The following is a 48049-nucleotide window of genomic DNA, read 5'->3' as shown; positions in this document are numbered from 1 at the left end:
CCGTGACCCCTCAGCTCGACCGGCGGTCCTGAACCGACGCGATCGACTCGGCGCGGTCGGCGGCCCACTCGACGGCGGGCACCAGCGCGTCGGCCAGCCGAACGGCGGTGGGCGTCAGGTGATAGACGCCGAGATAGGGGTACTCGCTGTCGTCGCTGGCGATCAGCTCGTCGAACCGCATGTCCCGCAACACCTGGCGCAGCGCGGAATCGGTGATCTCGGCGTCGCCGCCGCCGTCGTGCACGGTCGCCCAGCGCAGGGTGTTCAGCAGATCGGTGTAGGGCAGCGGGCCCTGGCTCAGCGCGGCGAGCACCTCGGGCACCCACGCCCCGCGCAGGATCTTCACCAGGTCGCGGGCGTGCACCAGATAGCGGTCGTCGCCAGGGTTGATCGCGGTGCTGGTGACGGGCTCGGGCGCGACGGCGGTGGACGCGCGCCGGTTCAGGTGGATCACGCCGTTGTCCGGCATGGCGAACGCGACCCGGCTGCGCCCGGTCCGCTTGGCGTGCATCAGCGCGCCGTCCGCCTCCCGGACGAGTTGCACCAGGTCGTCGGTGCGACCGGGCGGCCGGACCGCACCGCCGACCGACGCGCTGAGGCCCTCCACGACCAGCGGCCGGCCGTCCACCGACCTGGTCGACACGGCCGCGGCCTGCGCGCAGGCGAGGATCCGGTGCGCGACCTTCTCGCCGCGAGTGCGGTCGGTGGCCGGCAGCAGCAGGAGAAACTCGTCGCCGCCGTGCCCGCCGTACCGGCCGACCACATCGACCTGCCGCACCACGTCCCTGATCACCGCGGCGACCGCGCGCAGCACGTCGTCGCCGACCAGGTGCCCGTGCACGTCGTTGATCTGTTTGAACCGGTCGAGGTCGAGCAGCAGGAGCACCGACGGCTGGTCGGCGGTCTTGTCCAGCACGTCGGAGGCGGCCTCGTCCCACGACCATCTGTCCAGCAGCCCGGTCAGCTTGTCCCTGGTGCGATATCCCATCGGCTGGCCGCACGCGGTACACGTCACGTGGTGTTGGTGCGCGCCATCGTGTTGTGCCCCGTCCGCGGCGGCATGCAGCATCGCGGGCCCTCCCCAGGGCGGTTCGACTGTGGAGCGTTACCGGTTGAACCTCTCGACACTGGAGCATATGGTGATCACCGTTGCGGCATCAACCCAGAAAAATGGCGTCACCCGTTCGGCCGTACTTATTGGTGGACCGTGTCGCTAGGGTCAGTGGTGGGGAGGCCTTGATGGACGACCATGTGCCAGGGCCTGCTCGCAGCCTGGCGGACAAGTTGGATCACCTGTTCCGGACGACGGCGCGCCCGGATGGAGAGGAGTACAGCTACGAACAGGTGGCTGCTGCGATCACCGCGACGGGGGTCACGATCTCGCAGAGCTATGTCTGGGCATTGCGAAAGGCCAAGAAGGACAACCCGACGTTTCGGCACTTGCAGGCGTTGGCGGGGTTCTTCGGGGTACCGGTCTCGTATTTCTTCGACGACGAGGTGACGGACCGGGTAGATGAGCAGCTTGCCGAGCTTCAGGCTGAGAGGGAGCGTCTGAAGCGAATCGCTGGTAGCAGCGAGGCGCAGCTGATGGCGTTGCGGGCTGGTGAGCTTTCGCCGGACGGGCGGCGCCAGGTCATGGAGTTGCTCGAAGTCGTGCACAGGTTGGAGCGCGCCGAGCGTGGCGATGGGCCAAACGAGTGATCTTGGCCGAATCGCTTTCCGTAGTGATGTGATCCTGCGACTCTCGGCATCGTCGCTTGGGAGGAGACGTGAGGGAACGGGACCTGCGCCGGACGTGTCGCCGCCTGCTCAACGAACTGGATATCCGCCCGCCGCTCGATGTGGCGGTGTTGTGTCGCCGCGTGGGTGAGAAACGCGGCAAACCCGTTCGCCTCGTGCCGCACCCCATTCCCGTCCCCGGACCGTTCGGCGCGTGGATCAGCACCGACACCGCCGACTACATCCTGTACCAGCAGGAGACCAGTACGGCGCACCAGAACCACATCATCCTGCACGAGCTGGGCCACATTCTCGCTGGTCACAGCAGTGACGAGCAGGACGACGCGCTGCTCGGCGAGCTGTACCCCGATCTCGAGCCGGACGCGGTGCGCCGCGCGCTGCGCCGCACGAGCTACGACTCCAAGCAGGAGCGCGAGGCCGAGACGGTGGCCACGATCATTCTGGAATGGGCGTCCGTACTCGATTCCGTCGCGCCGAAATCGTCGCCCGGCGAGGAGGCCGAGAAAATGGGTTCCGCGCTGAACAACAGGCTGGGTTGGCTGTGACCTTCACCGCCGGTGACATCGCGCACGGAATCGTCTCGATCGTCTCGCTGCTGTGGATGCTGCACCTGCTCGCGCGGTCGCCCCGAAATGTGCGGCTGTGGGCGGTGACCGCGCTTATCGCGGGCTGGGCGATCGCCTATCCGTTCGGCGTCACCGCCAGTCGCGGCGTGATCTACCTCGGCGTCGAGCCGATGACCGCGCGATACGTACAGCACGTCTTCCTGCTTTTCGCCGCGTTCAGCCTGGTGTGCTTCTTCCTGTTCTCCGCGCTCGACGTGGAGAACGGAAAATCGCGATTCGTGCGCGAAATCGTGCCGCTCGCGATCGCACTCGTGGGAATGACGATCGGCAACGCCACCATTCCTGCCGGAATGCGTGACGCGGCGGCCGCCGTTCCGTCGACGCCCGGCAAGGGGCCGGTCGGCGAATGGACCGTCGGCCTGTTCTACATCAGCGCGAACTCCTATCTGCTGTACGCGTTCGCCAGGGCGCTGGTGTGGACTCGCCGGTACGCGCGCGGGGCCGAGCCGCGCTTGCGCCGGGGGCTTGGCCTGGCGTCGATCGGGCTGGTCGGCATCGTGGCCGCCGGGGCGATCTTCGTGCTGTCCAACGTGCTGCGGCTGCTCGGCACGCCGGCGCCGCGCTGGCTCGTGCTGCCGAGCATTCTGTTCCTGCTGCTGGGGATCACGGTGTTCCTGATCGGCGTGATCTACCCGGCTGCGGCGACCCGGCTCGCCTCGTTCCGCATCTGGCGGCGGCACCGGCGCGATCACCGGCTGCTCCATCCACTGTGGACGGTCCTGCACGCGCGGTTCCCCGAGGACGCGCTGCACCGCGTGCCGAGCGGGCCCGTGCGCGATCGGCTGAGCCTGCGCGGGGTGCACCGGCGGTACTACCGGCGCGTGATCGAATGCCGGGACGGGTTGGTCCGAGTGAGCCCGTACCTGGCCGCACTGGACGACCCACCGTCCACATCGGACACACCGGCTGATCTGGCCCGCCGGCTCACCGATGCCTTGCGAGCACACGAGTCCGGGCCCGCCACGCCGTCCAAGGCGATGCCCGTGGCGATGCCCTCCGGCGACGGGCTGGACGCCGACGTCGGCGAACTCGTGGCCCTGTCCCAAGCGCTCCGCACCGCCTGATCGCCGTACCCCCACTTCGCGAGTCCCGCGCTCCAGCACGGTGAGTTCCGCGCTGGCGCAGACACGCGTGTCTACCTGAACGCGGGACTCACCGGTGCACAGCGCGGGACTCGCGGGTGCAGGGCGCGGGACTCACCGGTGCACAGCGCGGGACTCGCGAAGTTACGGGCGGGGGATCAGGTAGACGCGGTCGTGTAGCGGGTCGGTCGCGTAGACCGTGGTCTTGCCGGAGTCGACGGCCACCTCGCCGGGGTTGATGCCCAGCGGGAACTCGTTGACGATCTTGCCCGAGGCGCCGTCGATCTCCACCACGCCGTTCGGCCCGCCGTTGGTGTAGATCGTGTTGCTCTCCTCGTGCACCACGACCGACGAGCCGGCACTGCGCAGCAGCACCCGTCCCTTCTCCTGGCCGGTCGCGCCGTCGAGGATCGTCATGTGGTGGATCGCGGAGTTCGCCACCCACACCGAGTTCGTCGCGCGGTGCACCGCGATCCCGGCCGGCGCCTTGCCGGCCACCGTGGTGCCGACGAACGCCTTGCCGTCGAACACCTCCAGCCGGTCGGCGTAGATATTGCTGAAATACACCCGCAGCGTGTCGGAGTTGACCGCCGCGCCCGCGACACCCTGGCCACTACCCGGCACGGTCACCCGCAGCGCGTCGGTGTTGCCGTCCACGACCGACACCGATCCGTCCTGGGCGCTGCCGACGTACACCAGATTGGTCTTCTCGTCCGCGTCGACCGCCGCCGGCCGGGGACCGACTGTGATCGTGGTCTTCACCGTGTCGGAGGCGCCGTCGATCACCGACACCGTGCCGTCGTCGGCGTTGGTCACGTACACCCGGTTCGTCGTGTCGTTCACCACGACGTCGGACGGACCCTTGCCCACCGGCACAGTCGCCGTCACCGAGGTCCCCTTGATCACCGAGACCGATCCGGCGGCCGTGTTCACCACGTACGCCTTGCCGTCGGCGGCCACGTCCACCGCGGTGGGCCGGTCGCCGACCGGCACGGTCGCCGGATCCGCGCTCGCGCTCGTCGTCGACACGGTCAGCAGGGAAACCACACCCGCGCTCGCCACGAGCGCGATGGCTAAGGGTTTGCGCATCAGAGCACCTCCGTGCTTGTCGACCATAGTGGCACTTCCGGGTGATATTCACCGTCGTACGTCGGAATGCGTAGCGCCGAGGCCGCACCTGATCGGATGTGAGCACTAACCCGTTCGGGGCATCCTTGGTGATCGATGACAGGAGGACACGCATGCGCATTCGGCACAGACCGCGCGGAATCGTGCGCCAGGCGGCCGGCCTACTGACCCCGGGCGCGATGGCGGCGGGACGGCTGGCGCTGGAACGCGACGCCGGCGCGCGGCTGTCGCGGCTCACCGACGAGGTGCGCGACGCGGTCCGCGAGCGCCGGCACCCGACCAGGGAAAAGATGCGCTCCCTGCGGCTCACCCCGGGCGCGCGCCTGCACTGGCGGGACGTGCCGGCGCCGCCTCCACCGGGCCCGCTCGGCGCGGTCGTGCGCCCGATCGCCATGGCCACCTGCGACCTGGACCGCGCGCTCGCGCTCGGCGCCATGCCGTTCCCGATGCCGCTGCACCTGGGGCACGAGTGCGTGGCCGAGGTGGTGGAGGTCGGTGAGCGGGTGGCCGACGTGCGGCCGGGCGATCGCGTGGTGGTGCCGTTCCAGATCAACTGCGGCGCGTGCTTCGCCTGCCTGCACCGGCATACCGGCAACTGCCTCGCCGTGCCGCCGTTCTCGTCGTACGGGTTCGGCGTGACCACCGGACACCGGGGCGGCACCTACGCCGACCTGGTCGCCGTGCCGTTCGCCGACGCGATGCTGGTGCCGCTGCCGCACGGGGTGGACCCGGTCGCGGCGGCCAGCGTGGCGGACACGATCAGCGACGCGTACCGGCACGTCGGCCCGCACCTGCCCGGCCTGCTGCGCCGGGACCCGGCCGCCGAGGTGCTGGTGATCGCCGCGCTGGACCGCTCGATGATCTACAGCCCGAGCGTGCCGCTGTACGCGGGAATGATCGCGTTGGCCCTCGGCGCGCGCACCGTGCATCTGGTGGACGCCCGCGCGCACGTTCGTTCGCACGCCGAACGGTTGGGCATGAACCCGTTGCGCCCCAAGGAACTCCGCCGGCTACCACCCGCCAGCCTGGTGGTGTCGGTGACCATGCCGAAGGGCCTGTGGCCGTCGCTGCGGGCCACCGCGCCGGACGGGATCTGCAGCAGTGCCGGCGGCCTCGAGCACGCGCTGCGGATCCCCGCCGTCCAACTCTTCGCGCGCAACGCCACCCTGCACGTCGGGCGCACGCACGCCCGCGCGGTGATCCCGTCGGTGCTGGAGCTGATGGCCGACGGGCGGCTGCGGCCGGAACGCGTGATCACCGTGCACGGCACCCTCGACGAGGCGCCGCGCCTGCTGCGCGAGCACTACCTGGACGGCGGCACCAAGACGGTGCTCACTGTGTGATCCATAGCAAGCCGAACGGGTTGAGCCCGCTGAACCCGTTAGCAAGCCGAACGGGTTGAGCCCGCTGAACCCGTTAACGTGGCTGCCGCTCGGTGCGATCAGGCCGTGGCGCCCGCCGCCTTGGCCACCTGCATGACGTAGTCGCCGTAGCCGGACTTGGTCAGCTTGCTGCCGAGCAGGTAGCACTGGTCGGGGTCGATGTAGCGCATGCGCAACGCGACCTCCTCCAGGCACGCGATGCGCACGCCGGTGCGGTGTTCGAGTACCTGCACGAACTCGCCCGCCTCCAGCAGCGAGTCGTGCGTGCCGGTGTCCAGCCAGGCGAACCCCCGGCCGAGGTCGATCAGCCGCGCGCGGCCCTGGCGCAGGTAGGCCAGGTTGACGTCGGTGATCTCCAGCTCGCCTCGGGCCGACGGGCTGAGCCCGCGCGCGATCTCCAGCACCTCGTTGTCGTAGAAGTACAGCCCGGTGATCGCCCGGTTGGAGCGCGGCACGGCCGGCTTCTCCTCGATGGACAGCAGCGTGCCGTTGTCGTCCACCTCGCCGACGCCGTAGCGCTGCGGGTCCTTGACCGGGTACCCGAACAGCACCGCGCCGTCCAGGCCGGCCGCCTGCTCCTGGAGCACGTTGGAGAAACCCTGGCCGTAGAAGATGTTGTCGCCGAGTACCAGCGCCACCTCGTCGTCGCCGACGAACGGCGCACCGATGACGAACGCCTCGGCGAGCCCGTTGGGCGCGGCCTGCTCGGCGTAGTCGAAATGGACGCCGAACTGTGAGCCGTCGCCGAACAGCCGGCGGAAGTTGGGCAGGTCGGTCGGGGTGGAGATGATCAGGATCTCCCTGATCCCGGCCAGCATGAGTACCGAGATCGGGTAGTAGATCATCGGCTTGTCGTAGATCGGCAGCAGTTGTTTGGACACCGCCTGGGTGATCGGGTGCAGCCTGGTGCCGCTACCCCCGGCGAGCACGATCCCCTTCATCGGCGTCCTTCCTTCTCATGCCTGTGCCAACCGTAGACCGTCGGTACATCGGTCTTTGTGTGGATCTCTTTACATACAGACTGAATGTATGTAACTCTGTCCGTATGACACACAGCGCCGGACTCGGCACCGAGCGAACCGTCTCGATCCACAGTGGACAGATCAGGTACTGGGAGCGCGGCGAAGGGCCGCCGGTGCTGTTCGTGCACGGCCTGCTGGTCAACGCGAACCTGTGGCGCAAGGTCGTGCCGCACGTCGCGGACGCCGGATTCCGTTGCATCGCACCGGATTGGCCGCTCGGCTCGCACTCGCTGCCGATGGCCGAGCACGCCGACATGACCATGCACGGCGTCGCGAAGATGATCGACGACGTGCTCGCCGCGCTGGACCTGACCGACGTGACGGTCGTGGCCAACGACACCGGCGGCGCGCTCACCCAGATCGCGATGGTGAACAACGCGGAGCGGATCGGCCGGGTCGTGCTCACCCCGTCGGACGCCTTCGAGCGGATGCTGCCGCCCATGTTCGGCGTGCTCGACCTGCCGAAGCTGGCCACGCTCCCCGGCACGGCGGGGGTGCTCGCCGCCGTGGTCCGCCCGAGGCGGCTGTACGGCTTCCTGCTGCGCCGGCTCGGTCTGGTGAAGCGGCCGATCGAGCACGACATCGCCGCGTCCTACGGGCGTTCGCTCTCCCAGGACAAGGGCGTGCGGCGGGACACCAAGCGGTTCCTCAAGTCCGTGCACCGCAGGCACACGCTCGCGGCGGCGGCGCGGCTCGGCGAGTTCGACAAGCCGGTGTTGTTGGCGTGGGCGCGCGAGGACGTGGTGTTCCCGATCGAGCTGGCGCACCGGCTCGCCGAGGTGCTGCCGGACGCGCGGATCGAGGAGATCGAGGACTCGTACACGTTGACCCCGGAGGACCAGCCGGAGCGGGTGGCCGAGTTGGTCGCCGAGTTCGCCCGCGCGGGCCGCCGGGTGTGACCGCCGTGCGTCCACCGTCGCCGGCGTCCGCCGCGCCGGAAGAGCGGTACCTGGCCAGATGGGCGGTCGCGTGGGCGACCGGCGACGCCGAGCGGTGCCTCGCCGGCCATGCCGCCACGATGGCCGGCGAGCACACCCGATACGTCCAGCCGCTGTTCCACGCCGCGCGGGGCGAGCGCGGTCTTCGCACGGTCGGCAAGCTCTTCGCGCTGATCCCCGATCTCACGGCGGAGATCGAGCGGTGGGCGGTCGCGGACGGCTTCGCGTTCGTGGAGTTCACGCTGCGTGGGCACCTCGGTGGCCGGCCGGTCGCGGTGCGGGCGGTCGACCGGATGACGCTGGACGGCGAGCCGCTGGTCGAGCGGGAGAACTACTGCGATCCGCTGCCGGTCGTGCTCGCCGTCCTGGTGCGCCCGCGCGTGTGGCCGCTGCTGGTGCGGCACCGCGTTCGGATCACGCCGCGCCCGCGGCGGTAGCCGAGTGCGAAACTTGCCGGCGTGCGTCGAACTCAGCAGGACCGTTCCGCCGCGACGAAGGCGGCGTTGATCGCCGCCGCGCGCGAGCTGTTCGCCGCGCGGGGGTACGCCGACGTGCCGGCCGACGAGATCGTGAAGGCGGCCGGGGTGACCAGGGGAGCGCTGTACCACCACTTCGACGACAAGCAGAAGCTGTTCCGCGCCGTGGTCGAACAGCTGGAGGCCGAGATCACCGCCGAGCTGCGCGAGCTGGTCGCCGGCGCACCCGACATCGCCACCGTGACACTCGCCGCGCTGTCGGCGTATCTGGACATCTGCGGCCGTCCCGAGGTGCGCCGGCTCGCGCTCACCGACGCGCCGACCGTGCTCGGCTGGAAGGAGTGGCGGGCCCTGCAGGCCGACCACGGCCTCGGGCTCATCGCGGACATCCTGCGGCGCGCGATGGACGAGAATCTCGTTGCGCGCCAACGGGTCGACGTGCTCGCGCAGCTGGTGCTCAGCACGGTCACCGAGGCCGGGCTGATCGTGGCCAGTGCGGACGACCCGGCGGCGGTGCGCCCGGAGGTGGAGCGCTCGCTGGGGCTGTTCTTCTCCGCGTTGTTCGCCGGTCAGAGCGGGTAGGTGAGGCCGGTCAGCCGTTCCGAGCGCGCCCACAGCTCGGCGGCGAGCGCCGTGTCGCGCGACCGGCGGCTGGAGCGGACCACGGTCGGATAGCCGTTGCGCTGGGCGAACCCGTCCGGTCCGATGTAGCTGCCGCCGTCCACGCCGGGCGCGGTGGCGGCGTACACGATCGGCAGCGCGCCCATCTCCGGTGCCTGCGCCCGTCCGCCGGCCAGGATCTTGCCCTGCAGCGAGGTGTCCCGGCGCTGGCCCTCGGTCGCGGAGACACCGGGGTGCGCGGCCACCGAGATCGTGCTCCGCCCGGCCGAGGACAGGCGGCGCTGCAGCTCGTAGGCGAACAGCAGGTTGGCCAGCTTCGACTGGGCGTAGGCCAGCCAGCGCTGGTAGCGGCGGCGCTCCCAGTTCAGGTCGTCGTGGATGCGGCCGAGCACGTGCAGGCCGCTGGACACGGTGACCACGCGGTCGCGCACGCGATCGATCAGCAGGCCGGTCAGGGTGAACGGGCCGAGGTGGTTGACGCCGATGTGCCGCTCGAAGCCGTCGGCCGTGGTGGCTTTCGGCACGGCCATCACGCCGGCGTTGTTGATCAGCACGTCGACCTCGTCCAGGCCGTCGGCGAACGCCCGCACCGAGGACAGGTCGGCCAGATCGAGCCGGCGGACCTCACCGTCGGCCACATCTCGCGCCTTCTCCGGATCGCGGCACGCCATGATCACCGTGGCGCCGGCCGCGGCGAGCATCCTGGAGGCCTGCGCGCCGAGCCCGCTGTTCGCACCGGTGACCACGACCGTGCGGCCGCGCTGGTCGGGTATGTCCTCGGCGGTCCACTCGGCCATGGCGCCTCCTCCGCTCGGGGCGGATCAGACGCTACGCGATTTTCGGCTAGCGGGACGGGCCCGTCGCGAAATAGGCGCGGCAGGTGCCGTTGTCGTAGTCGGCGGCGATCTGCAGCACGTCGTTGCCGCCGTTCACCGGCAGCAGCGTGGAGCTGTAGTTCGGGCACCAGTCGTTGATCGGGTTGGCCACGTGCACCGGTGCCGGCACCTCGTACCACTCACCCTCGCCAAGGTTGTCGTTGGCGAGCAGCGTCTTTCCGTTGCCGGGCAACGGTTTCCCCTTCGCGTCGACGTAGATCTGGCCGACCATCAGGATGCGCGGCCTCTCCGGTGCGGCGCCCGGGAACAGGGTGATCGTCTGCGCGTGCTCGTAGTGCTTGCCGCCGGCCGCCTGCGCGCGCACGCCGGGTGCGCCCGGATCGCCGTAGTTCGCGCCGTCCGGGGAGATCTTGAAGTACGGATCGCAGTAGCGGTCGCGGTAATTGCAGATCTCGTAGGCGAAGTAGTAGCGGCCGTCGGGGAGCCGGCGCACGATCGGCATGCCGGGCCGCACCGGGTCCGGCGGGATCGCCATCGTGCGCTGCTTGGTGCTCCAGTTGACGCCGTCGGTGGACGTCACGCGGTTGAGCACCTGCGCGAACTTGGGCGCCTCGGTCTCGTCGGCGAAGTGCATCACCAGCGTGCCGTTGGCGTCGAGGATGAACTCCGGCTCGTACATGCCGTCGTGGTTGTGCGAGCGGACCGGCTCGGCGAGGTACTTCCAGGTGCGGCCGGCGTCGCGGCTGGACCACACCTTGATCCCGACGCGGCGGGTCTGGCCGGCGCTGTGGCCGTAGGTGGCGGCCCACAGCAGGGTGCCCTTGCGCATGTCGCCGACCTGTTGCGGCAGTTCGTACAGGGTGCCGCAGCACATGCCGCCGGGGCCGCCCTCGGGGTCGCGCACCTCGCTGATCTTGGTGAAGGTCTTGCCCTCGTCGCGGCTCTCGTAGATCGGGGCGTACCGGCCGGCGCCGTCCTCACTGGTGATCGAGGCGATGATCCTGCCCTTGGCGACGGCCGAGTGCTCCAGCCGGATCAGCCGTGGGTAGGAGCCCATCCCCTCGTGGATCAGCTTGCGTTCGGCCTGCGCCGGCGCCGCGGATGCCGGCGCGGTCGCGATCGGTACGGCCACCGCCGTTCCGAGCAGAGCAAGCGTGACGAGCGGGACCCAGCGTGACCGGCGGCGCATGTTCACCCTTCCCTCGCGATTCCCGTGGGATTACAACATGAGTACGCGAAGATGTGAACCGGACGGAAGTCGCGCGTGCGCGCACCGCTCAATCGGGCTAACTTTGTCTCAGCGGTAGTTGACGAACTGCAGCGCGATCCCGAAGTCCTCGTTCTTCAACCGCGAGATCACGTCCTGCAGGTGGTCCTTCTTCTTGCCGGACACGCGGAGTTGGTCGCCCTGGATCTGCGCCTGCACGCCCTTGGGGCCCTCGTCGCGGATGAACTTGGCGATCTTCTTGGCCTTGTCCTGCTCGATGCCCTGCAGGATCTTGCCGTCGATCTTGTAGATCTTGCCGGACTGGGCTGGCTCGCCGACCTCGAGCGCCTTCAACGAGATGCCACGCTTGATCAGCTTGGTCTGCAGCACGTCGACGGCGGCCGCGGCCCGCTCCTCGGTGGTCGACTCGATGCTGATGGCTTCCTCGCCGGCCCAACTGATCTTCGTGTCGGTGCCGCGGAAGTCGTAGCGCGTGGCCACCTCCTTGGCGGCCTGGTTCAGCGCGTTGTCGACCTCCTGTCGGTCGACCTTGCTCACCACGTCGAAGGACGGATCCGCCACGTGCACACCTCTCACAGCCGGTAAAGGGACGGCCGCGATCGTACATTCGCCGGGGCCGCTCATGGGCCGACTCGGCCCTGGTGGGGTACCGGTTCGCGCTCGCCGTGGGCCGTTAGGTATCGTTTCCGCCGTCCAGCCGCGTGCTGGAAAGCTCATGGCGGGTTGCCCGAGCGGCCAAAGGGAGCGGACTGTAAATCCGTCGGCTTCGCCTTCGAAGGTTCGAATCCTTCACCCGCCACGCGCGAGAACGGCCCCCTGACCAGGTTGAACGCGGTCAGGGGGCCGGTTTGCGTTCAAGCAGGCGCCTGGTCAAGGTAGCCGGCCCATCGGAAGCGACGCGAGCGCCTCCGAGCGTCGGTATGGCCCTTGACAGCACTGTGCGTGCACGTTCGGCAACATGCTGGGCGGATAGGTCCGCGATTGGTACGGGGGTTTGCGTGCGCTCGATCCCGGAGAAGACGCTGGAACACTGGACGAGCATCTACCTGTCCAATCGGTTCCCGAACGGCGCGTTGTGGTGGCCGACCTCGGGAGAGGATGTCCTGGTTGAGCTTCCGAGGTTGGCGGCGACCGGGCCAGGGAAGACGCTCGCACTTGAGCTGAAGACGACGGAGGCGGTCGGGGATCGCCACATGCTGGAGATCGACACGGTCCAGCTGGACCGGTATCTCAACCCCAACCTGGGTCCGCTGTCGCCGGTGTACTACGTGTTCCCGTTGCCGCATTGGGTTGGACCGCTGACCTCGACCTCGGGCAGTTCACCTGCGTCGCTGGGCGGGTCTGCTCCGGCGCCGCCTGAGTGGTGGCGGCGGCGGATCGGGCGGTCGTGGTTTGGTGAGTGGTTGTACGTGATGTCGGCCAGAGCGGTCAGTGAGGCGCTGCCAGTAGATTGGCGGTCCAAGGGGCGCGCGAAGTTGTTCACGCTGGACCCGACTCGGCCAACATCGTGGGCGACGCTGTTCACCCGCGCGCCGTACTCCGTTCCGTATCTGTGGAGGTCGTTCTGGTCGATCGTCACAAAGTGCGGGCCTTGGGACAGCATCCGGTGGCGAACCGTCGTTGATGGACAGGGCCGGCCGGACCGCGTGCTGGTCCTTGACGGCGACCTTGAGGAGGGTTGGCACCTGGGGGCATTGCTCGATCAGCGTCGGCAACTGGTCAAAGAACAGGTCATCGACCATGGTGTCGAGCGCGCCATTCTGCACATCCCCGACTCGGCGCTCTACTGAGCGCCCCTTGCTACTCCCCGCGATCGGTCGAACCTGCGGGCCGGAGATCGTGGTTTGAACTGATCAGTGTGGACAGACATCTACGCTCACTTTGCAGAACCGGAGTTCGCTCGGGCGACAGATGCCGCTCATTCAGTCCACTGGTATGTGCGCGCGGGGGGACGGGTGCCCTTGATGGTCGCGGTCAACTCCAGAACCTGCTTGGTCGCGTAGACCTCGTGGGCCCGGAACATGGCCGCTCCGTCAGCCGCGGCGAGCGCGGTCGCGGCGAGCGTGCCCGGTACGCGATCCCGAAGCTCGGCATCGAGGATCTCGCCGAGAAAGTCCTTGTTGGACAGGGCGATGAGCACCGGCCACCCGGTGGCCACCAGCCGGGGTACATGCCGGAGGATCTCGACGTTGTACGCGGTGTCCTTCCCGTAGAGGATCCCCAACGTCGGGTCGATGAGGATCCCTTCCGAGGGGACTCCCTTGCCGACCGCCAACTCCGCGAGCTTCGTCGTCTCCGCGATCACCGTCTCGACGACGTCGTCATACTGCGGCCGCCGGGGTATCGACCGCGGTTCCTGGCCGCCCGTGTGCGTGCAGATGTAGCCGGCGCCGTACTGCGCCGCCGCGTCCATGAGTTCGGGATCCGCCGCGGCCCAGCTGTCGTTGACGATGTCCGCACCGGCCTGACACGCGGCGGCGCCGACCTCACTTCGCCAGGTGTCGACGCTGATCAGGAGATCGGGAAAGGTCTCCCGGGCCCACCGCACGATCGGCGTTATGCGAGCGACCTCCTCGGCGCCGCTGACCTCCGGTCCGGCTTCCGCGCGCACTCCGCCGAGATCGACGACGTCGGCGCCGTCCGCGACCGCCTTGCGGATCGCCTCCTGAGCCGCTTGTTCACCGAACGTCGCACCCTGGTCGTAGAACGAGTCGGTGGTGCGGTTGACGATGGCCATCACGAATGGCCGATCGCGCAGCACCCGCCTACCGCGGAACACCAACTCGACCGGCGGATTCAGCTGGGTCATGCATTCACCCTTCCACATGGAGCCGGACGCCCTACGAACCGCTCAACCGCACGCCGGGTTGGTGGTTACGGTCGGCGCATCTCTTCGTAGGCTTCGCGTAGTTCTCGCGCTTCCGGAAGGCGGCGCCGCTCGACCGCCGCGACTACTTCGGCGGCACGCCAATGATTTGACGGAACGACTCGCCCTGAACTGAGTGCCTGAAGTGCGGCCTCGCATGCTTCATCGAGCCTGTCGGTCGCTGTCAGCGTCAAGGCCAGATCGAGATTGGCCGATGCCAGGCGACGTGGCCATTTGGTGACTTCACCACGAGGTTCGAGTCGCGAAATTACCTCGCGGGCATGTACTTCGGCCGCCGGATCGCCGACCCACGCGAGCGTTGTCGCCAGATAGGAGACTGCCTTGTCGGGGTCATAGCGGTAGTGGTGCTCCGGCCGGTCCGGTCTCGGCAGCGGATCGACGAGTTTGTCGACCCGGTCGATGGCCGCATATGTTTCGTCGCGTGCACCGATACGCGCCCACGCGCGGCCTTCTTGGGCTGTCGCCTGGATTGCCGCGGAACTTCCGGCGGGTGCGAGCTGCTGAGCTGCTTGGGAGAGTTCCACCGCGCGGCGGTAGTCGCCGTCCGTGAGCACGCGCCACGCTTCGGTCTCGTAGCACCAGGCACGAATCTCATTGTGACCGGCGTGTTTGGCGAGACTCGCCGCGATACGCAATCGCGTCGATGCCGCCGCCTGCTGTTTGACGTCGATGTGCACCGTAGCCGCCAGAAGCGAGAGCCAACTTCCGACGACAATCAATCGCTTGTGCTCGGCCAGAGTCTTTCGTGCGTCCACAAGCGTCGTGACGTAAGTCAACTGTTCGCGCAAACGCGCGAGCAATACCGCAGGCGGAGTTGTGGCGTATGCCATGGAAAGGTCATCAGCGGCTAGTTCGAGTTGTGTCAGAGTCTCGTCGCCGGCATCGCTTGCCGCGACTCGACGCCCCAATTCGAGCGCTGCGGTTTCGTCGGAATAGTCAACAGTTGAGGCATTTTCGAATTGTGTCGAGTTGAAACCGCTCGACCTTCGCGCGTGCACTTGCCAAAGCCGTTTCGCGAATGCTCAGTTCGTGTTCACGCTCGGCTGTTTCGAGACGGTGAAACTCTGCGAGGAGCGCGCCATCCGCGCCGGTGGCCTGATCGGCCGTCTGCCAGAACCGCGCATCCGCTCGCGTCCGGCCCGTTTCGATGTGCGCGACGGTCGATCGGTGGTACGACGTGTGGCGCGCGAGGTCCGCTTGCCGAAGGTCAGCCCCCTTGCGAAACGCGGCCAACCGCTCGCCGAGAGCGCGCCGAAGCTCGACTATGGCGGTGGGTTGCCGTGCCATCGCACTCACTCCCGGCCTGCCGACGCTATGGATCCCAGAGTAGTCGCGGCTGACTACAGGTGTGGCGTTGCCTCACACACGGTTACCAACACGGCTGCCACCCGGTTTCGTGATTCAGACCAGCGACGGCGAGTGGTTCGAGGTGGACGGGTGAACGAGCAACACGCGGACGTGGACCCGTGGCTTGAGGAACTGCGTCAGCCGCCCGGTCACGATTCGCCCCTTGTGAACGCACTCCGGCCTATTGTCGAGGACGGTTCAGGGTCGGGTCAGGGGCATTCCGGATGATCAGGCGGTGGGCGCGCGGAATCGTTGCGGCATGACGACGACACGTTTACTTGCCCGCGGTGTGGCACTCGCCGCGGTTGCCGCGACCGCGCTCGCGATGGCGGCTCCGGCCGCCTCGGCTGAGCCGGTGCCGACCTTCGACTTCGCGGACTGCCCGTCGATTCCGGCGGGCGCGAATCCCGCGGAGTGGCGCTGTGAGGTGATGATGGCCACCGGCACCATCCGGGTGGGCGGGATCGAGCAGTCGCTCGGTCCGATGCGGCTGACCTTCGCCGAGGGCAGGCTGGACGGGAAGTACGCGCAGGTCTTCGGCGCGTTGCGCACCAAGAAGGTGCCGCTGGGCCGCGGGCTGCTGTCCACCCGGCTGTCCTACGCCGGGTACTCCGACTTCCAGAGCAACGACCAGCGGATGGGCGACCTGCACGTGAAGCTCGACCTGGTCGGCTCGCTGCTGCCGGAGGGCTGCGCGATCGGCTCGGACGCCGACCCGATCAAGACCGCGGTCAAGGCGACCGCCAAGCCGGAGGTGGTGTCGGAGAACCCGCTGGTGGTGCGCTTTCCGTTGGTGGACAACGACTTCGCCGTGCCGCGCACGCACGGCTGCGGGCTCTTCGGCCACCTGTTGAACCGGCGGCTGGGCCTGCCCTCACCGTCCGGCGAGAACAGCCTGTCGATGACCACCTACGTGTCGATGAAGGGCTACGCCTGAGCGTCCACTGTGGACTGTGCCGGCGCGGTGACCTGCTCGCGGTGCAGGTAGAACTGGCCGATCAGGTACGCGGCGGCCGGCATCGCGCTGGGGAACCGGTACTCGTCGACGTGCTCGCCGTCCTCGCGGACGAAGCACACCACGTACTCCGCTCCCTCGGTGAGGATGCACCAGGCGCCGGGCACCTCCGTGTACGGGCCGAACCGGCTCGGGTCCACTCGGTACCGCTGCCCGTAGTCCGTGATCGCGGCCGACGCGGCGCGGTGATCTCCCGCCTGCCCAGGCGGGATCTCCGCGCCCGTCAGCTCGGCCGCGGCACGCTGCAACAGCATCGCCGGCACCGACGCGGGCGGCTCGTGGCGCCGCCTGCGCAGATGATCGAGGAACTCCACCGGCGGCGAGACGTCGTAGTTCTCCAGGTAGTACGCGGTCGCCTCGGACCAGATCCACTCGCCGTCGCCGCGGTACGCGTTGGGCACCACGCGCGGGTGCTCGTCGGCGAGGAAGTCGTGCGTCGGGCCCGCCGATGCCACCGCGACCGGCGCCGCGCGCAGGTACCGCAGCACCAGCTCGCGCTCGTGGTCGGTGAGCGCCGGGCGGTACACGAACGGCCGCTGCTGCTCGTCGAACCCGTCGAGCAACCGCACACCGCGCACCGGCGGCAGACCATCGCGTTCCGGCTCGCCGGCGGCCACCACCGACTGGTGATGCTTCCACGCCATGGCCATCAACCAGTCCGGCGTGGACTCCGGGCTGCGCGGCAGCACCCGCAGCTCGTCGTGGAAGTGCCGCCACGGCGCGGATTTCAGGTCCTCGCGCACCCGGAACTGCGGCTCCTCGCGGTACTCGTACGCGATCGACGGCTCCTCGCCGAGCTTGAGCTGCACGATCGCCGACGCCCACGCGCCGGTGCTCGGGCGGTAGGTGACCATCCGCAGCCGGTGCAGCCACTGGCTGATCGCCGGCGGCGGCACCCAGAAGTGCAGCGACCCGTCGGCCATCTCGATCTGCGTGACCAGCTCCATGCGGCTGACCGTCGCGGTCACGTCGATCCTGGCGCGCTGCCAGCCCTGCGGCGCCATCGCGTCGACCGTGGTGCCCAGTGCCGCCACGATCGGCTTGGCGTCGCCGTTCGCGTCACCGTCCTCGGCCACCGCCGGCAGCGGGAACGCGATGCTCGGCGCGCCGATGCCCAGGTCGGTGGTGCGCAGCTGCAGGTGCACCCGCCCGCCGCCGGGGCCGACCGACTCGGTCGAGCTCAGCGTGAACCGCGACTCCACCAGGTTCGCCTCGACCCGCTTGGGCTCGGCCGTGGTGTCCAGCGGATCGCGCAGCTCGACCGTCCCGCCCGACGACTTGTCCCGGTCGACCTCCCGGTAGATCCGGTTGGACAACGCGACGAAGTCGCCGTCGCTCGTCTCGTCAGCGATGACGTTCAATTCCTGCCCATTCATCGTGTTCACCCGCGCGGATAGCGCAGCAGCCATTCTTCGCGGTACCGCTGGTCGGTCGACGGCGGTGTCGGTGAGAAGTGCCAGAACGCGTCGCCGGCCATGTTCTCCAGCAGGCCACGCCCCTCCAGCGCGGGCAGCCACGCCTGCGGCAGGCCGGGAATCCCGGCTCGGGCGCCGGCCAGCGCGCCGGCCAGGGCACCGGTGATCGCGCTGGGACCGGAGTGGTTGACCGCGGCCAGGATCGTCCAATGTGGATCGAAGAACAGCCGGGACACGGCGGCCAGCGCCCGGCCCAGGGCGGTCAGCGCGGGGTGGCCGTAGTCGGCGCGCTCGATCTCCTCGCGCTCGCCGGCCGTCGAGTCGGTCCTGATCCGGACCACGTCGGCCAGCATCGCCGCCGTCCGCTGGTCGTAGTCGCCCGGCTCGTCGCGCAGCCGCTCGGCCATGGCGTGCACCAGCACGTGCACCGGCGCGATCGTGCGCGCCTTGCCGAACAGCCCGGCGAACAGTTCCGCCAGCACGGCCGCGCCGTCCGCGGTCAGCTCGTCGCCGCCGCAGGCCGCGACCGTCCGGCGCGCGACGGCCACCGCGGTCGGGGTGCCAGGGCCGTCCGCGCACAGCGCCGCGACCAGGCCGGGGACCAGCAGCGCTACCGCGTCGGCGGCTTCTCCGGTGTCGGTGACCCGCACGGCGTGCAGGTCGGTGACCTTCGGCAGCCAGCCGGCCAGGCCGTCGACCTGGCCCTCGCTGGTGGCACGCCACCGGGTGAGGGATTCGCGGGCGATCGCGTCGAAACCGTCGCCGAGATTCCCGTCGATTCGCGCGCGGATCAGTGCTTCGGTGTGGAACAGCAGCCGCTGGGTGAGCGCGCTGAACTGGCCCGGTTTGTCGAACGCGGCACCCAGTGTCGGAATGCCCTGCGGCCCGTACTTCGCCTCGATCTCGGCGAGGCTCGCGGTGTCGTCGGGGGCGCCGGCGGCGTCACCGAGCGCGAATCCCACGAAAGCGCCAGCGATCCGGTGCCAGGCGAATCGGGCACCTTCCACGTCCAGCCGGAAGAACTTGCCGAACGTGCGCACCCGGGGCAGCACGTTTCCATTGGCGTCGTAATTCTCGATCAGACCGTTGGCCCGCAGATCGGCCGGCCATTCGACGGCGGGCGCGCTCTCATTGCGCTGTTCCCAGGCACGTCCGAACACGAACCCGGCGCATTCGCTCTGGGTCAGTTCGTAGCCGTTCCAGCGTGCGCGCGCCTGGGCCGCGTCCAGGCCGACGATCGGGCCGTCGACTCCGGTTTTCTGGCGCGCCTCGTGAATCGTCCATCGCACCGAGTCGGAGCGTTCCGGCGACAGTTCCTCGTGCACCGGGGTCGGCTGGTGGTTCGGCCATTCCGCACGGGTCGCGGCCAGTTCATCGGCGGTCACCACGTCGCCCGGCACCAGCCCGGGGTTGATCGACAGCCCCACGTTCGGGAACCTGTCCATCACCGACACAGTGCCGGCGACCAGCCACTTCGTCGTGCCAGGCGGAAGTTTCGTGCGCGAGCTGAACACGATCAGCGCGGCCCGGCCGTCGGTGTGGGACGGCTTGCCGGTCTGCTCGTCGACCGGCACCAGCAGTTCGGCGCCGAGCACGCCGATCAGGTATTTCGCCCGGTCGAACCAGCCGCACGCGTAAAACGTCAGCAAATGGTCCAGCGGGGTGTCCATCGGCGGATAGCCCAGCTCGCCGGGTGAACCGCTCCACTCCGGATTGGGCCTGATCTCGTCGGTTTCGGTGCCGTCCGGCAGCACTTTCCGCCACGCCATGACGGCCTTGTTCGGCACGCCGAGATAACCGAGATCGCTTTCCGCGAACTCCCGGTTGAGGATTTCCGCCCAGTATTCCTCGCGGTCGTCGTCCAGGACCTGGCTCGGGCCGCGCGGATGCGGGTCCGCCTCACGCAGCACACCGTCCGGCTCGGTCACCACGATCGCCGGCATCGGAATCATGCCGGCGCCGAGGTCACCGCCGTCGAGATAGGCGACCGCGTTGTACGGAACGAGCCACCCCTCCGGTGTGCGCACGACATTGTCGCGATCAACCCTGAGCGGATTATCGCCCGCCGTGAGATCGCGACTGGTGCCGGTGCGCATCCATTCCTCGACTTTGGTGGCGGCCTCGTTCGCGTCCACTGTCATTGCCTCCCTCGCACGTTGTCGAGGTTCACGTAGAGCTGACCGATCACATAGGCGGCGGCCGCCTTCGCGCCGCGGAAACGCTGCTCGGCGATCCGCTGCTCGCCCTCGGCGCGGTAGTAGAACACCACGTACTCGTCACCCTCGCGCACCAGGCACCACGCCTGGTCGACCACCTCGTAGAAGGCGACCTTGCGCGGATCGACGTGGTGGGCGCGGCCGAACTCGACCACCTCGGCGCCCGCGTCACCCTGGTCCAGGTCGACTCGCTCGGGCCCGTCGGACTCCCAGACGTTCGCGCTCGCCCGCTGGGCAGCCATCACCGTCAGCTCGGCCGGCGCGCGGTGGCCGCGAGCGCGGATGTGGTCGAGCACCCGGACCGACGGCGCGATGCCGTACTTGTCCAGGTAGTAGGCGGTCGCGGCGGACCAGACCAGCGTGCCGTCGCTGTGGAACACGGTGGGCACCACCGGCTCGTCCCCGGCGAAGTAGTCCTCCACGAGCCGGTGCGACGCCAGTACGACGGGCGCCTCGCGCAGGTAGCGCAGGACGAGGTCGCGCTCGTGCGTGGTGAGCGCCGTGCGATAGACGAAGGGCTTGCCCGCCGCGTCGAAGCCGTCCAGCAGCGGGGAGCGCCAGGTGCCGCGCGGTGGGTCGGCCGGCGCGGTGAGCCGGGCCTGCTGGTAGCGCCACGCGCCGGCGATCAGCCAGCCGGGGGTGGCCTCCGGGGTGCGCGGCAGCAGCCGCAGATCGTCGTAGAAGTGTTGCCCCGCAACGGATTCCGCCGGCACGCGGAACGGCGGCTCGGCGAGGTAGTCGTACTCGATCACCGGCTGCTCGCCGGCGGCCAGTTCGACGACGGCCGTCGACCAGGCACCGAGCGCCGGGGTGTAGCTCACCAGCCGCAGCCGGTGCAGCCACTGGCTGACCATCGCCGGTGGCACCCACGCCGACTCGCCGTCGGCCAGCTCGACGCGGGCGGTGATCTCCATTCGGGTGATGGTCGCGGCGACCTCGACGCGCAGCCGGCTCCAGCCCTCGGGCGCGGCCGCGGTGATCGCGTCGGTGAGCCCGGCGACCGCGGCCGCCGACCGTGCCTGCACGTCGACCGGCTCGTCGTCGGCGATCGCGGGCAACGGGAAATCCGGGTGGTGCGCCGGAATGTCCAGGTCGGTCAGGCGAACCTGGGTCGCGTCGTGCGTGGTCAGCCGGAACCGCGACTCGGCGCCGGTCGTGCTGATCCGGCGCGGCTCGGCCGACTCGCCGATGGGCACCAGGTCGATCCAGCCGTCCGGGCCGCCACCGTCGACGTACAGCGTGTCCGAGCTGACGGCGAACGCGCCGTCGACGGTGCCGACCTCGGCGATGTCCAGTGATGTGGTCACGCGGTCACCTCCTCGCGAGCGAGCGCCGCACCGAGGCCGCCGCCGATCCAGGCCATCGCGGCGGGGTAGTCGGCTGATCGGCTCAGTGCCACCCGCGTGCCGTTCTCGTCCGACCGCATGCGGGCGAGTTCGTCCAGCGCGACGTGACCGGTGGCGAGTTCCACGAACGGCCGGCCGAGCGCGGTGGCGAGGGTGAGCGCGTCGTGCTGGATCGTGCCCGGGTGGAACCGGTCGAACCACCGCGCCATGTGCCCGGCGACCAGCCGCGCCCACGCCGGCGCCGACTCGCCGGCCAGCGCGCGGTGCGTGGTCGAGCCGGGGGCGATCTCCAGCTCGGGGGTGAACGTGACGTCGGACATGACCAGCGTGAGGTCGCGCGCGTGGGCCAGCACGGTGGCCGCGGCGGCGGGATCGAGCCGGAAGTTGTGCTCGGCACGCTCGGGGTCGCGGTAGTTCAGCGCGCCACCCATCTGCGTGACGGTGAGCCGCTCGGCCAGCGGCGGGTGCGCGGTCAGCACGGCGGCCAGGTTGGACAGCGGCCCGATGCCGACCCAGCGCACCGGTCCGTCCGTCGCGTCGCACACCGAGAGCACGGCGTCGAGCATGCCGTCCGGCTGAGCCGGCACGGTGTCGGGTACGAGCCCGTCGATACAGACGTACCTGGTATTGCCGAGGTCGGTGCCGCGCACGACCGGGACGTCGGCCCGGCCGAGCAGGTCCAGCAGGTGCCGGGTGAACCGGGCGCGCTCGCCGCCGCACTCGTCGCCGGTGATCACGAGCGTCAGCTCGGGCCGGCTCGCGGCGAGCACCAGCGCCACGGCGTCGTCCGGATCGCCACCCGCGTCCGTGTCCACGATCAGCGGCGCGCTCAACGGGAGTCCCGGATCACTGCTGGGCTCCCGCGGAGGTCTGATTGATCAACCGCGTGCCGAGGTCCGCCGCGATCTCCGCGAGCTCGCGGCCCGCCTCTGCCACGCCGACTGCCGGTCCCGGCGCGAGGCGCGCCGCCAACTCGTGCAGCAGCGAGCCGATGACGAGCGCACGCAACTGGGTCAGCGGAACATCGCGAACCGGATGGTCCGGCACGTGCTCGCCGCGCGCGCGATCGTCGGCCAACTCCGCGCGGATCTCCTCGGTGAGCCTGGTCAGCTCGTACGGGCCGGACGAGCCGTCCTCCCGGTAGTCGGTGAACGCGAGGCTGTGCCGGGCCGGATCGGGCGTGCCGGCCGGCGCCGACGGGGAATCCAGGAGCACGCGATGGAGTTCGTGCAGCTCTGCCGTGTACGGCGCGGGGTGCCGGGTGTTCAGCGCGGAGTGCAGCACTTCGGCCGCCGCCGCGCGCAGGGTTTCATATCGTGCGGCCAGATCGTCGTCAGTCATCACTGCTCCCGCTGCCACGCACCTCGGTGATGGCCTTCATCAGGTCGGCGGCCGACTCTCCCGCGCTTTGCAGCGTTCGCAGCGCGGTCACCAGGGCCTCGCGCAGTTCGGCGGCCCGCTGCCGCGTGGTGTCCGGGTTGTCGAGGGCCTCCGCGAGTTCGGTGATCCACCGTTGGACCGGTGCCGCCGCCTCGCCGTCCGCGCGCCGGATCACCGAATGCTCGATCAGCCGCGGATCGAAGCGTCCGCTCTCGACGAGGAACCGGCCGATGCCGCACGTGTCGGGCACCAGGACGGGCACCTCGGCGACGATCGCGTCCAGGGCGGTCAGGCCGACGTTCTCGTCACGGCAGTTCACGACGACGACGTCCGCTGTGTTGATCGCCTCACGCTGCGCCCGCTTGTCGCTGGTGTATCCGCGTACCTCGACGTGGCGGCCGGCCACCTGGGAGAGCAGGCGCCGGGCGGCGCGCACGGTCTCGGGCGGCGCTCCGTTCACGATCAAGCGCACCGGCCGGCCAGCACCGCGCACCATCAGCGCGGCCTCGTGCGCGCCGTGTTGCATCACGTCGCAGCGTCCGGCGAAGACGACCGGAGGTCGCTGTTGCGGGCTCACCGCTGTGCTCCGGCGAACGTCGGTGCCAGGACCTCGTCGGCGAGTTCCCGCGCGACAGCGGCCAGTTCGTGCCCGCCCGGGTCGCCGGTGGCGGTCAGCCGCGCCGCCAGCTCCTGCAGCAGTGTCGCGACGATCATGGCCCGCAGTTCGGTCAGGGTCGGGTTCCACTCGTCCGGGTAGTACCCGCGCGGGTGCTCGGCCACATCGTCCTTGGCCATACTCTCCCGGATTTCCGACGCGTCGTGGGCCAGGGAGAACGGTGCCCCGCCGGGCACTCCACGTTCGTAGTCCAACATGCTGAGCAGATGCAGGTCGGGGTCGATGATCTCGCGAGTGGCGACGTCCTGGGACTCGGGACCGGTCAGTGCCTGCGCGAGGGCGTCCAACTTCTGCTGGTGGGCCGGGAACACCGGCGCCGGGTCGGCCGCCGTCGACTCGATCACGGCCGTGGCGGCCCGCCGCAGCGCCTCATAGCGGTGCGTGAGCTCGTCACCGGTCATCGCAATCTCCTCGCCTTGTCGACCAACGATCCCACTGCCGTCTCCCAGGTGACCTTCCGGTCCTTGAACTCCTGCTGCAGGTCCAGGGCACGCTGCTGGGCGGCCGGGTAGTCCTCGAGCATGGTCCGTAACCCGTCGAACCACAGGTCGGTCGGCACCCGGTCCTCGAAACCCTGCTCGACGATGCTGTTGCCGGTCAGCTCCGGTGAGAACTGACCCGACTCGCCGAGCCAGCGGCCGAAGCCGCTGCTGGACGGGACCATGACCGGGACGCCGGCGGCCGCCGCCTCCTGGGCGGTGAGCCCGAACCCCTCGGCACGCGAGGTCATGACCATGACATCGGCGTCATCCAGGTCCGCGTCCAGGTCGGAGCGTTCCGTGGTGAACGGTCGCACTTCCACGGTGTCACCCGCGATCCTGGAGAGGATGCGACTCTGTGCCTTCACCAGTTCTGCAGGCACACCGCGTACGACCAGCCGCGCCGGCACGCCGGCTTCGCGCAGTCTGCCGACCACCTCCGCCGCCTCTCTGGTGCCCTTCTGGCCGACGTCGGCGCGGCCGGAGATGTACACGGTCAGCGGGCGCCCCTCGGTCGAGCGCTCCGGCCGGTCCCGGAACTCCATACCCGGGATGAGCTCGTGCACCCCTTGCGTCGCCACGTGCTCTCCGGTCCGCGCGGCGATCTGCTGAGCCTCGTCGACCATCTCCCTGACGTTCTCGGTGATCGCCGGTCCGACACCGACGGCGAGATCGGCGCCGGCCACCAGGTCCCGCTCGACGGCGTGGTTCTCGATGCCCTTGGCCGCCTCGCCCGCCTCGTCGGACTCCTTCACCCGGCCCAGCGCCTCGGGCACCATGTGGGTGAAGTGGATCAACTTCGCGTCCGAGAAGTTGGCGTCTCGGGTCGCCGCGGCGTCCGGGCCCGAGAAGCGCGTGTGCCCGACCACGAAGTCGACCTTCTCCGGCATGTCGGCCGGGTCGTGCTCGGGGCCGAGGAGCAGGCGGCTGTCCGGGTTGTCCGGCAGGTCCCTGGGGCCGAGGATCCGCAGATTGGGGCGCTGCGCGTCGGCGTAGGGCGTGGCGTCCTCGCCGATCCGCACGACCACGTTGTGCCCGGCGTCGGCCAACGCCTCGGCGAGCGCCCTGTTGAAGACCACGACGCCGCCCCTTCTGGGGCTGTACTCCGTGCACAGCAACAGGAACGTCTTGACGGCCTCGTCGGCGTCGTTCTCGTCGTCCCGGTCCCTGCGGGCCTCGGGCGTCGGCGCGGGGTCGGTGGTCAGGTCCCGGTCGGTGGGCGGGCCGCCGAACGGGGTGTCGTCGGCCGCCCGCTGGGACGCGGTCGGCGGCGGGGTGTCCCGCTGGGCGAGGTCGTTGGTCGGCGTGTGGCCGGGCGGGAACGGGCTCTCGTGGATCTGGTGAGTGCCGTCCGGCCGGTGGGTGGCCCACTCGCCGTTCGGCGGCCAGCCGGGCACCGCGTCGCCGTTGAGGTCCCGGTGGCCCGTGGAGGCGAAGATGTTGCCGTCGTAGTCGACCCACGCGTCCGTGCGCGGCGCGAGTACGTCGGCACCGAGTTCCTTGGCCAGTTGTGCGGCGAACCCGTCGCCGGTCCGGCCCGTCTCGCAGGACAGCAGCCGGATCGGCTGGCCCGGCCGGTAGTCCGGGTTCGCCCTGATGATCGCGGCCAGATCGGCGGCGGAGATCGGCGCGCGGTCGCCGAGCGGCCGGATGGTGTTCGGCGCGCCGTGCACGTCCACGGTGAAGAACGGCGGCGACGGCTGGACCTGCCGCGCGGAGAACAGCTGGTTGCCGTCCGCGCGGCCGTCGTAGAGCGCCATACCGGCGTCCGTGGCGTGCGCGGTGTCCCGGACGTGGTCCAGGCCGTCGGGCAGTTCGCGGAGACGGTTGCGCAGCGGCGGCCGCTCCCGAGGTGCCTGCTGTTGATCCCGCTGCGACGGCGGTCGGACGGGGACCGGCGGCTGTTCGGCCTGCTCACGCTCCCGTGCCTCGCGTCGCACCTGCTCGCGCGGGTCGTCCAGGCCAAGGTCGGCGCGGTGCGCTGCCTGGTCCCGGTTGAAGTCCGCCCAGGCCCTCGCGTGGTCGGGCACCCGTGGCTGGCCGGTGTCGCCGCCGCGCGGCCCGAAGCTCTGACCGCCCTGTGGGCCGAAGCCGTCCGGCCGGGTCGTGGGCGGCGGCTGCTGGAACGCCACTCGCGGGTCGGGCCGCTGGGGTGTCTGCTGGGGGTTCGGCGCGGTCGGGTGCGCCGACTGCGGTGCCGGCGCGAACTGCTGAGGCGGAGGCGGCGGTTGCTGCGGTGGCGGCGGCGCTTGGTGCTGCGGCGGGCCGAACTGTTGCGGACCCGGCTGCTGTTGCGGACCGGGCGGGTGCTGCGGACCGGGCTGCTGCGGGCCGGGCTGCTGCGGGCCGGGCTGGTGTTGCGGGCTGGGCTGGTGCTGGGGCGGGCCGAACTGCTGGGGCGGTGCGGACCGCTGCTGCGGTGCCGGCTGCTGCTGCGGCGGCGGTGCCGGGTGTTGCGGAGTGCGCTGGTGCGGCGGAGCCGGGTGCTGGGGCGGTGCCGGATGTTGAGGGGTGTGCTGGGGCGGCACGTGCTGCTGCGGCAGGTGGTGGTTCGGGGGCGGGCCGGGCGGCATCTGCGGCGCCAGGTGCGGCAGCTGACGCGGTCCGGGCGGAGGCGCCATGTTGTGCGGTGCCAGGTGCTGCGGGCCGGGCGGTGGACCCGGCGGCATCTGCGGCGGTGCCTGCGGTGGTGTTTGGGGCGCGTCGCCCGAGCTGAACAGCCGGTTGAACAGGTTGCGCAGCGGCCCGTGCGAGCGCGGGTCGGACAGCGACAGGTCGCCCCTCGGCGCGGCCGCGTTCGCCGCCGCCTGCTGCGGGTTCTGGTGGAACGGCGGCAGATCGGCGTCGGTGAACGGCAGCAGGCGAAGCGACGCCGGGTTGTTCGGCAGGTGCATCAGCTCGCCGGACTGCGGGTCGATGAACGCCACGCCCTCCGGCGTCCTGGAGACCATCGCGACGTGACCGCTCTGCCGGCCGGTGGCCGGGTCGACCGACACGACACCCACCACGCCGTGCGCGCCGACCGGGCGGCCGTTCATCGCGCTGATGATGCTGTCCCAGCTGGGGTGGTTCTGCCAGTTCCCGCCGAGGCGTTCCTGCACGTAGTTGAGCGTGCCCAGGCGCGGCAGGTCGCGCGGGCGCACGCGCGGCGCGGTCACGTCGTCGCCGAACATCCGGCGCACGTAGTTGACACAGCACCGGGTGCAGTTCGTGCGGAAGCCGCGCTCGAACGCGCGGAACGCGGAGAATCTCGGGTTGACGTTGCGCAGCTGCGGGTGCCGCTGGTTGATGAACTGCTGCGCGGAGTCCCGGTCCGCGGTGCCCATGTGGATCGCCGGCTGCGAGTGCAGGCCGGGAACCGAGCGGGACATCGCGGCGAAGTCGGGCCGCGCGGGTGCCTGCATCGAGTCGGCGAGCTGCCGGAACGACGGCTGCTGTGACGGCGGCGGGTTCAGATTGGACTGCCGGAACGGCGCGCCGTTGTCCGGCCCGGACGCCGGTGGCGACCAGTTGTCGGCCGGCCGCGGCGGCGCGAACGACTGGTCGAACCCTGGCCCTGGCGTGGGGTGCGGCGCGACCGGCGGCACCTGCGCCTGCGGTGGCGTCTGCGGGGGCGCTTGAGGTGGCGTCTGCGGTGGTGCCAGGTTCTGCGGCGGCGCCTGTGGCGGTGCTTGAGGCGGTGCTTGAGGCGGCAGCGGTGACTGCGGGTGCGGTGGCGTCGGGGTCGGCGCCTCGTGTCGCGGCGGGGCCAGGTTCTGTGGCGGGGCCTGGTTGTGCGGCGTCCGCGGTGGTGCGAGGTTTTGCGGCGGCGCCTGGGGCGGTGCTTGAGGCGGCGGCGGTGACTGCGGATGCGTGGGTGTCGGGGACTGTGCCTCGTGTCGGGGCGGGGCCAGGTTCTGTGGGGGCGCCTGGTTGTGCGGGCTTTGCGGTGTTCCCGGCTGTGGCGTGTGCTGCGGCGTCGGCGACCCGATCACCGGCGGGTCCTGGCGCGGCGGCGTGGTGCCACTGTCCTGGACGGTGTTGCGCGGATCGGCTGGCGTCGGGGGAGTCTGCTGTGGATCACGCGGTGGTGCCGGGTGATCTTGGCGCGTGACCGGGTTCGGATCGGTGTCGGTTCGCGGCGGCGGCGTCAGGGTGGACGGGTCGAACGACAGCGGCCGGTTCGTCTTGACCTCGACGTCCCGGAAGTCCATACCGTCCTCGTTGAGCCGGCGAACGGCCGACTCGGTGAACGGCGTCTCGGGTCGGTAGTGGCCGCTCTGGTCGGACATGAACTCGACGCGGCCGTCCTTCACCCGCAGCTCTCCCGCTGCCGCTACCGGGTTACCGCCGAGGAAGCTCGAGTGGTGGAACTCGCCGAACTCGTGATGGTTGGACGCGTAGAGGTTGCCGTGCTGGTCCATGACGAAGATCGCACGTTGACCGTCGCTTCCACCCCACATGGAATTCCCTGCGCTGGTGTCGAACGGCTTGCCGTCGACGCCGTACAGCAAACCTTCGTGCACGAACACCCGGTGTGATTCGAGTTTGGCCGCGCTGAGGTATTCCACTCGATACGCAGAGGGAATGCTGTCCGCCTCGCCCCGATCCTCGCCCACGTACTCGGACAGGAGCGGGGTCGTGGGATCGGAGGGGCCGTCCGCGGCGGTGCGTGGCGGTGGGATCTCGGACGGGTCGAGCGTGCGTGCCGGCGGGTCGGCCGGCCTGGACGGCGTGCTGTCGCCGCTGTCGCTGCCGGGGTCGGGCGTGCCGGACGGGTCGGGATCGAAGCTGGACCCGGTGCCGAGCACCGCGCCGATGTCCACGCGTCCGTCGGGACCGGTCGGCCGGTCGGGTGGCCCCTGCGGCGACTCACCGGGACCGCCGAACGCGGCGGCCGGCGGGGACTGTGGTGCGCCTAGGACGCGCGCATCCCCTTGGCCGGCCACGCCCCCTCGGTCCGCTGGCGAGTGAGGATCTTGCCCGCCGCTCCCAGGAACAGGTGGTTCTCCAAGCCGTCCGCCGGTTTGGCGCGGCGGTCCCCCTTGTCGATCGTCAGCTGGCGGTCCAGTTCCTCCGGGCTCGTCCCGAACGCGTACTCCACCGCCTCCTCCGTCTCCTGGATCAGCTCGAAGTACACCAGCAGTGCCATCCGTTCCTCCAAAGGAAACGTCCAGGTCCTCGCCGGCGCGTGCCGGTTCGGCCGATTCCCAATTGTGCTTCTCGTTGGCGGCCTGGTGCGCCTCGCTGTACGGCGCGTCCGGATTCTCGCGGAGGTAGTTGGACTCGGCCAGCTCGTGCTCCAGCAGCACGAGGTCCTCGGGCCGGTGATTGCCCTCGTTGAGCCGGATCCACGCCTCGGCGATCCCGGCGTAGGGATCGAACCGCTGCCGGACGTACTGGCCCGGGTTCTCGTAGTCGGTGAGCAGGTGCTCGTCGACCATGAGGTGCTGCTTGATCTGTGCCAGCTCGTCACGGGTGAACCCGACCCGCCCGTCCGCGCGCGGCGCGTCAGCCAGGTGTGCCGCCATGCGGTCGACATCGGTCGAGTCCGCACGGAATCGCTCGTAGGCCTCGTTCGCCCAGGCGTCGGCGGCCTCGGGATCACGTGGCCGGATCGTGGCACCTGACTGCAGGTCGCCGGCCGGCGGCGTGGAGTCCCCGTCGCCCGGCTGGTCGGGTGCGTTGGACGGAGGCTGTTGCGCGGCGTTCGGCTGGTTCTGTGTCGGTGCGGGGTGATTCGGCTGAGCGGGCGCGTCGGTGCGGGGCGGCGTTGCCGGCCCACCGAACGCGGTGGCCGGCGGGTTGGCCTGCCCCGCGGGAGTGGCCGGCCGCTGCTGGGGCGGTGCCTGAGGTGGTGACTGGGATGGCGGCGGCGTGCCCGGTTGTCCGGTGGTCGGAGTCGGGGTAGGTGTCGGTCCGCCGAACGCCGGGGTGTCCTGGCGGGGCGCGGGCGCCTCGGTGCGCGGCATCGGAGCCGCCGTCGGGCCGGTCGGTGCGACCGGAGGAGTGCCGCTCGGGCCGAAACCGCCCGGCGTCGTGCCGGCGGTGGGCCTGGACGCCGGAGAGGAACCCGGCGACTGGGACGGGGATTGTGTCGGCGACTGCGACCCGGTGTTCGGCGAGGACGTGCCGCTGGAGCCCGCGTTCGGACTCGATGACGAGCCACCGGAATGCGAGCCGCCCGAGTGTGAACCGCCGGACGAGCCACCCGAGTGGGAGCCACCGCTCGACGGCGAACCGCCACCCGAGGGTGAACCGCCGCCGGACGGCGAGCCTCCACCGGACGGCGAGCCGCCGCCCATCGGGGCGCCACCACCGGACGGTATGCCGCTCGATTGACCGCTGCTGGACGACGGCCCGTCGCTCCCGCCGAAGCTCGGCGTGCCGCCGGACGGGCCGCTGGGCGCCGGACCACCGGGCGCGTCGACCGGCGACGAGGCCAGCGACGCGGACACCGAGCCGAAGTCCGACCGGCCGCTGCCGCTGCTACTGCTCGGCGAGTCCGCTGTGGGCGAACCGCTCGGCGACCCGCCGGAGCCCGAGCCACTCGAACCCGAGCCGGAGCCACTCGAACCGGAATCCGTTGCGCTGTAAGAAGAAGAGCTGCCGCCGTCCCGAGGCGCGGGCGCACCCGTGTCCGATCCCGATGGCGAGCCGTTCGAGGAGAACGGAGCCGGCGACGGGGACTGCGACGGGGACGGCGAGGAACCGCTGTCTCCAGGACTCGGGCTGCCCGACGGAGCCGGGCTGTTGTTGCTCGGGCCGTTGTTGCTCGGACTGGGCGAGGGCCCGCCGCCGTCCGATCCGGGATCGACCGACGGACCGGAGCCGTCCGGCGCGTTGATGTTCATGTCCCGCAGCCCGGAGGCCGCGCCGCGCACGCCGTGGGTGGAGCCGGAGACACCGCCGGACGTGGCGCCGAACAGCACGTCCTTCGCGGACAGGTCACCCATGACCAGCCCGGTCCCCAACGCCGTGCCGGCACCGTCGAACGCGCCCCGCACGAACCCGCGCGCGGCACCCTGCGCCAGCGTCCCGCCGAACGAGTCGGCCGCACCCCGGCCCATGCCCTTGAACAGCGCGTCGCCGCCGACACCGACCACGCCGCCGACCGCACCGCCGACGGCCGCGCCGAACGTTTTCTGGCCGTCCCATTCCTTACGGTCGCCCTTGGCCATCTGGTAGCCCTGCGCGGCCGCGTCGATGGCCATCTCTTCGAGCATGCTCCGCGCGACGGCGCCGGGCAGCTTCTTGAGCAGGGCCTTGGCCACACCCTTCAGGCCGAGCTGCATCAGCTTCCTGATGAGCTGGCGGAACACCAGCTGGATAGCCGCGCGGGTGGCCATCTGCGCCGGGATCGACCCGGCCAGCGAGGCGCCGAAGGTGAAGAACGCCGCGGCGATCATCGCGATGATCTCGACGACCAGGATCGCGAGCGAGATGTTGATCGTGATCTTGGTGTACTCGACCTCGAGTGCCGCCTTGTCGCACGCCTTGCTCAGGTCGGCGCACCCGGACTTCATCGACGTGAGGTAGGCCTCGTCGCCGGTGGTGAACTTCTTCCAGGCCTCGTCGAATGCCTTGGCCGCCTCGCCCTCCATGTTGGCGAGCACGCCCTTGTGGCCCTGGTTGCCGGTGGCGATGACCCCGTCCATCGCCTTCGACGCGCCCTCCCACGCGTCGCGTAGCCGCCGGAGGGCGTCCTCGTTGCCCTCCGGCCAGCTCTCACCGACGACGATCGGCAGCAGCCACTTGAAGTCGTCCGGGACCCAGCACTCGATGGCCACGCCTACTTACCGCCCGCCTTGGTGATGTTCTGACCGCTCTTGTGGTCGATGTTCTGGTGGTTGGAGGACGCACCCTTGACGTTGGTCTCGAACGCCTTGATCCCGGTGACGAGCTTGCCGAACGCGTCCCGGACGCCGGTCACCGCCGGCTTGTAGTCCTTGCTGAACGCCTGGCCGGACTCGTCGTTGCCCCAGCACTCGCCCTCGGCGTCGAGCACCCGGAACAGCGCCTTGCGCGCCTCCTCCATCTGGTTGCTCGCCTCGCCGAACTTGCCGGAGGCCTTCTTCGCCTCCTCGGCCTTGAGCCCGAAGCCGCCGTCTACCACGAGCTACCGCCTTCCATCCAGCTCTGCGGCTCGTCGTCGTGATGGTCGTCCGGACGGCCGCGCTTGGGCTTGGGCTTCTCCTCGACCACGGGTGGCGGAGGTGCCGGCATCGACGAGGTCATGAAGTTCTGCTCCTCGTCCTCGTGCGAGGGCGGCGTCTGACCGGGGTCCGGCTCGGTGGTCGGAACCGGCGGGCGGAACTCGGCCAGCGACGGCGCGCCCTCGAACAGTTCGGACAGATCCGGCACGCCCTGCTGCAACGGCGACATCAGCTCGCTGACCCGCCTGCCGACCTCGGCCGCGCCCTGGCTGACCACCTGCTGCACGGTGCGCGCCAACGCCTGCGGCGTGCTCTTGCTGAACGCGACCGGCGCGAACTCGAGGTTGGACAGCCGGCCGTTCGCGTCCACGGTGGCGCGCACCAGGCCGTCCGGCGAGGTGACGGTCGCGGTCGTGGTCGCCGCCTCGCTCTGGGCCTCACGGAACTGCTCGGCGCGCTGCTGCACGTCGGTGAGCAGGTCGTCGAGGCGATCGCGCGCCGCGGCGTTTCGCGCCTGCATACGCAGGATCTCGTCGTCAGGTTCGGTCACGGTTCCCCATTGTCGGGCGTTCGCAGGTCGGTCTGTCGCCGCATCCCAGGTCGACCGTACTTCGGATGGAGACGGCGCGATGTCGGTTCCCGAAAATTTCGCACACCGGTGGCGGAGGTGAAGGCGTCAGCTCTCGCTGGCGCCGACTTCGCCGTACGGGCGGACATCCTCGGACGTGAAATCGGTCGCGTCGATCAGTGCTTGGAGCACCTCGTTCGCGGGGCGGCTCGGGTCGCGAGACAGGACGGCGAGGTCGTCCGAGTCCGACCACCATCCTGTGACCAGTGCGATCTCGTCCCCTGACCGCAGGCGCAGCAACAACACGTTGCGGCCGCTGCCACCGTCCTCGGTGCGAAAGAGGTATTTGACCTTGTTCCGCACACCGACGATGTGGAGGCCGATCCGGCCAACCACGGCCGCGTTCGCGTACTCCGACGGCCAGCGCCTGGAGTCCAATCCGCGGTGCGGCGGCGTTGGCCAGGGCCGGTTGGCGTCGAGGTGTGCGCGCACACGCTCGAGGAATGCGCGGAACTCCTCTTCTGACGGCGGGCTCGGGACGTAGGACAGATCGATGATCGTGCTCAGGGACACTTCGGACCCGAGTGCCTCGGTGAGGGCTCCGTATTGCTCGTCCTGGCTGAACTCGGTGATCGGCTCCTGAATCAGCGCCAAGGCGATCCGCCGCGCGGTGCTGTCGTCGCGCGCCGAATCTCTGACCGTGTGCAGGATCCTCGCGACGATCGCCTCTGTGGAGTCAGTCAGGGCCGCCATGTGTCTCCGCCTTTCGCGCACCTCCGGGAGCTGATCGCCGCTCCCGCGGCAACGGTAGTCGGTGCGGCTGACGCCGCGGTCGCGATCCGGATCATTCGGTCGGCAGCTGTCTGATCACCCGGCACGGGTTCCCGGCGGCCAGCACCGCGGGCGGAACGTCCCTGGTGACGACGCTGCCGGCGCCGATCACCGCGTTGTCGCCGATGGTCACGCCGGCGCAGACGATCACGCCGCCGCCGAGCCACACGTTGTTCCCGATGGCGATCGGCGCGGCGGTCTCCCAGCGCTGCCGGCGCAGCTCGTGATCCTCGACCGGGTGCAGCGCGGTGAGTAGTTGCGCGCGCGGGCCGATCGACACGTCGTCGCCGATAGTGATCTTCGCGCAGTCCATGAGTATCGCGTCGTAGTTGAGGAAACTGTTGCGCCCCAACGTGATCAGGTACCCGTAGTCGCACTGGAAGCGCGGCATGATCCACGAGCCGTCGCCGATGCCGCCGAGGAGATCCTGGAGGACGGTGCGGCGCTCGTCGGTCTGCTCGGCGGTGGTGACGTTGAACTTGTCCAGCAGCGCCTGGCAGTGCCGGCGCTCGGCGACGAGGTCCGGGGCGCTGTCCTTGTACAACTCGCCGGCGAGCATCTTCTCCTTGTCCACGCTCATACCGCGATCATGGCACCGTGCACGAGGACGGATCGCTGGCCGCGCGGGCCGCCGCGCAGGGGTTGGCCGCGCGCGGGTCGGACGTGGCCGAGGCGGTGCGCCGGGTGGTCGCGCTGCAGGGGCAGGACGTGCGGGCGAGTCGGCTCGCGGTGCGGGCGCGCACGGCCGGGCTGACCGCGTCCGATGTGGACGACGCGATCGCGGCACGGAAGGTCGTGCGCACCTGGGCCATGCGCGGCACGCTGCACCTGCTGGCGGCCGAGGACGTGCGCTGGATCGTGGGGCTGTTGGGGCCGAGGTTCGCGCACCGGACCCGCGGCCGGCGCGAGCAGCTCGGGCTGGACGAGTCGAGCACCGCGCGCGGAGTGGCGGCGCTGACCGAGGTGCTGTCCGGCGCGGGGCCGCTGACCAGGGCGAAGATCGTGTCCCGACTGGCCGGCCACGGCGTGGTGCTCGACCCGAAAAGCCAGGCGCCGGCGCACCTGCTCGGCTACGCCGCGCTGACCGGCGTGCTCTGCCGTGGGCCGGAGGCGCCGAAGGACGAGTCGACCTACGTGCTGCTGGACGAGTGGCTGCCACCCGCACCGGTGATCGATGAGGAAGAGGCACTGGTCCGGCTGGCGTCCCGCTATCTGGTCGGGCACGCGCCGGCCGACGCGGCCGACTTCGCCACCTGGGCCGGCCTGCCGTTGGGGCGCGCCAGGTCCGCCTTCACCGCGATCGGTGACCACGATCGGCCGGCCGCGTCCGTCCCGGAGCGCGGGGTCGTGCGGCTGCTCGGGCATTTCGACGCCTACCTGCTCGGGTACGCCTCGCGCGTGCCGGCCGTGCCGCCGGAGCACGACCGGAAGATCCAGTCCGGCGGGGGTTTCGTCATGCCGGCGGTGTGCGTGGACGGCCGCGTCGTCGGCACCTGGCGGCTGGACCGCTCCGGCGGTCGGGGGACCGTGTCCGTACAGCCTTTCGGTGTAGTGGGTTCGGCCGTCCGTCAGGCCCTCTGTGACGATGCCGACGATGTGAGTCGCTTCCTGGGGATCGAGGTCGACCTGGCCATACCGTGATGCCCATGGACGTGTACTCCGGCGCGAACCCGTTGCCGCTGCGGTGGTTCACGTCCACGGTGGAGGTCGACCTGTGCGGGCACGCCACGCTCGCCACCGCGCACGTGCTCGGCGGTGCCGAAGCCGTTCGACGCGCCACCGTCCCTCCACAGTGGACTGTCCGGCGTCCGTGCGGTGCTGCGGGGCGTGGCCGGCAGGGGAGTGATCGTGACCGCTCCCGGCGACTCCGACGGCGTGGATTTCGTCAGCCGGTGCTGCTACCCGGCGGCCGGTCTGTCCGACGCCGCCGTCCAGAATCTGAGATAGGCCATCCAAGAAGTGGACTTCCCTCGCGGAAAAGCACCCCTGGAAATCCGGCTCCGAGACGGTACAGTGACTTGCCCGTCGGGGCGACGTTGCTAGACCAGGGGGCTCCTAGTCAGCGTGCTGACGGACGAGGAGGTCGTATGCCGGACGACCCAGCCGCGGCCGAGGCTGCCGCCACAGGCTGGGCCGCGGGGCAGCCCACCCCGGACGAGGTCGCCCGCCGCCGGTTCACCCTGTACTCCCTCACGGTGCTCTGCACCGGGCTGGTCGGCGCCGCGCTCGTCTACTTCTTCATCCCGCCGCAGCCGCACGCGCACACCGACAACGTGGTCGCCGGCATCCTGCTCGCGCTCGGTTTCGTGCTCGCCGAGCAGCTCTCGGTCAACATCGACGTGCGCAGCGGCGTCTCCTGGTCGATCTCGTTCACCGAGATCCCGCTGGCCATCGGCCTGTTCGTGGCGCCGTTCGAGGTCGTGCTCGCCGCCCACCTGCTGGCCGGCGTCGGCACCCTGATCGTGCGCCGCGTGCAGGACCGGGTCCTCTACAACACCGGCGCGATGATCATCGAGATCTCCTGCGCCTTCGCCGTCGCGCACCTGGTCGAGGTGGCCCTGCGCGGGCTCGGCCCGTCCTGGGCCGGCGTGTGGGCCGGCACGCTCGTCGTCCCGGTGTCCAGCACCCTGCTCGCGCTCGCCGCCGTGTACGTGCTCGGCCGCCGGATGGGCGTCGGGGCCGCGCTCCCGCTGCTCGCCCGCACGCTGGTGCTCGGCCTGGTGAACGCGTCCGTCGGCGTGGTCGCCTACCAGGTCGCCGCGCACGCCGAGTACGGCTGGCCGCTGGTGATCATGACGCTCGGCGGGCTGGCCGCGCTGTACCTCGCCTACTCGGGCCTGCTGCGCGAACAGCGCGACCTCGAGGCGCTCGCCGACATCAGCCTGGTCGTCGGCCGGGTCGGACACCAGAGCACCCTGCGCGCCTCGGACGAACTGGACGAGACCGGCGTCGTGGTCGGCAACGACGAGTGGCCCACCATCGCCGAGCGGATCCGCGACCAGCTCGAGGCGTCCCGCGTGGTGCTGCGGCTCTACCCGGACGCGCCGGGCGAGCCGGCCGTCGTGGTCGCCGGCGACCCGCTGCCCGCCGGTCTATCCGGCGACACGGCGGGCCCGCGCAACGATCCGCTGCTGCGGCTGCCCGGCTCGCACGTGCGGCACTTCCGGCTGTCCGACGCGCTGCCCGACGTGGCCGAGGCGCTCTGGCGGCGGGGCGTCGAGGAGGCGCTCGTGGTGCCGCTGCGCAGCTCGAACCATTTACTCGGCGTCATCGAGGCACACGACCGGCTCAGCCGCTGGCGCGGTTTCGGCACCGCCGACGTTCGGCTGATCGGCACCATGGCCAGCCACGTCGCCACCGCGATGGACAACCGCAGGCTGCTCGCGGCGCTGCGGCACGACGCCTACCACGATCCGCTGACCGGTCTGCTGAACCGGCCAGGGTTCCGCCAGGCCGCCACCGAGGAGCTGCGCGAGTTCCCCGACGCGTTCGTGCTGCGGGTGGACCTCGACGTGATGTCCACGATCAGCGACGCGCTCGGCTACGCGTGGAGCGACCGGCTGGTCGTCGCGGCCGGTCGGCGGCTGCGCGACGCGGTCGGCGCCACCGCACCGCTGGCGCGGCTGGAGGGCGGCGCGTTCGCCGTGCTGCTGCACGCCGACGACGCCGACGAGGCGCGGGTGGTCGCCGAGCGCCTGCGCACGCAGCTCGCCGCGCCGTACCCGGTCGACCGGCTCACCGTGGAGGCGAGTGCCGTGGTCGGCTACGCGCCGGCCGCCGCGTTCGACCAGCCCAGCGGAGTGGACGTGGACGCGCTGCTGCAGCGCGCCGATGTCGCCGTGCGCGCGGCCCGCAGCGGCGGCGAGGCGGCTCGCGAGTACATGCCGAGCATGGGGCAGGTGTTCCTGCGGCGGTTCCAGCTCGTCACCCAGTTCCGCTCGGCGCTGGAGTCCGGCCAGGTCAGCGTGCACTACCAGCCGAAGGTGGCGCTGTCGGACCGGCAGGTGCTCGGCGTGGAGGCGCTGGTGCGCTGGCGGCACCCCGAGTACGGCGCGCTGGACCCGGACGAGTTCGTGCCGGCCGTCGAGGCCGCCGGTCTGATCGACGCGCTCACCACGTTCGTGATGGAGCGCTCGCTGGAGAAGGTGCGCGAATGGCTCAGCCGCGGCCTGCGGATCTCCGCGGCGGTCAATCTTTCCGTGCGCAACCTCGCCGACACGGAGTTCCCTGACCGGGTCGCCGACGCGCTGGAGCGCCACCACGTGCCGCCGGAGCTGCTCACCCTCGAGCTGACCGAGTCCGGCGTGATGGCCGACCCGGAGAAGGCGCTGCCGGTGCTGCGGCGGCTGCACGCGATGGGCATCGTGCTCGCGGTGGACGACTTCGGCACTGGGTACTCGTCGCTGGCCTACCTGCGGCAGCTCCCGGTGGACGAGGTGAAGATCGACAAGAGCTTCGTGCTCGGCATGGGCACCGATCTCGGTGACCTCGCCGTGGTCCGCTCGATCGTGGAGCTGGGCCACTCGCTGGAGCTGACCGTGGTCGCTGAGGGAGTCGAGGACGACGCCGCGCGGGACGCGCTGACCGCCATGGGCTGCGACGTCGCGCAGGGCTATCTGATCTCCCGGCCGCTGTCGGATTCGCGCTTGGAGGCGTGGCTGCGGGCGCGCACCCACCGCATGGTCAACCGGCGGGACGAGACGGTGCTCACGTTGCTGCCGTGATCGCCCTACCCCGTTTCCCAACCCGGGCAGCCCTTGTGTACAGTCGTCACCGCTCGCGTGAGCGATTCGAGCACGCCCCTTTAGCTCAGTCGGCAGAGCGTCTCCATGGTAAGGAGAAGGTCTACGGTTCGATTCCGTAAAGGGGCTCGATCACGTCTGGGGTGACCCGGACACCCCCCGGCGACGGGGACCATGGCGGTGTAGCTCAGGTGGTAGAGCAAACGGCTCATAATCGTTGTGTCGCCGGTTCAAGTCCGGCCACCGCTACGCGAGAGTGGCGCAGGCCCGACGGCTGCGCCGAGTACAGAGAGAGGCAATGCTGTGGCTGCCACTGACGTGCGACCGAAGATCACGTTGGCGTGCGAGGAGTGCAAGCACCGCAACTACATCACCAAGAAGAACCGGCGCAACGACCCGGACCGCTTGGAGATGAAGAAGTTCTGCCCGAACTGCGGCGCGCACCGTCTGCACAAAGAGACTCGCTGACCGGGCGCGAAGCCCCGGATTCGTGAGGCCGCTCACCAGTCTGGTGAGCGGCCTTCGCGCGTGCTGAACCAACACTCCCGGTAATCTGTTCGGGTGCCTCTTGATCAGTCGTTCGTCGGCCGGGAGTACCCGCCGACCTGGGTTTACGAGATCAGCCGCGAGAAGATCAAGGAGTTCGCGGACGCCATCGGCGACTCGAATCCGATCTACCTCGACCCCGAGGCCGCGCGCGCGGCCGGACACGAGGACGTGATCGCGCCGCCGACGTTCGCCACGATCGTCAACACCAAGAAGATCTACGAGGTGGTCAGCGATCCGGATCTCGGGTTCGACTCCGGCCGCATGATCCACGGCGACCAGCGCTTCGCGTTCACCCGCCCGCTGCGCGTCGGCGACCGCCTCGCCGTGACCATGCACATCGACAAGGTGGACACCCGGATGGGCAACGACATGCTGTCGCTGCGTGCGGAGATCCACAGCGTGACCGGCGAGCACCTGCTGACCTGCGCCGCGCTGCTGATCTCGCTGGGAGGCTCGGCATGACCGCCGCCGACGTGGGCGACGAGCTGCCGCCGCTGTCCGTGCGGCTCACCCGCGAGGACCTCATCCGCTACGCCGGCGCGTCACTCGACTTCAACAAGATCCACTGGAACGAGCGGATCGCCACCGGAGTGGGCCTCCCCGGCGTGGTCGCACACGGCATGTTGACCATGGCGCTGGCCTGCCGACTGGTCACCGACTGGGCCGGCGACCCCGGCGCGGTGGTCGACTACAGCGTGCGGTTCACCCGCCCGGTCGTGGTGCCGGACGACGACGAGGGCGCGCTCGTCGAGCTGACCGGCAAGATCGCCGAGAAGCGCGACGACGGCACCGTGCGGATCGACATCACCGCGAAGTTCGAGGGCAAGACCGTGTTCACCAAGGCCACCGCCCTGGTCAAGCTGAATTGATCCTTCCCAGTTCACCCGGATGAGCGAGTCGCCGTTGCGCGATCGGGTGAAGGACGAGAGGCTTCTGCCGTTCCAGCCAATCTCGACATGGAGGTCCACAGGTGGCCCTGAATGTGAACAAGCTGGTCGACAAGGCCTACGAGGACAAGAGCTTCAGCGAGCTGCTCGCGGCCCCGCCTTCGGCGCTCGAGGGCCTGACCACCAAGCATGACGAGGTCCTCGCCGGCCTCGGCATCAAGACAGTGGGCGACCTGGCGAAGTGGAAGTACGCCGAGCGTGCGGCCGCCATCGCCGCGCTGGCCGAGTTCCAGGCCTGAGCCACAGGACGACAACGGGGAGCCACCGAGTGCGGTGGCTCCCTGTTCTTTTTATCGAGGGCAGGGTCGCCGAGTCGGCTTCGCCGACGGCCTGTGGTCTTTTTGCTTTGGTGGTTGGGGGCCGCGAGGTGGGTGGCTGGGTTTCGTGGGTGGTCCAGTCACGCCACCTCCACGACAGCGGGCTCGTTCCTCGCCCGCTGTCCCTCCGGCGTCGTAGGGGCGACCGCCCTCGACAATGAGGGCGACCTCAGCGGGGCTTTTGATCGGTGCGGTCAACACACCCGGCTGCGTGAAGTCGGTAGGTGGGTAGGTGGGCCTGGGGTAGGTGGGCCCGGGGGGTGCGTGGGCTACTTCGCCTCGCGCAGGAGGTCGCCCATCCGGGTGACTCCGGTGACCAGGTCGTCGTCGCCGAGTGCGTAGGACATTCGGACGTACCCGGGCGTGCCGAACGCCTCGCCCGGCACCACGGCGACCTCCGCCTCCTCCAGGATCAGCGCTGCCAGCTCCACGCTGGTCTCCGGCCGCTTGCCGCGGATCTCCTTGCCCAGCACGCCCTTCACCGACGCGTAGCAGTAGAACGCGCCCTTCGGTGTCGGGCACTCCACGCCAGGGATCGCCGACAGCAGCTCGACCATCGTGCGCCGGCGGCGGTCGAACGCGGTGCGCATCTCGGCCACCGCGTCCAGTGGCCCGGACACGGCCGCGAGCGCCGCGCGCTGGGCCACGTTGCACACGTTCGAGGACAGGTGCGACTGCAGGTTCGACGCCGCCTTGATCACGTCGGCCGGGCCGATCATCCAGCCCACCCGCCAGCCGGTCATCGCGTAGGTCTTCGCGACGCCGTTGAGCACCACGCAGGTGTCGGCCAGCTCCGGCACGGCGACCGGCATGGAGACCGCCTCGACGCCGTCGTAGGTCAGGTGCTCGTAGATCTCGTCGGTGATCACCCAGATGCCGTGCTCGTGCGCCCAGCGGCCGATCGCCTCGACCTGCTCGCGCGGGTAGACCGCGCCGGTCGGGTTGGACGGCGAGCAGAACAGCAGGGCCTTCGTGCGCTCGGTGCGCGCCGCCTCCAGCTGCTCGACGGTGACCAGGTAGCCGGTCGACTCGTCCGCGGTGACCTGCACGGTGCTGCCGCCGGCGAGCGTGATCGCCTCGGGGTAGGTGGTCCAGTACGGCGCGGGCAGGAGCACCTCGTCGCCGGGGTCGATCAGCGTGGCGAACGCCTGGTAGACGGCCTGCTTGCCGCCGTTGGTGACCAGGATCTGATTCGCCTTGACCTGGTAGCCGGAGTCGCGGGCGGTCTTGGCGACCAGGGCCTCGCGCAGCTCGGGCAGGCCGGCGGCGGGGGTGTACCGGTGGTTGCGCGGATCGCGGGTGGCCTCGGCGGCGGCCTCGACGATCGGGTCCGGCGTCGGGAAGTCCGGCTCGCCGGCGCCGAAGCCGATCACCGGCCGGCCGGCGGCCTTGAGCGCCTTGGCCTTCGCGTCGACCGCGAGGGTGGCCGATTCGGCGATGCCGCCGACGCGCTTGGAGACGCGGGGACGGTCGGTGGGCTTTGCATCTGTGGGCGCGTGCGGTGCTGCCATGTTGGAATCGTCGCAGATCGGACCGGACGCGCCGGACGTGACCCCGCCGTTGGTCGGGGTGTCGCCGGGTCGCGGCAGGCACCCATGTGGAGCTGCCTCGCGGCGCTGTGTCGTACACTCTGGGACTTGGAGCGTTCGATACCGGCCCCACAGTGCGCGAGCATCGCTCGATTCAATACAGTGGGGCAGGTCTCATACGTCCACACGGCGGTTGCGTGAGTGATCGCGCGGTCGCAAAGGGGTGTAGCTCAACTGGCAGAGCAGCGGTCTCCAAAACCGCAGGTTGCAGGTTCAAGTCCTGTCACCCCTGCGTAGAACTGAACGGCGAGCGGAGGAACTGGCGTGGCCGAGGACCGGGACAAGAAGCGGGAAGAGGGGCAGGAGCGCCCTTCTCGCCCGGTCACCGCTGCGGCGCGGCGAGAGCGTCGTGGTTCCGCGCGGCCCGAGGCGAAGAAGCCGGCGTCCAAGCGCACCGGTGACTCCGCCGCGAAGTCGGGCTCGAAGGACAAGGCCGCGAAGGCCGACTCCAAGTCCGTGTCGGCCGACCGGAAGGGTCGCGCGACGCCGACGAGGGACGGCAGGGAGACCAAGCAGGCCCTGCCGAAGCGGATGTTTCGGTTCCTCCGCGAGGTGGTCGCCGAGCTGCGGAAGGTCATCTGGCCGACCAGGAAGCAGATGATCACCTACACGGCCGTCGTGTTGGTCTTCGTGGCCTTCATGGTGGCGTTGGTGTCCGTGCTGGACCTCGTGCTCGCCAAGGGCGTTCTGGCCCTGTTCGGCGAGTGACGTCGCGCTTCGGCGCGTTGCGGCACGGGATGCCACTGTACGAAAGGAAGCGAGACCAACTGTGACCTCCGAGAACGGCACGGCCGGCGGGAGTGAGCTGACCAGCCTGTCCGAGGAGACCGAGGCGCTGGCGACCGACGAGCTCGAGAACGCCGAAGGCACGTCCGACGAGTCCACGGCGGAGACGGCTGACGAGTCGGCCGACCCCGCCGAGGAGACCGCCACGGACGAGACGGCCGACAGCGCCAACGCCGAGGCGTCCGGGGAGGAGCCCGAGGCCGACGCCGCGGACGCCGCCGCCGAGGAGGCGCCCGATCCCGCGGCCGAGATGCGCGAGGCGCTGCGGACCGCGCCGGGCGACTGGTACGTCGTGCACTCCTACGCCGGCTACGAGAACAAGGTCAAGACCAACCTCGAGACCCGCATCCAGACGCTGGACATGGAGGACTTCATCTTCCAGGTCGAGGTGCCCACCGAGGAGGTCACCGAGATCAAGAACGGCCAGCGCAAGCAGGTGCAGCGCAAGGTCCTGCCCGGCTACATCCTGGTGCGGATGGACCTCAACGACGCCTCGTGGAGCGCGGTGCGCAACACCCCGGGCGTGACCGGCTTCGTCGGCGCGACGTCCAAGCCGTCGCCGCTGAGCCTGGACGAGGTGCTCAAGTTCCTGCTTCCGCAGGTGGAGGAGGCCAAGCCGGCCGCGTCCGCCAGCAAGGGCGGCGGCGCGTCGTCGAAGCCGACCGTCGAGGTCGACTTCGAGGTCGGCGAGTCGGTCACCGTCATGGACGGGCCGTTCGCCACGCTGCCGGCGACCATCAGCGAGGTCAACGCCGACGGCCAGAAGCTGAAGGTGCTCGTCACGATCTTCGGCCGGGAAACACCGGTCGAGCTGTCGTTCAGCCAGGTCTCCAAGATCTGACCCGAACGACCCGTACGCGTGGGAGGGCCGGCGCTGGCCCGCACCACGACTGTTCACCCGTTGGAATGAGGACAGCATGGCAAAGCGCAGTAAGGCCTACCGTCAGGCCGCCGAGTTGATCGACCGCGAGCGGCTCTACACGCCGCTCGAGGCCGCGAAGCTGGCGAAGGAGACCTCCAAGGTCAAGCTGGACGCGACCGTCGAGGTGGCGATCCGGCTGGGTGTCGACCCCCGCAAGGCCGACCAGATGGTGCGCGGCACGGTCAGCCTGCCGCACGGCACCGGCAAGACCGTCCGCGTGATCGTGTTCGCCACCGGCGACAAGGCCGCGGCCGCCGAGTCGGCCGGCGCGGACGCCGTCGGCGCCGAGGACCTGATCGAGCGGATCCAGGGCGGCTGGCTGGACTTCGACGCCGCGATCGCCACCCCGGACCAGATGGCCAAGGTCGGCCGGATCGCGCGCATCCTCGGCCCGCGTGGCCTGATGCCGAACCCGAAGACCGGCACGGTCACCCCGGACGTGGCCAAGGCCGTCACCGAGATCAAGGGCGGCAAGATCAACTTTCGGGTCGACAAGCAGGCGAACCTGCACCTGATCATCGGCAAGGCGTCGTTCGACCAGGACAAGCTCGTCGAGAACTACGCCGCCGCGCTGGACGAGATCCTGCGGGCCAAGCCGTCCGCCGCCAAGGGCCGGTTCCTGAAGAAGATCACCTTCAGCACCACGATGGGCCCGGGCATCCCGGTCGACCCGTCGCGCACCCGCAACCTGCTCACCGACGAGGCCGTTGCCTGAGATCCGATTCTCAGCACCCCGGCCCTCGCCCTTAACTTGACCCCAAAGCAGCTGTAGCCAAGGGGTACCGTGACGCAGCTCAGCCTCGGTGACGACGTAACCGCACCGTGCGCAGGTAGGTACCCATTACTGGGAAATTTCGGGGAGGCGGGTTAGTCCGCCGATTTGGTGTTGATCACCCGATCGGCGGGCACGTCGCATTCAGCGGCCCGTTCGCAGCCGAACGGCAGCCAGTCGAGCTGACCGGGGGCGTGCGCGTCGCTGTCGATCGCGAACTGGCAGCCGATCTCGACCGCCATGCGCAGCAGCCGGCGCGGCGGGTCGAGCCGGTCCGGCCGCGAATTGATCTCCACGGCCACGTTGTTGTCCCGGCAGGCGGTGAATACGGCCTCCGCGTCGAACCGCGACTCCGGCCGGGGCCGACCGGCGACCTTGCGGCCGGTGCAGTGGCCGAGCACGGTCACCCTCGGGTTGTGGATGGCGGTCAGCATGCGCTCGGTCATCTCCGGGCCGGGCATCTTCAGCTTCGAGTGCACGCTCGCGACCACGACATCCAGCTCGGCGAGCAGGTCCTCGTCCTGGTCCAGACTGCCGTCGTCCAGGATGTCGACCTCGATGCCGGTCAGAATGCGGAACGGGGCGAGTTCGGCGTTCAGCTCGTCCACGATGGCGAGTTGTTCGCGCAGCCGTTGTTCGGAAAGCCCGTTGGCGACGGTGAGCCGGGGAGAATGGTCGGTGAGCGCCACCCATTCGTGCCCGAGATCGCGGGCCGCCTCGGCCATTTCGATGATCGGACTCCCGCCGTCCGACCAATCGGAATGCGTGTGACAGTCGCCGCGCAGTTTCTCGCGCAGTTCAGCGCCGCCCGGTGGCGGCGCCTCGACCCTTTCCCGCAGCTTTTCGAGATAGGTGATCGGCCGGTCCAGCACCGCTTCCGTGATCACCGCGGCCGTGGTCTTGCCGACTCCGGGAATGTCCTGCAGCCGCCCGCGTTTCGCGTCGTCGGCTATCTCCTCCGGACTGATCCGGCTGATGCGCCGCGCCGCGTTCCGAAACGCCTGCACGCGGTAGGTCGGCTCACCGGCCCGCTCCAACTCGAACGCGACCTGCCGCAATGCCCGAACCGGATCCACGTCACCGCGCTCCCGCCGGACACGGGTCCGGCTCGTTCCGGTGTCCCGTGATGATCCACTGGCCGAGTTCGATCTCACTCAGCACGAAAACGCCGATCCTCGGCCCGCCTTCGACGCGAAGGTCACACGAGCTGATCTCAATCGTCTTCGCGCCCGGCGGAATAGTGAAATTGGACCCGGGACGCGGCAAGCTGTACTTGTGCTTGTTGGTCAGCTTTGAATTGAGCGTCGTCACCGCGAGTTCACAACTTGGTGCGCCGAGATCGGCGGTGAACTTCTGCCGAGCATCGTCGGTGAACCTGTTGCACGCGTCGACAACGATGTTCTGCGCGACGTTGTCGTACAACTGGCGGACCATCGCCATGGGGTTGTCGCTGAACACGAAGTTGGTCTTCGTGCGACCGCCGCCACCGGCTTCGATGGCGTTGTCGGAGTCATTCTTTCCGAAATAGTGCTGGTAGGCCCAGTACGCGGCGATCAGGAGGATCAGGAGCACCACGAGTTTGCGGACGAGCTTGCTGCGCAGCGCGCGTTTCCACAGTGGCGGCTTCGGCGCGGGGGGAAGCTGTCCGGTCTCCTCCCGGTACCGCTGGAATTCCTGGAACTGTTGGAACTCCTGAAACTTGCGGAACTGCTCGGCGTCCATCTGCGAGGCCGGCGCCGGTGCCGGCTGGGCCTCGGGGACGACGGGCGGTCCGGGTACGGCGGGTACCTCGGGGACGGCAGGTCGTTCGGGCACGGCCGGCGGGCCGCTCGACTCGGGCAATCGAGCCGGCGGCGAGGCGGGCGGCTGGTCCTTCTCGGCCACGCCTCCCATCATGCACCGTCACCGCACCGGTCCGGTACGTCACCATCGGGGCCGATTTGGAGCGCCGAACACGCGTCACGTATCGTTGCCCTGGTTCTACCGAAGACCGCTGGTCTTCCGCCCACTCCGGTGGACGGAACGAAGGCCCCGCGACGAGCAGGGCGGCCCGCGCAGGAGGACGTGGCTCTCCCGGGCGCTCGCCGCCCGCCTGAAACGCCCCGTGCTACTGCGCCGGGGCGTTCGTCGTCTCCGAGGAAACTCACGGGGCTCGGTGCACCAGAGGTCACCAGCCCAACGAGAGGAGGCGACCATGGCGAAGCCGGACAAGGTGGAGGCCGTCGCCGAGATCGCGGACAGGTTCCGCAGCAGCTCGGCCGCCGTCATCACCGAGTACACCGGTCTCTCCGTGTCGCAGCTGACCACGCTGCGTCGCGCTCTCGGTTCCGACGCCACCTACCGTGTCGCGAAGAACACCCTGGTCAAGCGGGCCGCGGAGGACGCGGGCGTGCAGGGCCTCGAGGGTCTGTTCACCGGGCCGACCGCGATCGCCTTCGTGCAGGGCGAGCCGGTCGACGCGGCGAAGGCGCTGCGCGACTTCGCGAAGGACAACGAGGGCCTTGTCATCAAGGGCGGCTACATGGACGGCCGCCCGCTCACCGTCGACGAGGTCGCCAAGATCGCCGACCTCGACTCGCGTGAGGTGCTGCTCGCCAAGCTGGCGGGCGCGATGAAGGGCAACCTGTCCAAGGCCGCCGGGCTGTTCAACGCCCCGGCGTCCCAGGTCGCTCGCCTGGCAGCCGCGCTGCAGGAGAAGAAGGCCGCTTCGGAATCCACCGAGAGCTGATCAACCCCGAGTAAATCCATGCGCCCGGATTACCGGGGTGCAAGACAGGAAGGAACGCCATCATGGCGAAGCTGAGCACCGACGAGCTGCTCGACGCGTTCAAGGAGATGACGCTGCTCGAGCTCTCCGAGTTCGTGAAGCAGTTCGAGGACACCTTCGACGTCACCGCGGCCGCTCCGGTCGCCGTTGCCACCGGCCCGGCCGGCCCCGGTGCCGCCGCTGAGGTCGAGGAGGAGAAGGACGAGTTCGACGTCGTCCTGGAGTCCGCCGGCGACAAGAAGATCCAGGTCATCAAGGTCGTCCGTGAGCTGGTGACCGGCCTGGGCCTGAAGGAGGCCAAGGAGCTCGTGGAGAGCGCGCCGAAGCCGATCCTGGAGAAGGCCAAGAAGGACGCGGCCGAGGCCGCCAAGGAGAAGCTGGAGGCCGCGGGCGCCGCGGTTTCCGTGAAGTGACCTGACTCGACAGAGTCGACCAGAGGGCCGGCACCCGTTCGGGTGCCGGCCCTCTGTGTTGTCTATCGAGGGCAAGGTCGCCTGGTTCGGCTTCGCCGAACGGGGTTGGGGTCTTTTGCTTGGGTGGCTGGGTGCCGAGTGTGGGTGGCCGGGTTTCGTGGGTGGTCCAGCCACGCCACCTCTGAGACAGCGGGCTCGTTCCTCGCCCGCTGTCCCTCCGGCGTCGTAAGGGCGACCGCCCTCGACAATGAGGGCGACCTCAGCGTGGCTTTCGATCGGTGCGGTCAACACACCCGGCTGCGTGAAGTCGGCGGCCTCGGGCTCGCGTTCGGGGCTACTCGTGGGTACCTTGCCCCAACCAAGCAGTAACCCGGACGCGGTGGGCTCGTTGCATGGATGACACCGCGACTGGGTGTCGTGCCAGCCGCGCTGTCGTTACGTGATGTACGCGACGCCGCCGACTGAACAGCTCGGGAGGGTTTTGATGGGCGCCGAGGTGGTTGTCGAAGGACTCACGAAGTCCTTCGGTAAACAGTCCATCTGGCGAGATGTGACGCTGTCTCTCCCTCCGGGTGAGGTGAGCGCCCTTCTCGGGCCGTCGGGTACCGGCAAGTCGGTGTTCCTCAAGTCGATGATCGGTCTGCTCAAGCCGGAGCACGGCAGCTGCATGATCAACGGTGTCGACATCGTCACGTGTTCCGAGCACAAGCTCTACGAGACGCGAAAACTCTTCGGCGTGCTGTTCCAGGACGGCGCGCTGTTCGGGTCGATGAACTTGTACGACAACGTGGCGTTTCCGTTGCGGGAGCACACGAAGAAGTCGGAGACCGAGGTTCGGCGGATCGTGTTGGAGAAGCTGGATATGACCGGC

The 48049-nt window shown here is 69.8% G+C and carries 46 protein-coding genes, 4 tRNA genes and 1 pseudogene; 27 read left to right on the top strand and 24 right to left on the bottom strand.

What is annotated here, in order from left to right:
- Positions 1 to 10 precede the first annotated feature (10 nt).
- Positions 11 to 1069 (bottom strand): diguanylate cyclase, encoded by a 1059-nt coding sequence (locus EV193_RS09835; protein WP_130343753.1) that lies wholly within the window; start codon positions 1067 to 1069, stop codon positions 11 to 13.
- Positions 1070 to 1239: 170 nt separating this feature from the next.
- Between EV193_RS09835 and EV193_RS09830 the strand changes: the two genes are divergently transcribed.
- From EV193_RS09830 to EV193_RS09820, 3 genes are all read left to right on the top strand, one after another.
- Positions 1240 to 1701 (top strand): helix-turn-helix domain-containing protein, encoded by a 462-nt coding sequence (locus tag EV193_RS09830; RefSeq protein ID WP_130343752.1) that lies wholly within the window; start codon positions 1240 to 1242, stop codon positions 1699 to 1701.
- A 68-nt stretch (positions 1702 to 1769) separates the two neighbouring features.
- On the top strand, positions 1770 to 2285 hold the full coding sequence (locus EV193_RS09825; protein ID WP_130343751.1) for an ImmA/IrrE family metallo-endopeptidase: 516 nt from the start codon (positions 1770 to 1772) through the stop codon (positions 2283 to 2285).
- Complete coding sequence (locus tag EV193_RS09820) at positions 2282 to 3430, top strand: MAB_1171c family putative transporter (protein WP_242613261.1); 1149 nt, start codon at positions 2282 to 2284, stop codon at positions 3428 to 3430. The genes EV193_RS09825 and EV193_RS09820 overlap by 4 nt, the downstream gene beginning before the upstream one ends.
- A gap of 162 nt (positions 3431 to 3592) precedes the next feature.
- On the opposite strand, the gene EV193_RS09815 is transcribed toward EV193_RS09820, so the two are convergent.
- The gene (locus EV193_RS09815) at positions 3593 to 4537 is read right to left on the bottom strand and encodes a YncE family protein (RefSeq protein ID WP_165401306.1); all 945 of its coding nucleotides are present in this window, start codon (positions 4535 to 4537) and stop codon (positions 3593 to 3595) included.
- A 152-nt stretch (positions 4538 to 4689) separates the two neighbouring features.
- On the opposite strand from EV193_RS09815, the gene EV193_RS09810 reads away from it, so the two are divergent.
- Positions 4690 to 5919 carry an alcohol dehydrogenase catalytic domain-containing protein gene (locus tag EV193_RS09810; protein ID WP_130343749.1) on the top strand — a complete coding sequence of 410 codons (1230 nt, stop codon included), beginning with the start codon at positions 4690 to 4692 and terminating at the stop codon, positions 5917 to 5919.
- Positions 5920 to 6017: 98 nt separating this feature from the next.
- On the opposite strand, the gene rfbA is transcribed toward EV193_RS09810, so the two are convergent.
- On the bottom strand, positions 6018 to 6899 hold the full coding sequence (gene rfbA, locus EV193_RS09805) for a glucose-1-phosphate thymidylyltransferase RfbA (RefSeq protein WP_130343748.1): 882 nt from the start codon (positions 6897 to 6899) through the stop codon (positions 6018 to 6020).
- Positions 6900 to 7003: 104 nt separating this feature from the next.
- Here rfbA and EV193_RS09800 point away from each other — a divergent pair, with 104 nt between their 5' ends.
- Genes EV193_RS09800 through EV193_RS09790 form a run of 3 tightly spaced genes read left to right on the top strand, consistent with a single transcriptional unit; the run spans position 7004 to position 8976 of the window.
- Complete coding sequence (locus tag EV193_RS09800) at positions 7004 to 7879, top strand: alpha/beta fold hydrolase (protein WP_130343747.1); 876 nt, start codon at positions 7004 to 7006, stop codon at positions 7877 to 7879.
- Between the two features lie 5 nt (positions 7880 to 7884).
- Positions 7885 to 8355, top strand: a complete 471-nt coding sequence (locus tag EV193_RS09795; protein ID WP_130343746.1) for a nuclear transport factor 2 family protein — start codon at positions 7885 to 7887, stop codon at positions 8353 to 8355.
- Positions 8356 to 8376: 21 nt separating this feature from the next.
- Positions 8377 to 8976 (top strand): TetR/AcrR family transcriptional regulator, encoded by a 600-nt coding sequence (locus tag EV193_RS09790; RefSeq protein WP_130343745.1) that lies wholly within the window; start codon positions 8377 to 8379, stop codon positions 8974 to 8976.
- Here the strand turns inward: EV193_RS09790 and EV193_RS09785 are convergent.
- The 3 genes from EV193_RS09785 to EV193_RS09775 all read right to left on the bottom strand — a co-directional run bounded on the left by EV193_RS09785 (position 8964) and on the right by EV193_RS09775 (position 11640).
- Entirely contained in the window at positions 8964 to 9812 is an 849-nt protein-coding gene (locus EV193_RS09785; RefSeq protein WP_130343744.1) for an oxidoreductase, read from the bottom strand. The genes EV193_RS09790 and EV193_RS09785 overlap by 13 nt on opposite strands.
- A gap of 46 nt (positions 9813 to 9858) precedes the next feature.
- Complete coding sequence (locus tag EV193_RS09780) at positions 9859 to 11040, bottom strand: sialidase family protein (RefSeq protein ID WP_165401304.1); 1182 nt, start codon at positions 11038 to 11040, stop codon at positions 9859 to 9861.
- Positions 11041 to 11148: 108 nt separating this feature from the next.
- Entirely contained in the window at positions 11149 to 11640 is a 492-nt protein-coding gene (locus tag EV193_RS09775) for a YajQ family cyclic di-GMP-binding protein (RefSeq protein ID WP_130343743.1), read from the bottom strand.
- Positions 11641 to 11796: 156 nt separating this feature from the next.
- On the opposite strand from EV193_RS09775, the gene EV193_RS09770 reads away from it, so the two are divergent.
- Together EV193_RS09770 and EV193_RS09765 are read left to right on the top strand one after the other, a co-directional pair.
- Positions 11797 to 11878: transfer RNA gene (locus EV193_RS09770), tRNA-Tyr, on the top strand.
- A 394-nt stretch (positions 11879 to 12272) separates the two neighbouring features.
- A complete protein-coding gene (locus EV193_RS09765; RefSeq protein WP_130343742.1) occupies positions 12273 to 12869 on the top strand; it encodes a hypothetical protein in 597 nt (198 codons plus the stop codon).
- A gap of 128 nt (positions 12870 to 12997) precedes the next feature.
- On the opposite strand, the gene folP is transcribed toward EV193_RS09765, so the two are convergent.
- From folP to EV193_RS34005, 3 genes are all read right to left on the bottom strand, one after another.
- The gene (gene folP, locus EV193_RS09760; protein WP_130343741.1) at positions 12998 to 13888 is read right to left on the bottom strand and encodes a dihydropteroate synthase; all 891 of its coding nucleotides are present in this window, start codon (positions 13886 to 13888) and stop codon (positions 12998 to 13000) included.
- A 65-nt stretch (positions 13889 to 13953) separates the two neighbouring features.
- The gene (locus EV193_RS34010) at positions 13954 to 14964 is read right to left on the bottom strand and encodes an NsdA family TPR-like regulatory protein (protein WP_479723864.1); all 1011 of its coding nucleotides are present in this window, start codon (positions 14962 to 14964) and stop codon (positions 13954 to 13956) included.
- Positions 14903 to 15253, bottom strand: coding sequence for a helix-turn-helix domain-containing protein (locus EV193_RS34005; RefSeq protein ID WP_242613259.1), 351 nt, complete (start codon positions 15251 to 15253; stop codon positions 14903 to 14905). Before EV193_RS34005 ends, EV193_RS34010 begins: the two co-directional genes overlap by 62 nt.
- Before the next feature lie 319 nt (positions 15254 to 15572).
- Here EV193_RS34005 and EV193_RS09750 point away from each other — a divergent pair, with 319 nt between their 5' ends.
- On the top strand, positions 15573 to 16250 hold the full coding sequence (locus EV193_RS09750; RefSeq protein WP_130343740.1) for a hypothetical protein: 678 nt from the start codon (positions 15573 to 15575) through the stop codon (positions 16248 to 16250).
- On the opposite strand, the gene EV193_RS09745 is transcribed toward EV193_RS09750, so the two are convergent.
- The 12 genes from EV193_RS09745 to EV193_RS09690 all read right to left on the bottom strand — a co-directional run bounded on the left by EV193_RS09745 (position 16241) and on the right by EV193_RS09690 (position 33954).
- Positions 16241 to 17704 (bottom strand): hypothetical protein, encoded by a 1464-nt coding sequence (locus tag EV193_RS09745; protein WP_130343739.1) that lies wholly within the window; start codon positions 17702 to 17704, stop codon positions 16241 to 16243. The genes EV193_RS09750 and EV193_RS09745 overlap by 10 nt on opposite strands.
- Before the next feature lie 5 nt (positions 17705 to 17709).
- Entirely contained in the window at positions 17710 to 19878 is a 2169-nt protein-coding gene (locus EV193_RS09740) for an ADP-ribosylglycohydrolase family protein (protein ID WP_207222581.1), read from the bottom strand.
- Between the two features lie 2 nt (positions 19879 to 19880).
- On the bottom strand, positions 19881 to 21266 hold the full coding sequence (locus tag EV193_RS09735) for a hypothetical protein (protein WP_130343737.1): 1386 nt from the start codon (positions 21264 to 21266) through the stop codon (positions 19881 to 19883).
- Positions 21263 to 22138 (bottom strand): nucleoside hydrolase, encoded by an 876-nt coding sequence (locus EV193_RS09730; RefSeq protein ID WP_130343736.1) that lies wholly within the window; start codon positions 22136 to 22138, stop codon positions 21263 to 21265. The genes EV193_RS09735 and EV193_RS09730 overlap by 4 nt, the downstream gene beginning before the upstream one ends.
- Positions 22139 to 22151: 13 nt before the next feature.
- The gene (locus EV193_RS09725) at positions 22152 to 22646 is read right to left on the bottom strand and encodes a hypothetical protein (protein ID WP_130343735.1); all 495 of its coding nucleotides are present in this window, start codon (positions 22644 to 22646) and stop codon (positions 22152 to 22154) included.
- Positions 22639 to 23262 (bottom strand): glycosyltransferase, encoded by a 624-nt coding sequence (locus EV193_RS09720; RefSeq protein WP_130343734.1) that lies wholly within the window; start codon positions 23260 to 23262, stop codon positions 22639 to 22641. Before EV193_RS09720 ends, EV193_RS09725 begins: the two co-directional genes overlap by 8 nt.
- Positions 23259 to 23762 (bottom strand): hypothetical protein, encoded by a 504-nt coding sequence (locus EV193_RS09715; RefSeq protein ID WP_130343733.1) that lies wholly within the window; start codon positions 23760 to 23762, stop codon positions 23259 to 23261. The genes EV193_RS09720 and EV193_RS09715 overlap by 4 nt, the downstream gene beginning before the upstream one ends.
- The gene (locus EV193_RS09710; protein ID WP_130343732.1) at positions 23759 to 31609 is read right to left on the bottom strand and encodes a WXG100-like domain-containing protein; all 7851 of its coding nucleotides are present in this window, start codon (positions 31607 to 31609) and stop codon (positions 23759 to 23761) included. Before EV193_RS09710 ends, EV193_RS09715 begins: the two co-directional genes overlap by 4 nt.
- Positions 31610 to 31611: 2 nt before the next feature.
- Complete coding sequence (locus EV193_RS09705) at positions 31612 to 31935, bottom strand: WXG100 family type VII secretion target (protein WP_130343731.1); 324 nt, start codon at positions 31933 to 31935, stop codon at positions 31612 to 31614.
- Positions 31929 to 32525, bottom strand: a complete 597-nt coding sequence (locus EV193_RS09700) for a YbaB/EbfC family nucleoid-associated protein (RefSeq protein ID WP_130343730.1) — start codon at positions 32523 to 32525, stop codon at positions 31929 to 31931. The genes EV193_RS09705 and EV193_RS09700 overlap by 7 nt, the downstream gene beginning before the upstream one ends.
- A gap of 126 nt (positions 32526 to 32651) precedes the next feature.
- Positions 32652 to 33296 carry a hypothetical protein gene (locus EV193_RS09695; protein WP_130343729.1) on the bottom strand — a complete coding sequence of 215 codons (645 nt, stop codon included), beginning with the start codon at positions 33294 to 33296 and terminating at the stop codon, positions 32652 to 32654.
- 91 nt (positions 33297 to 33387) lie between these two features.
- Positions 33388 to 33954: a sugar O-acetyltransferase gene (locus EV193_RS09690; protein ID WP_130343728.1), complete on the bottom strand. Its 567-nt coding sequence runs from the start codon at positions 33952 to 33954 to the stop codon at positions 33388 to 33390.
- A gap of 17 nt (positions 33955 to 33971) precedes the next feature.
- On the opposite strand from EV193_RS09690, the gene EV193_RS09685 reads away from it, so the two are divergent.
- The 10 genes and pseudogenes from EV193_RS09685 to EV193_RS09645 all read left to right on the top strand — a co-directional run bounded on the left by EV193_RS09685 (position 33972) and on the right by EV193_RS09645 (position 39851).
- A complete protein-coding gene (locus EV193_RS09685; RefSeq protein ID WP_130343727.1) occupies positions 33972 to 35015 on the top strand; it encodes a winged helix DNA-binding domain-containing protein in 1044 nt (347 codons plus the stop codon).
- Positions 35015 to 35107 (top strand): annotated as a pseudogene (locus tag EV193_RS34720) (PhzF family phenazine biosynthesis protein); the annotation flags it as partial. The gene EV193_RS09685 and the pseudogene EV193_RS34720, both read left to right, overlap by 1 nt.
- Positions 35108 to 35129: 22 nt before the next feature.
- Positions 35130 to 35321, top strand: a complete 192-nt coding sequence (locus EV193_RS33720) for a hypothetical protein (protein ID WP_207222627.1) — start codon at positions 35130 to 35132, stop codon at positions 35319 to 35321.
- Positions 35322 to 35461: 140 nt separating this feature from the next.
- Positions 35462 to 38098 carry a putative bifunctional diguanylate cyclase/phosphodiesterase gene (locus tag EV193_RS09675; protein ID WP_130343726.1) on the top strand — a complete coding sequence of 879 codons (2637 nt, stop codon included), beginning with the start codon at positions 35462 to 35464 and terminating at the stop codon, positions 38096 to 38098.
- A gap of 74 nt (positions 38099 to 38172) precedes the next feature.
- Positions 38173 to 38245 (top strand) — tRNA-Thr (locus tag EV193_RS09670).
- Between the two features lie 47 nt (positions 38246 to 38292).
- Positions 38293 to 38365: transfer RNA gene (locus EV193_RS09665), tRNA-Met, on the top strand.
- Between the two features lie 54 nt (positions 38366 to 38419).
- Complete coding sequence (rpmG, locus tag EV193_RS09660) at positions 38420 to 38584, top strand: 50S ribosomal protein L33 (protein ID WP_130343725.1); 165 nt, start codon at positions 38420 to 38422, stop codon at positions 38582 to 38584.
- 93 nt (positions 38585 to 38677) lie between these two features.
- Positions 38678 to 39127 carry a MaoC family dehydratase N-terminal domain-containing protein gene (locus EV193_RS09655; protein ID WP_130343724.1) on the top strand — a complete coding sequence of 150 codons (450 nt, stop codon included), beginning with the start codon at positions 38678 to 38680 and terminating at the stop codon, positions 39125 to 39127.
- A complete protein-coding gene (locus EV193_RS09650) occupies positions 39124 to 39534 on the top strand; it encodes a MaoC family dehydratase (protein ID WP_130343723.1) in 411 nt (136 codons plus the stop codon). The genes EV193_RS09655 and EV193_RS09650 overlap by 4 nt, the downstream gene beginning before the upstream one ends.
- A 101-nt stretch (positions 39535 to 39635) precedes the next feature.
- Positions 39636 to 39851: a hypothetical protein gene (locus tag EV193_RS09645; protein WP_130343722.1), complete on the top strand. Its 216-nt coding sequence runs from the start codon at positions 39636 to 39638 to the stop codon at positions 39849 to 39851.
- A gap of 347 nt (positions 39852 to 40198) precedes the next feature.
- Here the strand turns inward: EV193_RS09645 and EV193_RS09640 are convergent, their stop codons facing one another.
- Entirely contained in the window at positions 40199 to 41440 is a 1242-nt protein-coding gene (locus tag EV193_RS09640; RefSeq protein ID WP_130343721.1) for a pyridoxal phosphate-dependent aminotransferase, read from the bottom strand.
- Positions 41441 to 41677: 237 nt separating this feature from the next.
- On the opposite strand from EV193_RS09640, the gene EV193_RS09635 reads away from it, so the two are divergent.
- The 4 genes from EV193_RS09635 (at position 41678) to rplA (ending at position 43941) form a co-directional block, all read left to right on the top strand.
- Positions 41678 to 41750 (top strand) — tRNA-Trp (locus tag EV193_RS09635).
- A 32-nt stretch (positions 41751 to 41782) separates the two neighbouring features.
- Entirely contained in the window at positions 41783 to 42226 is a 444-nt protein-coding gene (secE, locus tag EV193_RS09630) for a preprotein translocase subunit SecE (protein ID WP_130343720.1), read from the top strand.
- Between the two features lie 61 nt (positions 42227 to 42287).
- Entirely contained in the window at positions 42288 to 43145 is an 858-nt protein-coding gene (gene nusG, locus EV193_RS09625) for a transcription termination/antitermination protein NusG (protein ID WP_130343719.1), read from the top strand.
- 76 nt (positions 43146 to 43221) lie between these two features.
- Positions 43222 to 43941, top strand: a complete 720-nt coding sequence (gene rplA, locus EV193_RS09620) for a 50S ribosomal protein L1 (RefSeq protein WP_130343718.1) — start codon at positions 43222 to 43224, stop codon at positions 43939 to 43941.
- Positions 43942 to 44093: 152 nt separating this feature from the next.
- Here rplA and EV193_RS09615 read toward each other — a convergent pair whose 3' ends face one another.
- Positions 44094 to 45074 carry a PHP domain-containing protein gene (locus EV193_RS09615; protein ID WP_130343717.1) on the bottom strand — a complete coding sequence of 327 codons (981 nt, stop codon included), beginning with the start codon at positions 45072 to 45074 and terminating at the stop codon, positions 44094 to 44096.
- Position 45075: 1 nt separating this feature from the next.
- Positions 45076 to 45720, bottom strand: coding sequence for a hypothetical protein (locus EV193_RS09610; protein ID WP_130343716.1), 645 nt, complete (start codon positions 45718 to 45720; stop codon positions 45076 to 45078).
- A 472-nt stretch (positions 45721 to 46192) separates the two neighbouring features.
- Here EV193_RS09610 and rplJ point away from each other — a divergent pair, with 472 nt between their 5' ends.
- The 3 genes from rplJ to EV193_RS09595 form a co-directional block, all read left to right on the top strand.
- On the top strand, positions 46193 to 46726 hold the full coding sequence (gene rplJ, locus EV193_RS09605; protein WP_130343715.1) for a 50S ribosomal protein L10: 534 nt from the start codon (positions 46193 to 46195) through the stop codon (positions 46724 to 46726).
- Between the two features lie 62 nt (positions 46727 to 46788).
- On the top strand, positions 46789 to 47178 hold the full coding sequence (rplL, locus tag EV193_RS09600; protein ID WP_130343714.1) for a 50S ribosomal protein L7/L12: 390 nt from the start codon (positions 46789 to 46791) through the stop codon (positions 47176 to 47178).
- 484 nt (positions 47179 to 47662) lie between these two features.
- Positions 47663 to 48049 (top strand): ABC transporter ATP-binding protein (locus EV193_RS09595; RefSeq protein WP_130344328.1); only part of this gene is annotated, 387 nt, incomplete at its 3' end.

The sequence above is a fragment of the Herbihabitans rhizosphaerae genome (assembly GCF_004216555.1).
Classification (GTDB): domain Bacteria; phylum Actinomycetota; class Actinomycetes; order Mycobacteriales; family Pseudonocardiaceae; genus Herbihabitans; species Herbihabitans rhizosphaerae.
Note: the sequence above shows the minus strand (reverse complement) of the source record. Positions and strands in the feature narration are given on the sequence as shown.

Excerpts from the sequence above, each read along its gene's own strand:
- EV193_RS09835 (WP_130343753.1), bottom strand. The coding sequence starts at position 1,069 with ATGCTGCATGCCGCCGCGGACGGGGCACAACACGATGGCGCGCACCAA.
- EV193_RS09830 (WP_130343752.1), top strand. The coding sequence starts at position 1,240 with ATGGACGACCATGTGCCAGGGCCTGCTCGCAGCCTGGCGGACAAGTTG.
- EV193_RS09815 (WP_165401306.1), bottom strand. The coding sequence starts at position 4,537 with ATGCGCAAACCCTTAGCCATCGCGCTCGTGGCGAGCGCGGGTGTGGTT.
- EV193_RS09810 (WP_130343749.1), top strand. The coding sequence starts at position 4,690 with ATGCGCATTCGGCACAGACCGCGCGGAATCGTGCGCCAGGCGGCCGGC.
- rfbA (WP_130343748.1), bottom strand. The coding sequence starts at position 6,899 with ATGAAGGGGATCGTGCTCGCCGGGGGTAGCGGCACCAGGCTGCACCCG.
- EV193_RS09800 (WP_130343747.1), top strand. The coding sequence starts at position 7,004 with ATGACACACAGCGCCGGACTCGGCACCGAGCGAACCGTCTCGATCCAC.
- EV193_RS09785 (WP_130343744.1), bottom strand. The coding sequence starts at position 9,812 with ATGGCCGAGTGGACCGCCGAGGACATACCCGACCAGCGCGGCCGCACG.
- EV193_RS09780 (WP_165401304.1), bottom strand. The coding sequence starts at position 11,040 with ATGCGCCGCCGGTCACGCTGGGTCCCGCTCGTCACGCTTGCTCTGCTC.
- EV193_RS09765 (WP_130343742.1), top strand. The coding sequence starts at position 12,273 with ATGCTGGAGATCGACACGGTCCAGCTGGACCGGTATCTCAACCCCAAC.
- folP (WP_130343741.1), bottom strand. The coding sequence starts at position 13,888 with ATGACCCAGCTGAATCCGCCGGTCGAGTTGGTGTTCCGCGGTAGGCGG.
- EV193_RS34005 (WP_242613259.1), bottom strand. The coding sequence starts at position 15,253 with ATGGCACGGCAACCCACCGCCATAGTCGAGCTTCGGCGCGCTCTCGGC.
- EV193_RS09750 (WP_130343740.1), top strand. The coding sequence starts at position 15,573 with ATGACGACGACACGTTTACTTGCCCGCGGTGTGGCACTCGCCGCGGTT.
- EV193_RS09745 (WP_130343739.1), bottom strand. The coding sequence starts at position 17,704 with ATGAATGGGCAGGAATTGAACGTCATCGCTGACGAGACGAGCGACGGC.
- EV193_RS09725 (WP_130343735.1), bottom strand. The coding sequence starts at position 22,646 with ATGACTGACGACGATCTGGCCGCACGATATGAAACCCTGCGCGCGGCG.
- EV193_RS09715 (WP_130343733.1), bottom strand. The coding sequence starts at position 23,762 with ATGACCGGTGACGAGCTCACGCACCGCTATGAGGCGCTGCGGCGGGCC.
- EV193_RS09695 (WP_130343729.1), bottom strand. The coding sequence starts at position 33,296 with ATGGCGGCCCTGACTGACTCCACAGAGGCGATCGTCGCGAGGATCCTG.
- EV193_RS09690 (WP_130343728.1), bottom strand. The coding sequence starts at position 33,954 with ATGAGCGTGGACAAGGAGAAGATGCTCGCCGGCGAGTTGTACAAGGAC.
- EV193_RS09675 (WP_130343726.1), top strand. The coding sequence starts at position 35,462 with ATGCCGGACGACCCAGCCGCGGCCGAGGCTGCCGCCACAGGCTGGGCC.
- EV193_RS09650 (WP_130343723.1), top strand. The coding sequence starts at position 39,124 with ATGACCGCCGCCGACGTGGGCGACGAGCTGCCGCCGCTGTCCGTGCGG.
- EV193_RS09640 (WP_130343721.1), bottom strand. The coding sequence starts at position 41,440 with ATGGCAGCACCGCACGCGCCCACAGATGCAAAGCCCACCGACCGTCCC.
- rplA (WP_130343718.1), top strand. The coding sequence starts at position 43,222 with ATGGCAAAGCGCAGTAAGGCCTACCGTCAGGCCGCCGAGTTGATCGAC.
- EV193_RS09610 (WP_130343716.1), bottom strand. The coding sequence starts at position 45,720 with ATGGACGCCGAGCAGTTCCGCAAGTTTCAGGAGTTCCAACAGTTCCAG.
- rplJ (WP_130343715.1), top strand. The coding sequence starts at position 46,193 with ATGGCGAAGCCGGACAAGGTGGAGGCCGTCGCCGAGATCGCGGACAGG.
- rplL (WP_130343714.1), top strand. The coding sequence starts at position 46,789 with ATGGCGAAGCTGAGCACCGACGAGCTGCTCGACGCGTTCAAGGAGATG.